53 protein-coding genes and 3 riboswitches (1 of these 56 running past the window's edge) are annotated in these 56,032 nt (G+C 67.3%); of the genes, 26 read left to right on the forward strand and 27 right to left on the reverse strand.

Annotated elements, in window-relative coordinates; genetic code table 11:
* Positions 1-121: 121 nt before the first annotated feature.
* Complete coding sequence (locus ACZ5Z0_RS00320) at positions 122-451, forward strand: hypothetical protein (protein ID WP_138769177.1); 330 nt, start codon at positions 122-124, stop codon at positions 449-451.
* A gap of 13 nt (positions 452-464) precedes the next feature.
* Here ACZ5Z0_RS00320 and ACZ5Z0_RS00325 read toward each other — a convergent pair whose 3' ends face one another.
* The 5 genes from ACZ5Z0_RS00325 to ACZ5Z0_RS00345 all read right to left on the reverse strand — a co-directional run bounded on the left by ACZ5Z0_RS00325 (position 465) and on the right by ACZ5Z0_RS00345 (position 5,051).
* On the reverse strand, positions 465-1,463 hold the full coding sequence (locus tag ACZ5Z0_RS00325) for a sensor histidine kinase (RefSeq protein WP_464109390.1): 999 nt from the start codon (positions 1,461-1,463) through the stop codon (positions 465-467).
* Between the two features lie 8 nt (positions 1,464-1,471).
* Positions 1,472-2,146, reverse strand: a complete 675-nt coding sequence (locus ACZ5Z0_RS00330; protein ID WP_464109391.1) for a response regulator transcription factor — start codon at positions 2,144-2,146, stop codon at positions 1,472-1,474.
* 5 nt (positions 2,147-2,151) lie between these two features.
* Positions 2,152-2,901: a DedA family protein gene (locus ACZ5Z0_RS00335; protein ID WP_464109392.1), complete on the reverse strand. Its 750-nt coding sequence runs from the start codon at positions 2,899-2,901 to the stop codon at positions 2,152-2,154.
* Between the two features lie 7 nt (positions 2,902-2,908).
* Positions 2,909-3,670, reverse strand: coding sequence for a phosphatase PAP2 family protein (locus tag ACZ5Z0_RS00340; protein ID WP_464109393.1), 762 nt, complete (start codon positions 3,668-3,670; stop codon positions 2,909-2,911).
* 76 nt (positions 3,671-3,746) lie between these two features.
* On the reverse strand, positions 3,747-5,051 hold the full coding sequence (locus tag ACZ5Z0_RS00345; protein ID WP_464109394.1) for an alpha/beta hydrolase: 1,305 nt from the start codon (positions 5,049-5,051) through the stop codon (positions 3,747-3,749).
* A 323-nt stretch (positions 5,052-5,374) separates the two neighbouring features.
* On the opposite strand from ACZ5Z0_RS00345, the gene ACZ5Z0_RS00350 reads away from it, so the two are divergent.
* The gene (locus ACZ5Z0_RS00350) at positions 5,375-7,912 is read left to right on the forward strand and encodes a bifunctional lysylphosphatidylglycerol flippase/synthetase MprF (protein WP_464109395.1); all 2,538 of its coding nucleotides are present in this window, start codon (positions 5,375-5,377) and stop codon (positions 7,910-7,912) included.
* 77 nt (positions 7,913-7,989) lie between these two features.
* A complete protein-coding gene (locus tag ACZ5Z0_RS00355) occupies positions 7,990-8,583 on the forward strand; it encodes a DUF1345 domain-containing protein (protein WP_464109396.1) in 594 nt (197 codons plus the stop codon).
* Positions 8,584-8,674: 91 nt separating this feature from the next.
* Here the strand turns inward: ACZ5Z0_RS00355 and ACZ5Z0_RS00360 are convergent, their stop codons facing one another.
* The 4 genes from ACZ5Z0_RS00360 to ACZ5Z0_RS00375 form a co-directional block, all read right to left on the reverse strand.
* A complete protein-coding gene (locus ACZ5Z0_RS00360) occupies positions 8,675-9,871 on the reverse strand; it encodes an alkaline phosphatase family protein (protein WP_464109397.1) in 1,197 nt (398 codons plus the stop codon).
* Positions 9,868-11,136, reverse strand: coding sequence for an alkaline phosphatase family protein (locus ACZ5Z0_RS00365; protein ID WP_464109398.1), 1,269 nt, complete (start codon positions 11,134-11,136; stop codon positions 9,868-9,870). The genes ACZ5Z0_RS00360 and ACZ5Z0_RS00365 overlap by 4 nt, the downstream gene beginning before the upstream one ends.
* Before the next feature lie 278 nt (positions 11,137-11,414).
* Entirely contained in the window at positions 11,415-12,098 is a 684-nt protein-coding gene (locus ACZ5Z0_RS00370) for a polysaccharide deacetylase family protein (RefSeq protein ID WP_464109399.1), read from the reverse strand.
* A 234-nt stretch (positions 12,099-12,332) separates the two neighbouring features.
* Positions 12,333-13,028, reverse strand: a complete 696-nt coding sequence (locus ACZ5Z0_RS00375; RefSeq protein WP_464110664.1) for an endonuclease/exonuclease/phosphatase family protein — start codon at positions 13,026-13,028, stop codon at positions 12,333-12,335.
* A 158-nt stretch (positions 13,029-13,186) separates the two neighbouring features.
* Here ACZ5Z0_RS00375 and ACZ5Z0_RS00380 point away from each other — a divergent pair, with 158 nt between their 5' ends.
* Positions 13,187-13,990: a thioesterase family protein gene (locus ACZ5Z0_RS00380; RefSeq protein ID WP_464109400.1), complete on the forward strand. Its 804-nt coding sequence runs from the start codon at positions 13,187-13,189 to the stop codon at positions 13,988-13,990.
* A gap of 30 nt (positions 13,991-14,020) precedes the next feature.
* On the opposite strand, the gene ACZ5Z0_RS00385 is transcribed toward ACZ5Z0_RS00380, so the two are convergent.
* On the reverse strand, positions 14,021-14,404 hold the full coding sequence (locus ACZ5Z0_RS00385) for a DUF2177 family protein (RefSeq protein WP_138769187.1): 384 nt from the start codon (positions 14,402-14,404) through the stop codon (positions 14,021-14,023).
* A 16-nt stretch (positions 14,405-14,420) separates the two neighbouring features.
* Here ACZ5Z0_RS00385 and ACZ5Z0_RS00390 point away from each other — a divergent pair, with 16 nt between their 5' ends.
* Positions 14,421-15,170, forward strand: a complete 750-nt coding sequence (locus ACZ5Z0_RS00390; RefSeq protein WP_464110665.1) for a lipoate--protein ligase family protein — start codon at positions 14,421-14,423, stop codon at positions 15,168-15,170.
* Positions 15,171-15,188: 18 nt separating this feature from the next.
* Here the strand turns inward: ACZ5Z0_RS00390 and ACZ5Z0_RS00395 are convergent, their stop codons facing one another.
* The 8 genes from ACZ5Z0_RS00395 to gcvP form a co-directional block, all read right to left on the reverse strand.
* Complete coding sequence (locus tag ACZ5Z0_RS00395; protein ID WP_464109401.1) at positions 15,189-15,695, reverse strand: DinB family protein; 507 nt, start codon at positions 15,693-15,695, stop codon at positions 15,189-15,191.
* A gap of 56 nt (positions 15,696-15,751) precedes the next feature.
* On the reverse strand, positions 15,752-16,753 hold the full coding sequence (gene lipA / locus ACZ5Z0_RS00400) for a lipoyl synthase (protein WP_464109402.1): 1,002 nt from the start codon (positions 16,751-16,753) through the stop codon (positions 15,752-15,754).
* A gap of 88 nt (positions 16,754-16,841) precedes the next feature.
* Positions 16,842-17,021, reverse strand: coding sequence for a hypothetical protein (locus tag ACZ5Z0_RS00405; protein ID WP_464109403.1), 180 nt, complete (start codon positions 17,019-17,021; stop codon positions 16,842-16,844).
* 8 nt (positions 17,022-17,029) lie between these two features.
* Positions 17,030-18,442: an L-serine ammonia-lyase gene (locus ACZ5Z0_RS00410; RefSeq protein ID WP_464109404.1), complete on the reverse strand. Its 1,413-nt coding sequence runs from the start codon at positions 18,440-18,442 to the stop codon at positions 17,030-17,032.
* A gap of 91 nt (positions 18,443-18,533) precedes the next feature.
* Positions 18,534-19,853 (reverse strand): serine hydroxymethyltransferase, encoded by a 1,320-nt coding sequence (gene glyA, locus ACZ5Z0_RS00415; protein ID WP_464109405.1) that lies wholly within the window; start codon positions 19,851-19,853, stop codon positions 18,534-18,536.
* Entirely contained in the window at positions 19,850-20,233 is a 384-nt protein-coding gene (gcvH, locus tag ACZ5Z0_RS00420) for a glycine cleavage system protein GcvH (RefSeq protein ID WP_464109406.1), read from the reverse strand. Before gcvH ends, glyA begins: the two co-directional genes overlap by 4 nt.
* A 54-nt stretch (positions 20,234-20,287) precedes the next feature.
* Positions 20,288-21,409, reverse strand: a complete 1,122-nt coding sequence (gcvT, locus tag ACZ5Z0_RS00425; protein WP_464109407.1) for a glycine cleavage system aminomethyltransferase GcvT — start codon at positions 21,407-21,409, stop codon at positions 20,288-20,290.
* 10 nt (positions 21,410-21,419) lie between these two features.
* Positions 21,420-24,284: an aminomethyl-transferring glycine dehydrogenase gene (gene gcvP, locus ACZ5Z0_RS00430; protein WP_464109408.1), complete on the reverse strand. Its 2,865-nt coding sequence runs from the start codon at positions 24,282-24,284 to the stop codon at positions 21,420-21,422.
* A 37-nt stretch (positions 24,285-24,321) separates the two neighbouring features.
* Positions 24,322-24,418, reverse strand: a riboswitch (glycine riboswitch).
* A 1-nt stretch (position 24,419) separates the two neighbouring features.
* Positions 24,420-24,519, reverse strand: a riboswitch (glycine riboswitch).
* 283 nt (positions 24,520-24,802) lie between these two features.
* Positions 24,803-24,900: riboswitch (glycine riboswitch) on the forward strand.
* 156 nt (positions 24,901-25,056) lie between these two features.
* Between gcvP and ACZ5Z0_RS00435 the strand changes: the two genes are divergently transcribed.
* The 3 genes from ACZ5Z0_RS00435 to ACZ5Z0_RS00445 all read left to right on the forward strand — a co-directional run bounded on the left by ACZ5Z0_RS00435 (position 25,057) and on the right by ACZ5Z0_RS00445 (position 28,453).
* Positions 25,057-26,526: an amino acid permease gene (locus ACZ5Z0_RS00435; protein WP_464109409.1), complete on the forward strand. Its 1,470-nt coding sequence runs from the start codon at positions 25,057-25,059 to the stop codon at positions 26,524-26,526.
* 44 nt (positions 26,527-26,570) lie between these two features.
* Complete coding sequence (gene purU, locus ACZ5Z0_RS00440; protein ID WP_464110666.1) at positions 26,571-27,446, forward strand: formyltetrahydrofolate deformylase; 876 nt, start codon at positions 26,571-26,573, stop codon at positions 27,444-27,446.
* Positions 27,447-27,574: 128 nt separating this feature from the next.
* Positions 27,575-28,453, forward strand: a complete 879-nt coding sequence (locus ACZ5Z0_RS00445; protein ID WP_464109410.1) for a methylenetetrahydrofolate reductase — start codon at positions 27,575-27,577, stop codon at positions 28,451-28,453.
* Positions 28,454-28,705: 252 nt separating this feature from the next.
* On the opposite strand, the gene ACZ5Z0_RS00450 is transcribed toward ACZ5Z0_RS00445, so the two are convergent.
* The 3 genes from ACZ5Z0_RS00450 to ACZ5Z0_RS00460 form a co-directional block, all read right to left on the reverse strand.
* Positions 28,706-29,353, reverse strand: a complete 648-nt coding sequence (locus ACZ5Z0_RS00450; RefSeq protein ID WP_464109411.1) for an MBL fold metallo-hydrolase — start codon at positions 29,351-29,353, stop codon at positions 28,706-28,708.
* Positions 29,350-30,435: an S-(hydroxymethyl)mycothiol dehydrogenase gene (locus ACZ5Z0_RS00455; protein ID WP_464109412.1), complete on the reverse strand. Its 1,086-nt coding sequence runs from the start codon at positions 30,433-30,435 to the stop codon at positions 29,350-29,352. The genes ACZ5Z0_RS00450 and ACZ5Z0_RS00455 overlap by 4 nt, the downstream gene beginning before the upstream one ends.
* A 109-nt stretch (positions 30,436-30,544) precedes the next feature.
* A complete protein-coding gene (locus ACZ5Z0_RS00460) occupies positions 30,545-30,802 on the reverse strand; it encodes a mycoredoxin (protein ID WP_138769191.1) in 258 nt (85 codons plus the stop codon).
* Positions 30,803-30,996: 194 nt separating this feature from the next.
* Between ACZ5Z0_RS00460 and ACZ5Z0_RS00465 the strand changes: the two genes are divergently transcribed.
* Both ACZ5Z0_RS00465 and ACZ5Z0_RS00470 read left to right on the forward strand, forming a co-directional pair.
* Positions 30,997-31,737, forward strand: coding sequence for an SOS response-associated peptidase (locus tag ACZ5Z0_RS00465; protein ID WP_464110667.1), 741 nt, complete (start codon positions 30,997-30,999; stop codon positions 31,735-31,737).
* An 80-nt stretch (positions 31,738-31,817) separates the two neighbouring features.
* Positions 31,818-33,089: a hypothetical protein gene (locus tag ACZ5Z0_RS00470; RefSeq protein ID WP_464109413.1), complete on the forward strand. Its 1,272-nt coding sequence runs from the start codon at positions 31,818-31,820 to the stop codon at positions 33,087-33,089.
* Positions 33,090-33,093: 4 nt separating this feature from the next.
* On the opposite strand, the gene ACZ5Z0_RS00475 is transcribed toward ACZ5Z0_RS00470, so the two are convergent.
* Positions 33,094-33,516, reverse strand: coding sequence for a VOC family protein (locus ACZ5Z0_RS00475; RefSeq protein WP_464109414.1), 423 nt, complete (start codon positions 33,514-33,516; stop codon positions 33,094-33,096).
* 14 nt (positions 33,517-33,530) lie between these two features.
* Here ACZ5Z0_RS00475 and ACZ5Z0_RS00480 point away from each other — a divergent pair, with 14 nt between their 5' ends.
* Positions 33,531-33,857, forward strand: a complete 327-nt coding sequence (locus ACZ5Z0_RS00480) for a chorismate mutase (protein WP_464109415.1) — start codon at positions 33,531-33,533, stop codon at positions 33,855-33,857.
* Positions 33,858-33,872: 15 nt separating this feature from the next.
* Here the strand turns inward: ACZ5Z0_RS00480 and ACZ5Z0_RS00485 are convergent, their stop codons facing one another.
* Positions 33,873-34,259 carry a hypothetical protein gene (locus ACZ5Z0_RS00485; RefSeq protein ID WP_464109416.1) on the reverse strand — a complete coding sequence of 129 codons (387 nt, stop codon included), beginning with the start codon at positions 34,257-34,259 and terminating at the stop codon, positions 33,873-33,875.
* Positions 34,260-34,430: 171 nt separating this feature from the next.
* Between ACZ5Z0_RS00485 and ACZ5Z0_RS00490 the strand changes: the two genes are divergently transcribed.
* The 6 genes from ACZ5Z0_RS00490 to pdxS all read left to right on the forward strand — a co-directional run bounded on the left by ACZ5Z0_RS00490 (position 34,431) and on the right by pdxS (position 42,740).
* Complete coding sequence (locus ACZ5Z0_RS00490; protein WP_464109417.1) at positions 34,431-34,760, forward strand: DUF6504 family protein; 330 nt, start codon at positions 34,431-34,433, stop codon at positions 34,758-34,760.
* Entirely contained in the window at positions 34,757-38,266 is a 3,510-nt protein-coding gene (locus ACZ5Z0_RS00495; RefSeq protein WP_464109418.1) for a DNA polymerase III subunit alpha, read from the forward strand. Before ACZ5Z0_RS00490 ends, ACZ5Z0_RS00495 begins: the two co-directional genes overlap by 4 nt.
* Before the next feature lie 125 nt (positions 38,267-38,391).
* Positions 38,392-40,398, forward strand: a complete 2,007-nt coding sequence (gene thrS, locus ACZ5Z0_RS00500; RefSeq protein ID WP_464109419.1) for a threonine--tRNA ligase — start codon at positions 38,392-38,394, stop codon at positions 40,396-40,398.
* Positions 40,399-40,412: 14 nt separating this feature from the next.
* Entirely contained in the window at positions 40,413-41,027 is a 615-nt protein-coding gene (locus ACZ5Z0_RS00505) for an HIT family protein (RefSeq protein ID WP_464109420.1), read from the forward strand.
* Entirely contained in the window at positions 41,017-41,655 is a 639-nt protein-coding gene (gene pgsA / locus ACZ5Z0_RS00510) for a phosphatidylinositol phosphate synthase (RefSeq protein ID WP_464109421.1), read from the forward strand. Before ACZ5Z0_RS00505 ends, pgsA begins: the two co-directional genes overlap by 11 nt.
* A 158-nt stretch (positions 41,656-41,813) precedes the next feature.
* Complete coding sequence (pdxS, locus tag ACZ5Z0_RS00515; protein ID WP_138769200.1) at positions 41,814-42,740, forward strand: pyridoxal 5'-phosphate synthase lyase subunit PdxS; 927 nt, start codon at positions 41,814-41,816, stop codon at positions 42,738-42,740.
* Positions 42,741-42,914: 174 nt separating this feature from the next.
* Here the strand turns inward: pdxS and ACZ5Z0_RS00520 are convergent, their stop codons facing one another.
* Positions 42,915-44,927, reverse strand: a complete 2,013-nt coding sequence (locus ACZ5Z0_RS00520) for a M3 family metallopeptidase (RefSeq protein WP_464109422.1) — start codon at positions 44,925-44,927, stop codon at positions 42,915-42,917.
* 82 nt (positions 44,928-45,009) lie between these two features.
* Between ACZ5Z0_RS00520 and ACZ5Z0_RS00525 the strand changes: the two genes are divergently transcribed.
* On the forward strand, positions 45,010-46,347 hold the full coding sequence (locus ACZ5Z0_RS00525; protein WP_464109423.1) for a CapA family protein: 1,338 nt from the start codon (positions 45,010-45,012) through the stop codon (positions 46,345-46,347).
* Between the two features lie 2 nt (positions 46,348-46,349).
* Complete coding sequence (locus ACZ5Z0_RS00530) at positions 46,350-47,213, forward strand: alpha/beta fold hydrolase (protein ID WP_464109424.1); 864 nt, start codon at positions 46,350-46,352, stop codon at positions 47,211-47,213.
* Positions 47,214-47,230: 17 nt separating this feature from the next.
* Here ACZ5Z0_RS00530 and ACZ5Z0_RS00535 read toward each other — a convergent pair whose 3' ends face one another.
* The 3 genes from ACZ5Z0_RS00535 to ACZ5Z0_RS00545 form a co-directional block, all read right to left on the reverse strand.
* Entirely contained in the window at positions 47,231-47,710 is a 480-nt protein-coding gene (locus ACZ5Z0_RS00535; RefSeq protein ID WP_464109425.1) for a GNAT family N-acetyltransferase, read from the reverse strand.
* Positions 47,711-47,720: 10 nt separating this feature from the next.
* Complete coding sequence (locus tag ACZ5Z0_RS00540; protein WP_464110668.1) at positions 47,721-48,398, reverse strand: type 1 glutamine amidotransferase; 678 nt, start codon at positions 48,396-48,398, stop codon at positions 47,721-47,723.
* Between the two features lie 116 nt (positions 48,399-48,514).
* Complete coding sequence (locus tag ACZ5Z0_RS00545) at positions 48,515-49,819, reverse strand: MurT ligase domain-containing protein (protein WP_464109426.1); 1,305 nt, start codon at positions 49,817-49,819, stop codon at positions 48,515-48,517.
* A 92-nt stretch (positions 49,820-49,911) separates the two neighbouring features.
* Here ACZ5Z0_RS00545 and pdxT point away from each other — a divergent pair, with 92 nt between their 5' ends.
* The 7 genes from pdxT to secD form a co-directional block, all read left to right on the forward strand.
* Entirely contained in the window at positions 49,912-50,613 is a 702-nt protein-coding gene (pdxT, locus tag ACZ5Z0_RS00550; RefSeq protein WP_464109427.1) for a pyridoxal 5'-phosphate synthase glutaminase subunit PdxT, read from the forward strand.
* 3 nt (positions 50,614-50,616) lie between these two features.
* The gene (locus ACZ5Z0_RS00555) at positions 50,617-51,372 is read left to right on the forward strand and encodes a YebC/PmpR family DNA-binding transcriptional regulator (protein WP_464109428.1); all 756 of its coding nucleotides are present in this window, start codon (positions 50,617-50,619) and stop codon (positions 51,370-51,372) included.
* Positions 51,369-51,947, forward strand: a complete 579-nt coding sequence (ruvC, locus tag ACZ5Z0_RS00560) for a crossover junction endodeoxyribonuclease RuvC (protein ID WP_138769206.1) — start codon at positions 51,369-51,371, stop codon at positions 51,945-51,947. The genes ACZ5Z0_RS00555 and ruvC overlap by 4 nt, the downstream gene beginning before the upstream one ends.
* A gap of 131 nt (positions 51,948-52,078) precedes the next feature.
* On the forward strand, positions 52,079-52,732 hold the full coding sequence (gene ruvA, locus ACZ5Z0_RS00565) for a Holliday junction branch migration protein RuvA (protein ID WP_464109429.1): 654 nt from the start codon (positions 52,079-52,081) through the stop codon (positions 52,730-52,732).
* Entirely contained in the window at positions 52,725-53,846 is a 1,122-nt protein-coding gene (gene ruvB, locus ACZ5Z0_RS00570; protein WP_464109430.1) for a Holliday junction branch migration DNA helicase RuvB, read from the forward strand. Before ruvA ends, ruvB begins: the two co-directional genes overlap by 8 nt.
* A gap of 222 nt (positions 53,847-54,068) precedes the next feature.
* Positions 54,069-54,497 (forward strand): preprotein translocase subunit YajC, encoded by a 429-nt coding sequence (yajC, locus tag ACZ5Z0_RS00575; protein ID WP_464109431.1) that lies wholly within the window; start codon positions 54,069-54,071, stop codon positions 54,495-54,497.
* Positions 54,498-54,604: 107 nt separating this feature from the next.
* Positions 54,605-56,032 carry the 5' portion of a protein translocase subunit SecD gene (gene secD, locus ACZ5Z0_RS00580; RefSeq protein WP_464109432.1) on the forward strand. Its footprint extends 333 nt past the window's final position, so only the first 1,428 of its 1,761 coding nucleotides appear in the window; its start codon is at positions 54,605-54,607; the stop codon falls past the right edge of the window.

Raw genomic sequence — 56,032 nt, forward strand, 5'->3', positions numbered from 1 at the left:
CGGGTTGCTCCTGCGCGCTTTCAGCTTATTCCCAGAGTTCGCGGATACAGTCCCCGTCGGCAGGACCGTCCGGCCGTTGATGTGAGGAGGATGCGTGGGACCGGTAAAGAGTCTGTGGGCGATGGTTCAGGGGGATCCCGTCTTCATGCGGCGGGTCAACGGCTGGCTGGCGATCCTGTGGATCGTCATGATCCCGATTTCGTTGACGATGGGCTGGCTGGATTCGGTCGTGTACGTGTCGGCCCTCTCGCTCTGGGCCCTCGTCTCCGGCCACTGGTCCGCCTGGCAGGCGGCCCGCGTTGAAGTGGCCCAGATGGAGGACGCGAAGAAGCGGGAGAAGGAAGACATTGTGGCGGAAGTGGTGGCCGCGCTGCTGGCCAGGACCAATGTGGAGCCGGCAGGCGCCGCGGTCAACGAGCCGGCAGGCTCCCGGGCTGCGTCCGCAAACTGAGCCCGCCGCGGCCTCAGTGGCCGGTGGCGGGAAGGACGATCCGTATGACCGTGCCTTCCGGGCCGGTCCGGGCCACCTCAACGGTGCCGCCGGCCGCCATCGCGATTTCGCGGACCAGGGACAGGCCGATGCCGTAGCTGCGCTGCCCGCGTGTCCCGTCGGGGCCGGCCGTCCTGACGAAACGATCAAAAATCCTGTCCTGGTCGACGCCGGTAATGCCGGCACCCGTGTCCGCCACCGTGATCACCGCATGGTGCTGCTCGGCGGCGGTTGAAATGGTGACGAGCCCGCCGGGCGGGGTGTGGGCCAGGGCGTTGTCCGCCAGTGCGAGAATCGCGCGCCGGAGGGCATTCCGGTCGATCCTGGCAAGAGGGCGGCCGGCGGCGGAGAATGCCAGGCGGACGTCGTTGGCCGCCGCCAGCTGCTCGAGGCTTTGGGCGACGGCGCCGGCGACGTCGGCCAGATCGACAGGTTCGGCCGCGGGGTCCGGGGCCTCCGTAGTGGCGGCCAGCAGCAGTTCGTTGACGATGCCGGTGAGCGTGGCGGCGTCCTCGCGGATCCGGGCCAGCTCCCGTCCCTGCTTGGAATCGGGCTCGGCACTACGCTGCGCGAGCTGGATCCGGGTGTCCAGGATGGCCAATGGAGTGCGGAGTTCATGGCTGGCATCCTGGACGAACCGGCGCTGCAGGGCCAGCGCCTCGCCCAGTGGCCGGATGGCACTGCGGGCGCTGAGCCATCCCACGATGCCGGCCAGCGCGATGCCGGCCAGCCCGGCGATGATCATCGCCTCCAGCAGGTCCCGGGAATCAAGGTACGCGTAGGTCGTCCCGGCCGCCGTCGGCGCCGGCAACTCCGGATGGGCCAGCTTGTTCATGAGGTAGAAGGCGGCGACGGCCAGCAGGCACAACACCATGACCGCGCAGGCCGCGCTGATGCGGACGGCCACCTTGAGCGAGGCCCTGCGCAGGGTGGACTGGTCCGGCGATCCTCCCGGGGGGGTTTCCTTAGTCATGGGCTTCCCTAGTCATTGGCCTCGCCGAGCTGGTAGCCGACGCCGTGGACGGTGCGGATGACAGTCCGGGTGATCTTCCGGCGCAGGTGGTGGACGTAGGTGTCGATCACGCCGGGCTGGTCCGTGGGGTCGAAGAAGCCTGCGAGCAGTTCATCTCGGGTGAAGACCCTTCCGGGTTCGGCGGCGAGCGCCGCGAGCACCTCGGCCTCCTTGGCCGTGAGGGTTACCGTGCCGCCGTAGACGGAGCGGACCAGCCGCGACGCCGGATCGAGTTCCCAGTCGCCGATGCTGATGGTGCCCGTGGCCCGGGTGTAGATCCGGGTCAGGGCGCGCAGCCGAGCGGCCAGTTCGCCGGCGTCGAACGGCTTGGTCACGTAATCGTTGGCACCCGCGTCCAGCCCCCGGACCTTCTCGTCCGGGTCGCCCAGCGCCGTCAGAATCAGGATCGGCGTGGCGATCCCCTTGGACCGCAGGGCGGCGATCACGGCAATCCCGTCCATCACGGGCAGGCCGCGGTCAATGACCAGCACGTCCCACGGCTCAGTCAGGCCCAGGTGCAGGCCGTCCTGGCCGTTGGCGACCAGGCGGACCCGGTAGTCCGGCTCCAACAGTTCGGCGATCAGCGGGCCCAGTACGGGGTCGTCCTCGACGAGCAGCAGGGCCGGCCGGTCAGCAAGTGTCATGACACTTATTCTTTCGCGGCCGGTTCCCGGTGGTGTCCGACGTCGCCCGTGTCGCGGGTGGTTCCGTGCTCGGCCTGCGGCGGGGCTCCGGCGTCGCGGCGGTGGCTGCGGCGGCGCTTGAGCAGCTGGATCAGCCACGGCACAACGGAGACGAGGACCATCACCACGGCGATGACGTCGATGTTCTTGGCGATGATCTCGTAGTGTCCCAGCCAGGTGCCCAGCAAGGTCACGGAGGTGGCCCAGGCGAGCGCCCCGACGATGTTCCAGAGGGTAAAGGCCTTGTACTCGTAGCGGCCGATGCCTGCGGTCAGCGGCGCGAAGGTCCTGACCATGGGTACGAATCGGGCCAGCACGACGGCGGCGCCGCCGTGACGGCGGAAGAACTCTTCCGTTGTGGCCAGGTGGGCTGTCTTCAGCACCCTGGCGTCATCCTTGAACCACCGCCGGCCAAAGGTACGCCCCAGCAGGTAGCCGACCTGGTCACCTGCGATGGCGGCCGCGGTGACGACGCCGATCAGCACGGGCAGCGTCAGCTGCAGCTGCTGATGCAGGAGTCCGGCGGTGAAGAGCAGGGAGTCGCCGGGCAGGAAGGGGAAGAGCACGCCCGACTCGACGAACACCATCGCGGCGATGACGCCCAGCGCGGCCGGGCCGAGCCCGGCGAGCAGGCTGGCAGGGTCGAGCAGGGAGGGAGATCCACCCGCGGCCGCCAGGGCCGGGGCCAATCCCGAAATGTCGATACTGTGCACCATTGGGTCCTTACGCTCGGTTTGCTCGGAGGAACACGGCGGACGGCAGACGCTCCACCAGCCGGGGGCCGAAGCGGTTCCAGAGTCCGGAAAGCAGGACGACGGCTGCGCTGGCGGCCAGGAACGAGGCTGCCACGTCGGTGGGGTAGTGCACCCCGATGTAGAGCCGCGACCAGGCCACGACCAGGGCCACAGCTGCGCCTGCGGCGGCGATTACCTTGGACCAGCGGGTCCCGCGGGCCAGGAAGTAGAGCGCGAACGCGAGCGCGACGGCGAAGGAGACGTGGCCGCTCGGGAAGCTGTTGGAACCCGTCTCCGGGGACAGCGGGTCCACCAGCATGGCCGGGTTGGGCCGCTGGCGGGCAATGATGAGCTTGAAGACTTCACTGGCCACCCAGCCCGAACACGCCACCAGGCCGAAAGCGACGGCTTTGACCAGATCGCGGCCGACCAGCCAGAGGAAAAGCGCGACGACGCCGATCAGGACGAGTCCAACCACGGGCCCGAACAGCACGTTGATGCCCATCGCGACGGCGGTCAGCGCGGCGGAGTGGTGCTGGCTGAGGTCCTGGTCCACGCCCAGTTCCGCCCGGGTGTCCCCGGGCACCAGCTGCACGGCCACGCCCAGTGCGATCACGGCGGCGCAGAGCAGGGTGCCCACCAGCAACCAGTGCCGGGCCTGCGGAAGGGCCCGGAACCGCGGCGCCGCAGCGGGGCGGGCGTCGGGAACGGGGTGCTGGGCGGATCGGTCGAGAGGGGTGGGTCCAGCCATGGATTCCTCCGGTTCGGGGCAGCGGCGCGTGGTTACGCGTCCTGTCCAAGTCTTCGCCCCCCGGCTTAAGAAACGCTTAAGAACTTCCCGCCGGCATCAGTCCGAACCTCTCGTACAGCAACGGCAGCCCGGTCTTGAGCCCGTAATCCACCGAGTCACCCCGGTGGCCGATGCCTTCGCCGACGAACCGGCGGGTTGTCATGCCGGCGGCCTTAGCGAAGCCCTCGGCGGCGGCGGCCTGCGGCCCGTACACCGGATCCAAGGCGCCGCTGGTGAAGATGGCGAGCGAGTCGCTGTACTGGTGTGCCTTGAGGATGGTGGCTGGCTTTTCGGCGGTGAACGCCGCCTGGCTGCCCCCGAAAATGGTCTTTACGGTGTTCTCGGGAGAGCCGTCAATTGGCTCGAGCTCGCCGGAGATGTCCAGCAGGGACCCGAAGAGCTCCGGCCTCTTGGCCCCGAAGGAGAGGGCGCACTCGCCGCCGTTGGAGTAGCCCGCGACCGCCCACTGGACGCGGGCGGCCGCGACATTGAGCTTGGTGCGGATGAAGTTGACGACGTCGGTGGTGACGTAGGTGTACACCTTGCCCTTGTCCGAGTCCACGCAGACGGGATTCTGGTACGGATTGCCCAGCTGGTCGATGGTGAGGAAGAGCGGGGCCAGCCCATGGTTGCGTTGGGCGAGTGCGTTGAGTTCCTGGACCGCGGATTTGTTTTGCTCAGGTCCTCCCGGCTGGCCCATCATCATGATGACGATCGGCAGGGGCGGCGGATCGGCGACCAGGGCCGCGGGCGGCAGGTACAGATACGCGTCCCGGGCGCGGAACCCCGAGGCGGTTGCCGGGATCGATACGGCCCCGCTTCGCCCCGTTGCCGGCATCCCGGCCGGGGGCGTCCAGCTCTGCCACAGCGGAACACCGCTGTCCTGGCGGGCCTTCGGGTTCAGCGCAGGCAGGGCCAGGTGCTTGGCTTGGTTCAGCCCGAGCATGGCACCCAGGGTGGGGTTCAGCCCGTAGCCGGCGTTGATGCCCAGGGCCGCCGTCGAGACGAAAACCAGCACGGCGATCACGGCGGCCGCCTTCCGCCACCAGCGGGAACGCCACAGGTTGACCACGGCAAGCCCGACCCCGGCGAAGGCGGAGATGACCCAGGCGCGGGTATCGGGCTCCAGCGGCAGTCCGAACACATTGATCACGAATTCGCAGACAACGAGCGTGATGGCGCCGGCCAGGGCGCCGCCCGCCAGCCCCACCAACGCCACCAGCAACCAGCGCGGCGGGAGTGGTCTCCGGACCGCGAGGTAGAGGCAGGCGAGTACCGACAGGCTGTAGAAGGCGTAGAGCAGCGCTTTATCGACGACGTTCAGGCCGAGCAGCTGCTGCATGTGGGTCCCCTCCATCAAGCGCGTCCGTCTCAGGCAGTTATAGCACTCCAGCCGCAGGGAAACGCTGGGAGTTCGGTGGATGCCGGCGCTCCTGCATGCCTTCCCGTGGCGCTGGGGAGCGCTCTGCCGGGGACGCACTGTCGCACCGGTGGAGGGAGTGGTCAAATGGTACCTATGGGACGGGGCAGCCTGCAGTTCCGATGCCCTGAAAGGAGTGCCCTTTGACAGCGCGAGTGTCGACGCCCGTCCTTGGGGTAAGGCCGCCGCCTCGCCGCGGGTCGCCGCGATGGGTTCTTTCGTCACTGCGGAACGCGCCGGTCACCGTGGGGTTTGTCGCTGTCTTCTGGAGCGTCGGCGTCGCATCGTCGAGCATCTTCCAAGGGCCGGGACCGGGGTGGAAGGCAGAGGTGGCCGCGACGACGCAATTCTGGCCTGCCCACTGGTGGGCCGTGCTGGCTTCCGCCCTATGGGCCCGGAACCTGCCAGGCTACATCCTGGGCACAGCACTGGTGTTGCTTGCCGGCATACCTCTGGAACGCCAGATCGGCAGCCTGAAGCTGGCGCTCGCCGCCGTCGCATCCCAGGTTGCGGGCGTCCTGGCCGCTACCGGCTTCTGGGGGGCAACGAGGCTCCTGATAGGGAGCTGGGCCCGGGGACTGGATGCAACCTACTTCCTGGGCCCCAGCGCCATGGTCTATGGCGCCCTCATGGCTGCCACGGCGTCCATGGGGCCGCTGTGGAGGCGCCGGATCCGGCTGGGACTCTTCGGCCTGCTCATCCTGCTCGCCCTTTACAGCGGCGGGTTTACGGATCTGGTCCGTCTCGGGGCCGGCGCTGCAGGCGCGTTGCTCGGCCCCTTGCTCTTGGGCCGCCGACCCCGGCTCCGACGTCCGGTCAGCTCACGGCACGAAGGGCGGGTACTGATAGCACTCCTGGTGGCGGTGTCGGCGGTGGGGCCTGTGGTTGCCGGTCTGACCCCGCACGCGGCGGGTCCCCTCGCGGTGCTGCGTTTGATTTTTACCGATATCCAGCCGGTGGACCCCCAGACCTTGCAGAGCGTATGTGCAATCCCCGCCGAGCATCGGGAGTGTGAGGCCATGCTCCTGCAACTGAGGGCCGGAGGCGGGGCCATCTTCATGGCGATAGTGCCGTCATTCTTGTTGCTGCTGCTGGCTGAAGGACTGCGCCGGGGGCGTCGGGCCGCGTGGCGTGGTGCGGTGCTGGTCCAGGCCGCCATTTCAGTCCTGGCACTGGTCACGATGGTCGGGGTTCTGCAGGCGGCAGACCCCGGCACGGTCGCGGGGGAGCTGGTCGACGCCAGCCGGGTGGGCGGCCAAACCCACCCGCTGACTTTGGTGCCCCCACTTCTCCTGCCGGTCATTCTTTTTGTTGTGCTGCTGGCGTGCCGGCCGATGTTCCCCGTTGCTGCGCCCCGCGGGACGTACCGGCGGCTGGCGTTGCGCGTCCTGGGCCTCGCGGGGGTCCTCGGTGTTGTCTATGTCCTGCTCGGTGTGGTGCTGGCTCCGGGATTCAGCCCCGTCCCTACGCTCGCGGACCTGGTGGCGGACGTCCCGGACAGATTCCTTCCGCTGGGCTTCACCGTGGACCTGCCGCCGGCGTTTTTCCCCGAGAGCACCCCGGCCGTGTTGCTCTATGAAGGCGTCGGGATTTCATTCTGGGCCATTAGCGGGGTGTGGGTACTCACGTCGTTCCTGCGTCCGGCCCACCCCCGCAACGGTGCCGATATTGACCGGGCCCGGGCGATCCTTCGGGCCGGCGAGGGAAGCTCCATCGCGTGGATGACGACGTGGCCGGGGAACGTTTACTGGTTTTCCAGCAGCGGCGAGAGCTTTGTCGCTTACCGCGTCATCGCCGGCATCGCGCTGACCCTTGGCGGCCCGGTCGGACCGGCGTCCGGGACCACCGACGCGGTGGCCGAATTCGCCGGATTCTGCAGATCCAACGGATGGAGTCCGTGCTTCTACTCCGTGCGCTCCGAGGTCCGGGAGGCCGCGTCGGCCCTTGGCTGGGATTCGGTGCAGGTCGCCCAGGAGACCATTCTGCCCCTGGCAGGCCTGTCTTTCCGCGGCAAACGGTTCCAGGACATCCGGACGGCCATGAACAACGCCGCAAAGGCAGGCATCAGCGCCGAATGGGTCCGGTATCCCGACGCGCCGCTGGCAATCCAGGCGCAGATCCAGGCTATCTCCGAGGAATGGGTGGCCGACCGCACGATGCCCGAGATGGGCTTCACCCTTGGGGGTGTTGAGGAGCTCAACGACCCTGAAGTCCGCTGCCTTATCGCCGTCGACGTCCGGCACCACGTCCACACCGTCACGTCCTGGCTGCCGGTCTACCGTGATGGACGCGTAGCAGGGTGGACGCTGGACTTCATGCGCGGCCGAAGCTCAGGATTCCGACCGGGGATCGAGTTCCTCATCGCATCCGCTGCGCTCAGTCTCCGGGACGAGGGCTTCGAGTTCATCAGCCTCTCCGGGGCACCACTGGCGCACGCCCCCGGGGAGGGACAAATCCGGCTCCGCGACGCCGGCCCGGACGAGACCGGACGCCTGGAGCGCCTGCTCGACCGGCTGGGATCCGCGCTGGAGCCCGTCTACGGCTTCCGTTCACTCTTGGCTTTCAAGGGGAAGTTCCGCCCGCTGTACGTCCCGCTGTACATGGTCTATCCGGACTCGGCGGCCCTTCCAGGCATAGCCAACGCGCTCACCCGCGCCTACCTGCCCGACCTTTCTCTCCGGGAGCGCTTCCAGCTAGCCCTCAGCGTCCTCCGCCGCAGCGTCAAAGGCCGCGGCGCGTCCGGTGCCGCTTCAGGCCCGGCAGATGGAATGATCGCAGAATGAGTACAGACAGCGGGCCGTGGCACCACGGCGGGAACTTTGATACCCGGGCACATCATTCGCGGCTCAGGGTCTTGGTGATGGCAGTCGTTGGCATACTTACAGCCCTGGCGGTGGGGGCCTTGAAGTCATGGGCCTACGCGCCCGCGATGGGGTGGGCGGCAGCGTCGTTGACGTACCTGATCTGGGTTTGGGCGGTCATCGCAGGGCTGCAGGCCGAGGCGACGGCGGCGCACGCCCGGCGCGAGGACCCCAGCCGGGGAGTCTCCGATGTCCTTGTCCTGACGGCGACGATCGCCAGCTTCGGCGGGGTCGCCCTGATCCTGCTGGACGCATCGAATGCCGAGGGCGGGACGAAGGCAGCCATTATCGCGATGGCGCTGGGTAGCGTGGCCCTGTCCTGGCTGCTCGTGCACACCCTTTACACGCTGCGCTACGCGTCCATCTACTACCGTGACAAGACCGGCGTCGACTTCAATGAGGACAAGCTCCCGCGCTACCTCGATTTCGCCTATTTGGCTTTCACCGTCGGAATGACATTCCAGGTCTCGGATACCGATCTCAAGACGGACGCCATCCGCACGACGGTGCTGCGCCAGGCGCTGCTCTCCTATCTGCTCGGCGCCATCGTGCTGGCAACCACGATCAACCTCGTGTCCGGCCTCATCCACTGACCCGGCGGGTGAACGACCCCCGTCGGAACACAAACGCCCGGCCTGTGCAGGAGCACCGGCCGGGCGTTTGCCGTTTATTGCGGGACCTGTCCTAGACCCCGGCGTTGTAGACGTCGAGGCCGAAGCGGTTCAGCCCCGGCGTCCCGGCGTACCCGAGGTAGGGCAGGCCGAAAGTATCCTCGATGCTGGCGAGGAGGCTGTAGTGGTTGTACGGGGTGGTGGACCAGGTGCCCCCCTTGGTGAAGGGCGAGAGGACCAGCGCACCGACGCGGCCTCCGCCCATGCCCGTGATGCCCGGCAGCGGCGAATTCGGTCCCGGGCCTTCGCCGCAGCATGCACTGGCGTCGCTCTGCGGCCCGTCGGACTCGTCGAAGGTGATGACCAGGACCCCGTCCTGCTTGAAGGCGGGGGAGGAGGTGATGGCCGGAACCCACTGCTTGAGCCAGGCGTCGGCGCTGGCCAGGCCGCCCGGCTGCCCGTCGACACACGGGGAATCGTGTCCGTCATGGCAGAGATTCGGCGTGATCATCGACAGGTTTGGCGTCGTGGCGGTTGAGGCGAGATCCGTCTTCAGGGCGGACAGGTCGACGTCGTTCTTGGCGCAGTCCGGGGATCCGGTGATGCCGGCGAAGTACACAAACGGGTTGTGCCGCGCCGCGTACTGGTCGCCGACCTTGGCTTTCTGGGTGTCGTCGACGGCGCCGAGCGCGGGGTGCCGGCACGGGGTTCCCATGTCCTCCATGTAGCCTTTCCAGGTCTTCCCGGCGTCCTTGAGCTGCCCCGCGACGGTGGGGACGCTGGCGGGGAAGACGCAGCCGTCCCCGACAGCCTGGCCCGGGCTGGCGGTGCCGCTGCCGACGAACGGTGAGTAGTTTTGGCAGTCTGCCTGCATCTGGGGGTTCGGACCCTGGCCGGAAATCTGCGCCACGTAGTTGGGCTGGGAGTTATGGGCCGTGCCGAAGTACTGGTTCAGCAGCACGCCCTGGCTGCGCAGCGTCTGCGAGAGATAGGGTGCGGCGGATTTCGGGCCCCAGGTCTCGTCGTAGCCCTTGTTCTCAAGGTTGATCACAAAGACATGTTTTGCCCCGGGCAGGTAGCCCTTCGCGGTGGTACTGGCGGCCGGGACGGCGGTGGTCGCCTGTGCCGGTGTGCCCGCCGTGGCGGACGCGGGGCCGTAGCTGAGCGTCGCGGCGGCCAGGACGAGCAGTGCCGCGGAGGCGATCCGCTTCAGGGGGCGGCGCCTGCTGCGCGGTTCGCGGCGTGCGGGTGTGGTTGTGGTGGGGTTCACGGGAGCTTCCATCCGTCGGCGAGTGCTTTCTGTTTCAGTCCGGACCATTCTTCGGCCGGCGGCGGGCCCACGGGAGTGCAGGCGGGGCCGGCCACGAACGGCGGGACGAGGTACTTGGGGGCGTTTAGGTTGGCAGGGGCTCCGAAGTCCAGGACCTCGGCGATGTTGCGGGCGGCCTTGTCCCTCGGGGTCAGCGGCGGCAGGTTCCAGCGCCATTCGATGGCCTTGAGCACAGAGGTGTGGTCGTAGACATTGTGGGCGACGTACCGGCGCCGGGCGCGGGGCGAGACCACCAGGGAGGGAACCCGGAAGCCGCGCAGCGCGGTGTCCGCGCTGGTGTCCGGAGCCGTCGTGGGGGCGACGTGGTCGTAGAAGCCGCCCCATTCGTCGTAGTTGACCACGAGCAGGGTGTTGGCCCAGCCCGGACCGGAGGTGACGGCATTGTAGACCTCGGCGAGGAACGTCTCGCCGGAGCGGATGTCGGCGTGCGGGTGGTCGTCGCCGGAGGTGCCGGAGCCCTCGTCGGTGAACCGCGGATCCACGAAGGACACCGCGGGCAGGGTTCCGGCACTGGCGTCGGAAAGGAACTCGGAGTAGTGGTGCGAGATGCCGAGGTACTTGGTGCCCCAGAGCGCGGTGAAGGGGATGTCGCCGTAGTAGTACTTGCCGGAGACGCCGGCGGCGGCCAGCCGGTCCCAGATCGTCGGCAAGGTGCTCGTTACCGTGGAGTTGTGGATCCGGTCGGTCGCGGCGGCGTGCTGGTAGAACCGGTTGGGGTAGGTTTCGGCCATGGTCGCCGCGAAGTACTGGTCGCAGACCGTCCAGTCAGGGCCGGCCTGCCGCCAGAAGTCGAGGTCGGCGGCGTCGTAGTACCCGACGGCGAACTCGTCGTTCTCGCCGGCCCGGAGCCAGCCGTTGTTCTTTCCGTTGTTGTACTGGATCCGGCCGCCTTCGTAGGAGTGGTCCGGGTCCGGGTGGCCGCAGCCCTGGAAATCGGTCAGGTGGTGGGTCGAGTGCGGAATGCCGTAGCGGTCGATGTAGCTCAGCCCGGCCTGTTTCCCGTTGGCCCCCGGCATCCAGCCGAGGAAGTGGTCGAAGGAGCGGTTCTCCATCATCACCACAATGATGTGGTCGATTCCGGAGGCGCCGGGCGCCGGAAGCGCGGGCGCCGCGGCAGCCGCAGTCCGGAGAGTGGCGCCGCTGGCCAGGGCTGTCGCGGCAACGGTCCCTGCCGCGCCCAAAAAGTTGCGTCTTGAAAAATTCACGTCGGATTCCTTGATCGTCGGGGGGCTTCCCGCGCCACCGGAGAGGCTCAGTCGGGCGCCATGTGGGTAATCGCTGGCGGGCCCGGAAAAGTTACTCGCGGGTACAGTTCACGCCCAAAATTAGATCACGAAACGGTTACGTCGCGAGCCGATATCGGGGTTAGTTCATGGGGTGTTCACTGCGCGTTCGCTCACAGGTCGGCCAGGTTCACCCGACGGCAACCGGGAGCGACCGCCTCTGGGACGCGAACCGCGAAGTGCCCGGGTGGTCAGGGAATTCAGCTCCGGGGGAGCGGGAGGAAGATTTCGCCGCGGTCCTTCATGGCGGCCAGGGCACGGGCGAGCCCGGCGGCGGTGCCGCCGGCGGGGTGGTTGCCGTGGACGATGACAATGTCGCCGGCGTGGGCGCGGGAGACCTCGTGGGTGACCGTTGCGGCGGGGAAGGTGGCGCCGGCGTCGCCGTTGACATTGAATCCGGCCGGGATGACGCCCAGGGCGCGGACAATTTCTGCGGCGACCTCGTCCAGGTAGGCGGTGCCGGGCCTGAAGTAGCGGGGCCGCTTTCCGGTGAGTTCGGTGAGGCGGGCGTCATTGGCCATGACCTCGTCGTAGACCTCGCCGGCATTTGCGGTGCCGGTAATCCCGTAGGCGCTCTTGCCTGTGACGGAGAGGGGCCGGTGGTTGGTGCCGTGGTTGGCGAGTTCGAAGAGCGGGTCGGCGGCCAGGTCCTTGGCGAGGGACAGGTTGGCGGCGATCCATCGCGAGTTCAAGAACAAGGTGGCGGGGACTTGCTGCTGCCGCAGAAGGGCCAGGAGGGCCAGATCGGCCCCATTGCCGTTGGGCCCGCCGCAAAAATCGACGGTCAACGCCACCCCGGCCGCAGCAGGGGGCAGCCAGGTGAGTACCCCGGCTGCTTCCAGTCCCCAGTACTTCGCAGTGCGCCCGGCGAACGACGTTGTCACGTCAGCCCGGCTCAACGACGTCACCGGCGTGGCAGGGCGCCCGGCCGGCGGTTCCGGCACGACCGGAGGAGGAAGCTCCCGTCCTGCGGTTTCCGCCCCCCTGGTTTGCAGGTGCTCGGGGCCGGAGCCGGGCAAGGCAAGGGTGGCTGCGGCAGCCAGCAGGAATGAACGCCGGTTAGGAGTCCAAGCCACTGGAATTTTTCCGATCTCTGGGGAGGTGAAGGGGCGCGGGCCTCAGCCCGCGGATGACCCTGGGGCGTCCTTGCCGTACTCCGCCGTAATGAGGATCGGTAGGTGGTCGGACGCTCCGCGCGGGAGTGTTTCCACGCTTTCTATCATAAGGCCCTGCGACGTGGCGAAGTCGAAGTGGCCCTTAAACACCTTGTAGCGGGTGTAGGTGCGCCGGTCGCTGAGCGAGAGCTCGTAGCCGGCGTCCTTCATCTGTTCCGTGAGGTATTTGGTGAAGAACGGGTAGTTGAAGTCGCCCACCATCAGCGTCATCAGCCCCCCGCCCATGCTCAGCAGTTCTGCGTGGGCGGCGTGGATCTGGTTCCGGCGCAGTGAGTTCGAGGCCGTCAGCGGCGCGGCGTGGAAGGAAGCGATAACGAGGTCGTGCTCCGTCTCGTTGTCGACCACGCGGGTGCCGATGAGCCGCTCGTGGGCCGGCGCGAGCACCCGGTCGTGCAGCGACTTCTTCAGCGCAAAGGTCTTGGTGTCGTAGGCCGTGAACCGATCCTTGCGGTAATAGATCGCCAGGCCCAGCCGGTTGCCCTTCGTAGCATCGGCGAGGTGAAGGTCGCCGATGCTCTCGGGCAAGTCCTCGGTGTCGCATTCCTGGAGGCAAAGCGCGTCAATATCGAAACTGCTGGCCAAAGCCTTCAGTTCGCCGCTGGCCTTGTGTTTGCGGAGGTTGTAGCTGATAACTCGGATCAGGGGGAGCACCTCTTCGCACGATAGTCGGGGTAAGCCTGCTCCCGAGTCTACCCAGTCCGGTGGATCGAGGGAGACCAAGGACGCGGAGAATACGTGGCCGGCCGAGACGATAGGGTGGACTGGATTCTCTGATGGATGCTGCGAAAGGGTCGACGTTGACTGCTGAACTACCGGTGCTGGCCGAGGGCAATTTCTACTATGAGGTGCTGGGGGACGGGCGTTTCCGCTCCACAATCCACGCCCAGGGCGCCTGGAACGCGCACGAACAGCACATGGCGCCTGCGTCCGGCATCATGGCCGACTGCCTGGCCCGGCACGAGCCGCGGGACGACATGCGGATGGCCCGGATCAGCTACGAGATCCTCGGCCTCATCCCGGGCGGCGAATTTGAGGTCACCACCACCACGCTGCGCCCCGGGCGGACCATCGAGTTACTGCAGGCCGAACTGATCGCCGGCGGCCGCGTGGCGATCCGGGCGACGGCCTGGCGGATGATCACCTCCGACACCTCCGCCGTCGCCGCGGTCGAGGACCCCCGGATCCCTGCGCCGGAAGACTGTGAGCCCTACGACGCCGCAACGGTCTGGCCCGGCGGGTACATTGCCTCGCTGAAGATGCGCATCGCCGAGGGCCACCGTGCCGGCTCCGGCACCGTCTGGCTGCACACAGACCACCCGCTCACCGACCGGGCTGACAGCAGCGACCTGGCCCGGCTGGTCGGCCTGGTGGATACCGCCAACGGGATCGCGGCCCGGGTTCCGCCGGGCAAGGGCAGCTACGCCTTCCCCAACCTGGACCTGCAGATCCACATGTACCGCCGCCCCGAGGGCGACTGGTTGGGCCTGGACAACGAGGTGTCCTTCGGCACCGACGGCATCGGCCTTACCTCCACGGTGCTGCATGACCTGCAGGGCCCCTTCGGACGCGCCGAACAGATCCTGACGTTGCGGAAAAGCTGACCGGGACGGCCGCCCCCCCCGCAGTTCCGGCTAGTGGAAGACGAGCCAGCCGACGACGGTGGCCAGGCCGGTCAGGAAGGCGCCCCACAGGATGTCCGCGACGACGATCGCCAGCGGCCACCGCTTCAGCGTCGCGGCGTTGGTGAGGTCGTAGGTGGCGTAGGCGAACCCGCCCAGTGCTGCGCCGTAGCCCAGAGCGGTCAGCCAGCTGCCGCCGTCGAGCGCCGGACGCAGGGCGAAGAAGACAATTCCGGCGATGTACAGCACGTAGAACACGACGGCGTACCCTAGATGGGGCTTGTCAGCCATCAGGTGTCCCAGGTGCCGGCGGTAGAACTTGTTCATCGACTTAAGCCAGACGGCGTCAATGACGGCGAATGCGGCGGCTACCACCAGGAATTGCAGAATGACCATAAGGGAGCATAACAACATGCAGCAGGCGGCGGCCGGACCCCGGACCCTGACGGTGTTCCGGCAGGAGCACACGCTCGGCGCCGCAGGAGACCTGGACTTCGCCCTGGAGCTGCTGCAGCGGGTGAAGACGGGCGCGCTGGGGCCCATGCTGCGGCTTTACCGGCCCGCGCCGACCGTGGCTTTCGGACAGCGGGACACGCACCTGCCGGGCTACGACGCCGCGGCGCAGGCCTGCCGCAAACTCGGTTTCGAGCCGTTGGTCCGGAAGGCCGGCGGGCGGGCCGCCGCCTACCACGAGGGCACCCTGGTGATCGATCACCTGGAGCCCGACGCCGACGCGATCGCCGGGGCCAAGGGACGCTTTTCGTTCTTCGGCGAACTACTGGCGCAGGCATTGCGCGACGCCGGGGTGCAGGCCGCCGTCGGGGAGATCCCGGGGGAGTACTGCCCGGGGGAGTTCAGCGTCCACGGCACCGACGCTGCCGACCCCTCGCACCAGGTCAAGCTCATCGGCACCGCCCAGCGCGTGGTTTCCGGCGGCTGGCTGTTCAGTTCGGTGATCATCGTGGAGAACTCCGCGCCGATCCGGGCCGTGCTCGGGGCCAGCTACGCGGCCCTGGGGCTGGACTGGGATCCCGCGACAGCGGGTGCGGTCAACGATCTGGTCCCGCACCTGGACGTGGACGCCATCGAGACGGCCGTGCTGGGTGCCTACAGGCGGTATGCCGCTCTCAACGACGGCGACTTCGGCAGCCTCCGTGCGTAGCGCCTGGCCGGGGAAGGCTCAGCCGGTCGTGCGCGCCGCGAGGAGTTGCTCGCGCAGAATGTCGGCGTGCCCGCAATGCTGGGCGAGTTCACGCAGCATGTGCAGGTAGACCCAGCGCAACGGCAGCGGTCCGCGGCGGTTCCCGGTGACTAGCGCGTCCAGCCCCAGGCGTCCGGTCCGGCTGCGGGACTCCGCGCACGCCCTCCGGTAGGCGGCCTGGACGCCGGCGATGGTGTCGCCGTCGGCCAGGATGAAGGATTCGTCCGGGGTCGCCGGAATACCGATCTCCTGTCGGCTCCGGCGGGTGATGGCTTCGTCGAACCAGACCTTCTCCACGAACGTGGCGTGCTTGACCAGCCCCAGCAGGGTCGTTCGGGAGGGGACCAGGGAAGCCCGCGACTCCTGCTCGGTCAGCCCGTCAAGGCAGTCGTGCAGGGCGGCCCGGTGCTCGTCGAGGAAGGCGTCGAACTGCGCCTTCGGGTCCGCCGCGAAGATGCCCGGTTCCATGCTGGGGAAAGTGCTCATGGGCCGACAGCCTAGCAACGCCCCGGGCTGATCCCGGGGGCACCTGGCCGCTGAGGTCACCGTGCGAGCAGCGAGCTGGCTTCCTGGCGGGTGCTGCCCGAGCTTTCGATGTGTGCGAGTTCGGCGGGGATTTCCCAGCCCTTCTTGCGCATCGCGGTGGCCCAGAGCCGGCCCGCGCGGTAGGAGGAGCGCACCAGCGGTCCGCTCATCACACCGAGGAAGCCGATCTCGTCGGCTTCGTTTTGCAGGTCCACGAACTCCTGCGGCTTGACCCAGCGGTCCACCGGGAGGTGCCGTTCGCTCGGGCGCAGGTACTGGGTGATGGTGATCAGGTCGCAGCCGGCCTCGTGCAGGTCGCGCAGCGCCTCGGAGATTTCCTCGCGGGTCTCGCCCATGCCCAGGATCAGGTTGGACTTGGTGACCATGCCGAGCTTGCGGCCCTGCGTGATGACGTCCAGGGACCGCTCGTAGCGGAAAGCGGGACGGATGCGCTTGAAGATCCGGGGCACGGTTTCGACGTTGTGCGCGAAGACCTCCGGCTTGGAGTCGCAGATGGCCTCGATGTGCTCGGGCTTGCCGGAGAAGTCGGGGATCAGCAGTTCGACGCCGGTGCCCGGGTTCAGCTCGTGGATCTTGCGGACCGTTTCGGCGTAGAGCCAGACGCCCTCGTCGGCGAGGTCGTCGCGGGCCACGCCGGTGACGGTGGCGTAGCGCAGGGCCATGGCCTGGACCGAGCGGGCCACCTTGGTGGGTTCGAACATGTCCACGGGGGAGGGCTTGCCGGTATCGATCTGGCAGAAGTCGCAGCGCCGGGTGCATTCGGAGCCGCCGATCAGGAAGGTGGCCTCTTTGTCTTCCCAGCACTCGAAGATGTTCGGGCAGCCGGCCTCCTCACATACCGTGTGGAGGCCTTCCTTCTTGACCAGGTTCTTGAGCTGGACGAACTCCGGGCCCATCTGGACCTTGGCCTTAATCCACTCGGGCTTCCGTTCCACCGGGGTGGCCGCATTGCGCTGCTCGATCCGCAGCATCTTCCGGCCTTCTGGTGCCAGTGTCATCTGTTTTTCCTTCGTCAGTGAGCCGGTTAGGGCTGCGTCGAAATATTCCGAACCCCCGTGGTCGGGGGCGGTCCGGGAGCGGGGGCCGTTACCACTGGGTGTACACGCTGGCGGCGTAGAGGATCCCTGTGAGGGCGGCAAAGCCGGTGAGGCCAACGGCCCAGGCTTCCCCAAGCCGGTAGCGGTGCCGGTTCTGGTGCGTGACCAGGGCTTGGCCGGCGGGTTTGCGCCCGTACCGTCGCGGCCGTCTGGCTCGGTTAATGTCCATCGCAGCCCTCAGCATTCGACGACGTTGACGGCGAGTCCGCCCATGGCGGTTTCCTTGTATTTGGAACTCATGTCCTTGCCGGTTTCGCGCATGGTCACGATGACTTCGTCGAGCGAGACGCGGTGGGTGCCGTCGCCCCAGAGGGCCATTTTGGCGGCGTTGATGGCCTTCGCCGCGGCGATCGCGTTGCGTTCGATGCAGGGGATCTGCACCAGCCCGCCGATAGGGTCGCAGGTCAGGCCGAGGTTGTGTTCCATCGCGATTTCCGCGGCGTTCTCGACCTGCTGCGGCGTGCCGCCCATGACTTCGGCCAGCCCGGCGGCAGCCATTGACGACGCCGAGCCCACCTCGCCCTGGCAGCCGACCTCTGCGCCGGAGATCGAGGCCTGTTCCTTGTACAGCACCCCGATCGCACCGGCGGTCAGCAGGAACTTGACGATCGTCTCGTCGCGGTCGGCCTGGGTGGCCTTGTCCATCCCGGGGGCGAAGTGCAGCGCGTAGTAGAGCACCGCGGGGATGATCCCGGCCGCGCCGTTGGTGGGGGCGGTGACGACACGCCCGCCGGAGGCGTTCTCCTCGTTCACGGCCAGGGCGATCAGGTTGACCCATTCCTGCCAGTACTTCGGGTCGCGGTAGTCGGGGTCCTGGTCGGCGTTTTCCTTGAGCAGGCGTTCGTGCCAGTCGGGGGCGCGGCGGCGGACCTTGAGCCCGCCGGGCAGCAGCCCCTCGCGCTTCAGGGAGGTGGCCACGCACTCGGCCATCACCGAGTAGATGTGCAGGAGGCCTTCGCGGATCTCCTCCTCGGTGCGGGAGGCACGTTCGTTGACGAACATGACCTCGCCGATCGAGAGGCCCCGGGCCTGGCAGTGTTCGAGCAGTTCCGCGGCGGTGCGGAACGGCAGCGGCAATTCCTTCTTGGATTCGTCGAGTTCCTTCAGCGCGGCGTCTTCCTCGCCGTCGCGGACGATGAAGCCGCCGCCGACGGAGAAGAAGGTGGCACTGTGCAGGGTTTCGCCGTCGGCGTCGGAGACCGTGAACGTCATGCCGTTGGTGTGCCGGGGCAGGATGGTGAGCGGCCGCAGCACCATGTCCTTGACGCCGTAGGGCAGGGTGACGGCGCCGGCCAGCTGCAGTTTCCCGCTCTCGGCGATGGCGGCCAGCCGCTCCTCCACTTCCTCGGGGAGGATCAGTTCAGGGTGGTAGCCCTCGAGGCCAAGCAGGATCGCGGTCATGGTCCCGTGCCCGTGGCCGGTCGCGGCCAGGGACCCGTAGAGGTCCACCCGCAGCGACGCCACACGCTCCAGGACCCCCGAGGCCTTGAGCTCCCCGGCGAACACCGCCGCGGCCCGCATGGGCCCTACGGTGTGCGAACTCGAAGGCCCCAACCCGATGGAAAAGAGATCAAAGACTCCAACAGCCATTGTCGGTTCCTCACTGAGTATTGCTTCGAATGTCGGTGGCTGGGCCTGTCCAACCCCCAATGCTTGGACAGGCCCAGACCACCAGGGCTGGCTAGAGAGCCGGGTAGAGCGGGTGGGCTGCGGCGAGGGCCTGGACCCGGGTGCGGAGACCGGAGAGGTCCGCGCCGGCGTCGGCGGTCAAAGCCTCGGCGATGATGTCCGCGACTTCGGCAAAGGCTGCCTCGCCGAAGCCGCGGGTGGCCAGCGCCGGGGTGCCGATCCGCAGGCCCGAGGTGACCATCGGCGGGCGCGGGTCGAACGGGACGGCGTTGCGGTTGACGGTGATGTCGATGTCCGCGAGGCGGTCCTCGGCTTCCTGCCCGTTGAGCTCGCAGTTGCGCAGGTCCACCAGGACCAGGTGCACGTCGGTGCCGCCGGAGATCACGTTGATCCCCTTCGCGGTGACGTCCGGCTGGACCAGGCGCTCGGCGAGGATCCGGGCACCGGCGAGGACACGTTCCTGGCGTTCCTTGAACTCCGGGGACCCGGCGATCTTGAAGGCCACGGCCTTGCCCGCGATGACGTGCTCGAGCGGGCCGCCCTGCTGGCCCGGGAACACCGCGGAGTTGATCTTCTTGGCGATGTCGGCGTCGTTCGTCAGGATGATGCCGCCGCGCGGACCGGCGAGGGTCTTGTGCGTGGTGGAGGTGGTGACGTGCGCGTGCGGGACCGGCGAGGGGTGCAGTCCGGCCGCGACGAGCCCGGCGAAGTGCGCCATGTCCACCATCAGGTAGGCGCCCACCGAATCGGCGATCCGACGGAACTCGGCGAAATCGAGCTGGCGCGCGTACGCGGACCAGCCGGCAACAATGAGCTGCGGTTTGTGTTCCTGGGCCAGGCGCTCCACCTCGGCCATGTCGATCCGGTGGTCATCCTCCCGGACCTGGTACGGGATCACGTTGTAGAGCCGGCCGGAGAAGTTGATCTTCATGCCGTGCGTGAGGTGGCCCCCGTGTGCCAGGTTCAGGCCCATGATGGTGTCGCCCGGACGGATCAGGGCGTGCATCACGGAGGCGTTGGCCTGCGCACCGGAGTGCGGCTGGACGTTGGCGTACCCGGCGCCGAAGAGGGCCTTGACCCGGTCGATCGCGAGCTGTTCAATAACGTCCACGTGCTCGCAACCGCCGTAGTAGCGCTTGCCCGGGTAACCCTCGGCGTACTTGTTCGTCAGCACCGAACCCTGCGCCTGCATCACGGCCCTGGCGGTGTGGTTTTCCGAGGCGATCATCTCCAGGCCGTCGCGCTGGCGGCCCAGCTCGGCGTCGATCCTGGCGGCGATCTCCGGATCCAACACGGACAGCTCCGCGTCCAGGGACGGGGACACGACCTGCTCGAAGGCGGTCAGGGTGCCTGCCGCCGTAGCCCCGCTCACAGTTCGCCGCCGTTGGCCGCAGCGTACTCTTCTGCCGACATCAGCGGGCCTTCCCCGGCCACGGCGACCTTGAACAGCCAGCCGGCGCCGTACGGATCGCTGTTGATCAGGGCCGGATCGGACACAACAGCGTCATTGACCTCGGTGACCTCGCCGGTGACCGGCGCGTACAGGTCCGAGACCGACTTGGTCGACTCGACCTCGCCGCAGGTCTCCCCCGCGGTTACCGCGGAGCCGACCTCGGGCAGGTCAACGTAGACGATGTCGCCCAGGGCATCCGCGGCGACGGCGGAAATGCCGATCCCGGCCGGTCCCGACCCGTCAGCGGCGACCCATTCGTGTTCCGCGGAGTACTTCAGTTCAGCTGCTACTTTGCTCATGTCTATCAATCCTTGAGTTCGTTTTGGTGGTTTCGTGACCGGCCGGTGGCCGGGCTATTTTTCGCGCTTGTAGAACGGCAGCGCCACGACTTCGAACGGCTCGGCCTTGCCGCGCAAGTCGATGTCCAGTGCGGTGCCGGGTTCGGTGAACTCGACGTCGACGTAGGCCATCGCGACGGGGTATCCCAGGGTGGGGCTCGGCTGTCCGGAGGTCACTTCGCCGACCACGTTGCCGTCGTTCAGGACCGGGTAGTGGCTGCGGCCGGCCCGGCGGCCCAGGCCCTTGAGGCCCACAAGTTTGCGACCGGTGGTAGAACCTGCGCCGGCCGCCTTGAGTTCGGCCAGGGCTGCCTTGCCGACGAAGTCCGACTCCTTGACGAGCGAGACGACCGGTCCCAGGCCTGCGGCGTACGGGTTGCCTTCGCGGGAGAGTTCATTGCCGTAGAGCGGCATGCCGGCTTCTAGGCGCAGCGAGTCACGGCAGGCCAGGCCGGCGGGGATAAGCCCCTGGCCGGCGCCGGCTTCCAGCAGTGCTTCCCAGAGACCGGCGGCGTCCTCGTTGGGAATGTAGATTTCGAAGCCGTCCTCACCGGTGTAGCCCGTACGGGCGAGGAGCAGGTCCTGTCCGTTGATCTGAACCTCAACCGCGGCGTAGTACTTGAGCTCCGTGACGAGCGAGTGCTGCCCGGCCGGAACCAGCGTCAGCAGGATGGCTTCCGCGTTGGGGCCCTGGACCGCGATCAGCGAGGTTTCGGCGGAGACATCCTCCACCGTCACGTCAAAGCCTGCAGCCCGCTCGGCCAGTGCCGCGGCCACTACCGCAGCGTTTCCGGCGTTGGGGACCACCAGGTACTTGTCCTCAGCACGCCGGTAGGAGATCAGGTCATCGATGATGCCGCCGTCTTCCTGGCAGATCAGCGAGTACTTGGCTCTGCCTACGGCCACGGCGGAGAGCTTCCCGGCCAGGGCATAGTCGAGGAACGCTGCGGCGTCCGGGCCGCTGACCCAGACCTCGCCCATATGGGAGAGGTCGAACAGACCCGCGGCGTTACGGACAGCGTGGTGCTCAGCCAGTTCCGATTCGTACTTGAGCGGCATTTGCCAGCCGCCGAAGTCCGTGAAAGAGGCGCCGGCTTTTTTGTGCTGCTCGAAGAGGGCAGTGTATTTCTCACTCATCGGGGGATCCTTAGTTTTCGAATTCGGAAAGCGGGGGGCAGGAGCAGACCAGGTTGCGGTCGCCTGCGGCGCCGTCGATGCGCCCGACCGGCGGGAAGTACTTGTCCTGCTTGAGCGTGTGGACGGGGAATGCCGCCTGCTCGCGCGGGTACGCCCGCTCCCAGTCGGAAGAGACGACGGCGGCCGCCGTGTGGGGCGCGTTGCGCAGCGGAGAATTCTCCAGCGTGAAATCGCCGTTGGCTACCTGGTCGATTTCCTGCCGGATGGTGATCATCGCTTCGATGAAGCGGTCGATCTCCGCCAGGTCCTCGGATTCGGTGGGCTCCACCATCAGGGTGCCCGCCACGGGGAAGGAAAGCGTGGGGGCGTGGAAGCCGTAGTCGATCAGGCGCTTGGCGACGTCCTCGGCGGTCACGCCGGTCTTGGCCGTGAGTTCCCGCAAATCCAGGATGCACTCGTGGGCCACGAGTCCGCTCTCGCCGGTGTAGAGCACCGGGAAGTGGTCGTTGAGCCGCGACGCAATGTAGTTCGCCGCCAGGAGGGCCGACTTGGTGGCCTCGGTCAGGCCCTGCCCTCCCATGAGCTTCACATAGGCCCAGGAGATCGGCAGCACGCCGGCCGAGCCGTACCGGGACGCCGAGATGGCCGCACCTGCCCCGCCCTGGCCGGCGGGCTTGTTCGCGTCGCCGGGCATGAACGGGGCCAGGTGTGCCTTGGCCGCGACCGGGCCGACGCCGGGTCCGCCGCCGCCGTGCGGGATGCAGAAGGTCTTGTGCAGGTTCAGGTGCGAGACGTCGCCGCCGAACTGGCCCGGCCGGGCCAGGCCCACCAGGGCGTTGAGGTTGGCGCCGTCGACGTAGACCTGGCCGCCGGCGGCGTGGATCGCGTCGCAAACTTCGCGGACGTCCGCGTCATACACGCCGTGCGTCGAGGGGTAGGTGATCATGATCGCGGAGAGCTCGTCCTTGTGCTGCTCGATCTTTGCGGTGAGGTCCGCGTGGTCGATCGTGCCGTCGGAGGCTGTGGCTACGACGACGACCTTCATGCCGGCCAGCACTGCGGAGGCGGCGTTGGTGCCGTGCGCGGAGGCCGGGATGAGGCAGATGTTGCGCTGGGCGTCGCCGCGGGAGTGGTGGTAGCCGCGGATGGCGAGCAGCCCGGCGAGCTCGCCCTGGGAGCCTGCATTGGGCTGGATGGAGACCTGGTCGTAGCCCGTGATCTCAGCGAGGTCAGCCTCGAGGCCGCTGATGAGTTCGCGCCACCCCTCGGTCTGGGAGGCCGGGGCGAAGGGGTGGATGGAGGCGAACTCCGGCCAGGAGATGGCTTCCATCTCGGCCGTGGCGTTCAGCTTCATGGTGCAGGAACCCAGCGGGATCATGGTCCGGTCCAGCGCGAGGTCCCGGTCCGATAGCTTGCGGATGTAGCGCAACAGCTGGGTTTCGGAGCGGTGCGTGTTGAAGACCGGGTGCTGCAGGAAGTCGGAGGTGCGCAGCACCGACCCGGGCAGTTCGAAGCCCTTGGCCTGCACGAGCGGACCGGCGCCAAAGGCGACGACCACCGCGGAGAGGACCTCCGGCGTCGTGGTTTCATCGACGGACACGCCAACTGTGTCCGCGTCGATGGGCCGTAGGTTGATGCCCCGGGCGTCGGCGGCGGCGACGGCCTTCGCGGCCTTGCCCGGCACACGGACCGTGAGGGTATCGAAGAAGGAGTCGCTCGCCAGTTCCCGGCCGGCAATCTTCAGTGTGGCGGCCAGGGCTCGGGCGTTGTTGTGGACGGTCTCTGCGATCGCCTTCAGCCCGTCCGGGCCGTGGTAGACGGCGTAGAACGAGGACACAATGGCCAGCAGCGCCTGCGCGGTGCAGATGTTGGACGTGGCCTTCTCTCGGCGGATGTGCTGCTCGCGGGTCTGCAGTGCCAGCCGGTAGGCGGGGACGCCGGCGTTGTCCTTGGAGACGCCGACGATCCGGCCCGGGAGCGTGCGTTCCATGCCCTCGCGCACCGCCATATACGCCGCGTGCGGGCCGCCGAAGAACAGCGGCACGCCGAAGCGCTGGGTTGAGCCGACGGCGATGTCCGCGCCCTGTTCGCCAGGGGGAGTGATGAGTGTCAGGGCAAGCAGGTCCGCGGCCACTGTGACCAGTGCGCCGCGCTCCTTGGCCTCGGCGATCACACCGGACTGGTCCCAGACCCGGCCGGAAACTCCCGGCTGCTGGAGGACGACGCCGTTGATGACGCCCTCGGGCAGGCCCTCGGACAGGTCGGCGACCTCAACTTCGAACCCGAGGGCCTCGGCGCGGCCCTTGACGATCGCGATGGTCTGCGGGAGGCAGTCGGCGTCGAGGACGGTCTTGCCGTCGAGGGCGGACTTGTTCTTGTTGGCGCGGCGCATGAGAAGCACGGCCTCGGCGACGGCGGTGGCCTCGTCGAGGAGGGAGGCGTTGGCAACCGGAAGCGCGGTGAGGTCCTGAACCATGGTCTGGAAGTTCAGCAGCGCCTCGAGCCGGCCCTGCGAGATTTCCGGCTGGTAGGGGGTGTAGGCGGTGTACCAGGCCGGGGCTTCGAGGATGTTGCGGCGGATCACGGCCGGGGTGACGGTGTCGTAGTAGCCCTGGCCGATCATCTGCACAGCGGTCTTGTTCTTCGCTGCCAGCCTGCGCAGCTCGGCCAGCACCTCGACTTCACTGAGCGCGCCGTCCAAAGTGAGGGGCTTTTCCTGGCGGATGGAATCGGGAACAGCGGTATCTACCAGGCCGTCAACACTGTCGTAGCCGACAGCCTTCAGCATGGTGTCGACGTCGGCCTCGCGGCGGGCGCCGATATGGCGGTCGGCGAAATTGGATGAAATAGATTGAGCCGTCAAGAGGAACTCCAAGGTTTGGCCGGCGCAAGGCGCCGGAGGGGACCGGGTTCCTCCCCGCTCTGTATTGGACCTGAGAGATTCCGCGGACCTTTGTCCGCTTGCACCGTCGGTGAGCCAGGGACTTTCCTGACTGCTTTCCAGAGTTGCCTCGCCGCGGCGGTACATGGGCCTGAGAGATTCCTGGGGAGGATTTGCTCCTACGGCGCCTGCCCGTGGGTGACGGGGAGGACTCTCCCGCCACGGCTCGAAAGGCATATTCGAATGTGGTGATTCGCCTCACACCGTACATGCCATCCGGGGGAGGGGCAACACCGCCGCCGCCTGGCAATGTCACAATTGCGGGGCTTGACTTTTCCGAGTGACCCATCACACACTGATTCGGCCGGACGATGTCCTTCAAGGCTGTTCCGGTCATGGTGGCTGAAGGTCCCGGCACATCCGGGGCACCGCACCCACGACGGCGCGCTTTTGATCGGAGCTAACCTCCAAGCCACTAAGCCTTCCGTAACATTCACAAATGAAAATGCCTATGATCTGCGGCGGGAGAGACCTGCCGGTACATGCAGCAGGCGCCGTAGGAGCAAATCCTCCCCAGGAATCTCTCAGGCCCACGTACCGCCGCGGCGAGGCAACTCTGGAAAGCAGCCAGGCAGGTTCCTGGCTCACCGAAGGTGCAAGCGGGTCTGCGGGGGCAGGAACGCGGAAACTCTCAGGTCCAAGACAGAGCGGGGAGGAACCCGAATCATCGTGGCACCGAAATGCCACTTGAACGATGGAGTTCCTCATGACGATTCACCGACCACCTTTGGCTCCGGTTGAAGCCCCCCACCTCGAGCGCCAGCTCAGCAACCGCCACATCCAGCTCATCGCAATCGGCGGCGCCATCGGCACCGGCCTGTTTATGGGCTCCGGCAAGACCATCTCGGCGGCCGGCCCCTCCGTAATCTTCGTCTACATGATCATCGGCTTCATGCTGTTCTTCGTCATGCGGGCCATGGGTGAGCTGCTGCTGTCCAACCTGCACTACAAGTCGTTCAGCGATTTCGCCGCGGATTTGCTCGGCCCGTGGGCCGGCTTCTTCACCGGCTGGACCTACTGGTTCTGCTGGGTGATCACCGGCATCGCCGACGTTATCGCCATCGCCGGATACTCCCAGGAGCTCTGGCCCGGGCTGCCCCTCTGGATCCCCGGACTGGTCACCGTCGCCATCCTGCTGCTGCTGAACCTGACCACGGTAAAGGCCTTCGGCGAAACCGAGTTCTGGTTCGCGCTCATCAAGATCATCGCCATTGCAGCGCTCATAATCGTGGGCCTGTTCATGATTTTCAGCGGATTCAGCTCCGACGCCGGACCCGCCACATTTAGCAACCTGTGGAGCCACGGGGGCTTCTTCCCGAATGAGTTCATGGGCTTCGTCGCCGGCTTCCAGATCGCCGTGTTTGCTTTCGTGGGCATCGAACTGGTGGGCACCACTGCCGCAGAGGCCAAGGACCCGGAGAAGAACCTGCCCCGGGCCATCAACTCCATCCCGGTCCGTGTACTGCTCTTCTACGTGGGCGCCCTCATCATCCTCATGTCCGTCATCCCTTGGACCCAGTTCGCCGCCGGACACAGCCCCTTCATCGCCATGTTCTCCCTGGCCGGCCTCGGGGCCGCTGCCACCGTCGTCAACCTGGTGGTCCTTTCCTCGGCGATGTCCTCGGCCAACTCCGGCATCTACTCCACCTCCCGGATGGTCTACGGCCTGGCCCAGGAAGGGGATGCGCCGGTCCGATTCGGTGCCCTGTCGCGCCGCAAGGTTCCCCAGAATGCGCTGTTCCTGTCCTGCGTGCTGCTGCTCGCCGGTGTGGTCCTGATGTACGCGGGGGAGAACATCGGCAAGGCCTTCGAGATGGTCACCACCGTTTCCGCCGTCTGCTTCGTGTTCGTCTGGTCGATCATCCTGGCCAGCTACCTTGCCTTTCGCCGGCGCCGCCCGCACCTGCATGCCTCCTCGAAGTTCAAGATGCCCGGCGGTGTCCCCATGGTGTGGGTGGTCTTCGCCTTCTTCGCCTTCGTGCTCTGGACCCTGACCACCCAGCCGGACACCCTCACCGCGCTCCTGGTGACCCCCGTCTGGTTCATCATTCTCGGCGCGGCATGGTTCGTCCTGCGCCGCCGCCCGGCCCACCTGGCGCGGTACCAGGCATTCCAGGACGAACTCCAGTCTGAGCAGGATGTTGCCAGCGGACGCCAGGCGGTGGACAGCCTGTGACAACCGGACCCGCCACACCAGCCGCCCCGTCCTCCCGCCCCGCGTTGGAAAAGCCGGTGGCGCCCGGCACGGAATTTGTCCTCACCCTCGACTGCGCCGAATCACCCGGAATCATCCACGCCGTCTCGGAATTTCTGCTGGCCCACGGCTGCAACATCATCGACATCAAGCAGTTCGGTGACCGGCAAAAACAGCACTTCTTCATGCGCGTGCACTTCGTCTCAGCGGGGGTAGCGGACGCCGACGTCGAAGAACTCCGGCAGGATTTCCTTCCGGTGGCCACTGAGTGGGACATGAATTGGCGGCTGGAACGCCACGGCCGGAAACAGCGGATCCTGGTCATGGTGTCCAAGTACGGACACTGTCTCAACGACCTGCTGTTCCGCGCCCGCATCGGCGAACTGCCCGTCGAAATCGTGGCCGTCGTCTCCAACCACCAGGACCACGAGGATCTCGTCACCTGGCATGGCATTCCGTTCCACCACGTGCCGGTGAGCCAGCAAACGAAGCCCGCGGCCGAAGCAACGCTGCTCTCACTGGTGGACAGTTACAACGTGGAACTGGTCGTCCTTGCCCGCTACATGCAGGTCCTGAGCGACAATCTCACGGGCCGCCTCGCCGGCAAGGCCATCAACATCCACCATTCGTTCCTGCCGAGTTTCAAGGGCGCCAAGCCCTATCACCAGGCATACGAACGGGGCGTCAAGACCGTCGGGGCCACCGCGCACTACGTCAATTCCGAGCTGGATGAGGGACCCATCATTGCCCAGCAGGTGATCGAGGTGGACCACACCTACACGCCTGCTGACCTGGTGGCGGTGGGCCGGGACGCCGAATGCAAGGCCCTGACTAACGCCGTCCGCTGGCATGCCGAAGGACGGATCATTCTCTCCGGCAACAGGACCGTCATCCTTCGCTGACGCGTCCCCCCGACCGTACGAAGCCCCCTCGTCCGGGGCTTCGCATGGTGAACCTGCCGGGTCCGGTTCCGTCCGTTCCGGCCCTGTCCGCTCCGGCGCGTTGCGCCGGCCATTCCTTGGAGTACTTCGTGACGGTTCATTCTCTTACGTCCACTTCCCCTTCAACCCAGCCCGCCGGAAACGATCCCGAGGTTCCCACGCGGCTGGAAATCGTTCCCACTGACGGCATCGTCGCCAGGGTTCAGGCAACCCTCCCGGCGGGCTCGAAACTCACCGTGACCTGCCTTCCGCATCACGGGGTCAAGCCCACGGTGAAGACGACAGTCCAGCTTGGCCAGCTCGGTTTCGGCGTGGTGCCGCACCTCGCGGCCCGCAGCCTCGAAAGCCGCGCGGAACTCGCCGGCATCCTCCGGGACTGCGAGGCTGCCGGGGTCACCGAGGTCTTCGCCATCGGCGGCGACGCGGCGCAGGCAGCGGGCCCCTACCCGACCAGTGCCCGCCTGCTGGAGGACATTGCCGAGCTTTCCGGCGGGCGGATCGCAGCGGGCGTCGCAGGCTACCCGGAAGGGCACCCGAAGCAGAGCCAGCTCCATATGCTCGATGCGCTGCTGGAAAAACAGCATCTTGCCTCCAGCGTGGTCACGCAGATGTGCTTCTCGGGCGCCCGGATCAGCTGGTACGTGGAGTTGCTGCGCCGCGAGGGCGTCACGCTGCCGGTGTGGGCCGGAGTCGCCGGGTCCGTCCCCCGGACCAAACTCGTCTCCCTGGCGACCAAGATCGGCGTGGGGCCGTCCCTGCGTTTTATCAGCCGCAAGGGCCCGCTCGCCCGCCGGCTGCTGGACGGTGGCAACTATTCTCCCCAACGACTCGTGTCCGAGCTGTCGGCGGTCCAGCCGGCCTTGGCCGGTGTCCACCTCTACACGTTCAACAACCTCGAACCGTACGCGGCCGTCCGCAGGGCCAAAAACGCCGCAGCGCCGGCAGCCGCGACGCCGGGACGCGGCTGATGGACACGCCCGAGGGCGCCGCCGGCGTCTCTCCGCGCGGTCTGCGATTGCCCTGGGCGGCACTCCCGCGTGGTCTGCCGGTTCAGATCACCGCCGACAGGAGGTTCCTCGGACGGGGCACAGTGGACGGCGCAACGCCGGACGGATCAGTGCTGTGGGTCCTCTTCATCGGCATGGAGGGCCGGCGCATGTTCCACCGGGACGACCACATTTTCGTGGAAGTGGGGTAAAAGGGAACCGTCGCCCACCGGGTCAGTGGCCCCGCGCGATCCAGTCCTCCAGCTTGGGCGCCTCGGCGCCGATCGTCGTCGTGTCCCCGTGCCCGGTGCGCACCAGCGTGTCCGCAGGCAGCGTGAGCAGCCGGGCCTTGATCGACTCGATGATGGTGGGGAAGTCGCTGAAGGACCGGCCGGTGGCCCCGGGGCCGCCTTGGAACAGCGTGTCGCCGGTGAAGACCGTGCCCTCGCTCGCCAAGAAGAAGCTGACCGAGCCGGGTGAATGCCCCGGCGTGTGCAGCGCCACCAGCCGCACGCCGGCGACGTCGAACGTGTCGCCGTCTTCGATCGCGCGGTCCGGCTCGGTCCCGGGGAAGACCCGATCCCAGAGCATCCAGTCGTCCCGGTGCAGGTAGACCGGAGCGTTGACCAGGCCCCGGAATCCGCCCAGCGCGGCGATATGGTCGTCGTGGCCGTGGGTGAGCAGGATGGCCTTGACGGTCCGGCCGGAGACGGCGGCCGCGATGGCAGCGGCGTCGTGCGCCGGATCGATCACGACGCATTCCTGGTCGTTGCCGACGATCCAGACGTTGTTGTCGACGTCCCAGGTGCCGCCGTCGAGCGAGAACGTCCCGGAGGTGACCAGCTGCTCGATCCGGAGCCCGTCCACCGAGGCGCCGCTCACAGCTCGACCACCGAGCGCAGCACGGAGCCGGAGTGCATTTTCTCGAAGGCTTCCTCGATCTGGTCGATCGTGATGCGTTCGGTGACGAAGGCGTCCAGATCCAGCCGGCCCTGCCGGTACAGGTCGATCAGCATGGGGAAGTCGCGGGACGGAAGGCAGTCGCCGTACCAGGAGGACTTCAGTGAGCCGCCGCGGCCGAACACGTCCAGCAGCGGCAGTTCCAGGGTCATCTCCGGGCTGGGGACGCCCACCAGCACGACCGTGCCAGCGAGGTCGCGGGCGTAGAAGGCCTGCTTGTACGTCTCGGGCCGTCCCACGGCGTCGATCACGACGTCGGCGCCGAAGCCGCCGGTCAGTTCGCGGATTGCCTCGACCGGGTCCACGGCGGAGGAGTCCACGGTGTGGGTCGCGCCGAGATCCTTGGCTCGCTCGAGCTTCTTGGCGTCGATGTCCACCGCGATCACGGTGGTGGCGCCGGCGAGCGCGGCACCGGCCACGGCCGCGACGCCCACTCCGCCGCAGCCGATCACGGCGACGGAATCGCCGCGCCGGACGTTGCCGGTGTTGATGGCGGCGCCCAGGCCGGCCATCACGCCGCAGCCGAGCAGGCCGATCGCGGCGGGGTCGGCGTCGGGGTCCACCTTGGTGCACTGGCCGGCGGCGACGAGGGTCTTCTCGGCGAAGGCGCCGATGCCGAGCGCCGCGGTGAGTTCGGTGCCGTCCTCAAGGGTCATCTTCTGCGCGGCGTTGTGCGTATTGAAGCAGTATTGCGGTTCGCCGCGGCGGCAGGCACGGCACTCGCCGCAGACGGCACGCCAGTTCAGCACCACCCGGTCGCCGGGGGCCACCTCGGTGACGTCGGGGCCGACAGCGCTGACCACACCGGTGGCCTCATGGCCGAGCAGGAACGGGAAGTCGTCGTTGATGGCGCCCTGCTTGTAGTGCAGGTCGGTGTGGCAGACGCCGCAAGTGAGGATGTCCACCAGGGCCTCTCCGGGTCCGGGATCCGGGACCAGGATGGTCTCGAGAGTGACGGGTGCGTTCTTGGACCGGACGACGGCGCCCTTGACTTTGTGGACCATGGGTGGCTCCTTTCATCACCGCTTCCGTCAGGGAAACGGCGCGGCGCGGGCTCCTGGGATTAGCCGGGAGTCCGCGCCGCACGTGGTGTGGTGGTGGGTCCTGAGAGGCTTAGGCCGCGAGGCGGGTCTTGACCTCGGCCGCTGAGGGGTTGGTGGCCGCGGTGCCGTCCGGGAAGAGCACGGTGGGCACGGTGCGGTTGCCGCCGTTGAGCTTCTCCACGAGTTCGGCGGTGCCTTCGACTTCCTCGATGTTGATCTCGGTGTAGCCGATGCCCTGGGCATCAAGCTGCTTCTTCAACCGGTTGCAGTAGCCGCACCAGGTGGTCGAAAACATGGTGATGGTGCCGGAATCGGGGGTGAAGTCCACGAAGTTCTCCTCAAAGCTCGTTGACGACGCTGCTTGACGGTGTGGGTGGCAGCGCCGGTTGCCGACAAAAGTCGTACGTTATCTGCAATAACCGTAACCCGGGAGCCGCTATTCCCGCTGGGCGCGACCCGGCGACTGCGGATGACAACGAATTGGCCCGGTGGCATGCTGGTGCCATGTGTGGACGCTACGTGATGGCCCGGGCCGTCGGGGACCTGCTGGCCGAATTCGACGCCGAACTCGAGGAGGAGGTGGTCATCCCTCCATCGTGGAATGTCGCCCCTACCGCGGACGTACCGATCCTCCTCGAGCGGCTGGTGGACGGCGAGTCGTCCGCCCGTCGGGTGCGGCAACTGCACATTGCACGCTGGGGACTCGTGCCGTCCTGGGCCAAGGACCCCGGCATCGGCTCGAAGATGATCAACGCGCGCAGTGAGAGCGTGCTGGAGAAACCCGCGTTCCGCAAGGCCACCCGCACCCGGCGCTGCGCCGTACCGGCGGACGGCTACTACGAGTGGAAGGGCGAAGGCCGCGGCAAGCAGCCCTACTACGTACACCCGAAGGACGGCAGTCCGGTGGTCTTTGCGGGCCTCTATGAATGGTGGAAGGACCCGTCCAAAGCCGAGGGGGATCCGGAGCGCTGGTTGCTCTCGACGTCGATCCTGACCACCGACTCCCCGCCGGAGGGCTTCGCCGGAGGCATGCTCGCGGAACTGACGGCCCTGCATGACCGGGTTCCGTTGCCGATGGACCGGGAGACGATGGCGATGTGGCTGGATCCGCAGGCCGACGATGCCGCCGGCCTTGTGGGGCTGGTGCGGGCCGGCGCGCACGATGTCGCGGAGGGCTGGACGATCGACGCCGTCGGCACCGCCGTCGGAAACGTGAAGAACGATTCCCCGGAGTTGATTCAGCCGGTGGGGAGCCTGTTCTAGGGGAGGTCCCAACACGCCTGGCTCAGCGTAGGGTCATTGCCGGTGTGCAGGCTGGGGCGAAGGTACGTTTATGTCGGTCTATGTCTGGTTCCACCAAGGGGGCAATGGTGACAATTATCGGTCGTGAGTCGGCAACCGTGGTCTATCGAATAAAACGAACGGCCAGGGGGCTGCGGTGGATCGTACTCAGCACGGTGCTCGCTCTGATCGGCCTCCTCGGGGTGTGGATTACCATCCCGGAATGGATCAACCTGCTTCTGGCGGGAATCTCATTTGCGTTGTTGTATGTGGAGGTCAGGGACCACCGGCGTTCCGTTTCCTCGACTGTGTTTGAGCCGCGCGTCAGCGATTCATTCGAAAGCGTCGTACAGGCGGCAAAGAACGATTATCGGTTTTCCTATCTGAAGTATCCGCACGGATCCTTCCTCTCGGACAACGTGGTGACCTCGGCGCTCCGGGACGGACTTGAGGCGAGGCTGGACTCCACTCCGTTCACTGTTCCCCCGGCGCTCAGCACCTTGGGCCAGCGCTTTCTGGACGAAAAAATAAAGGTGAGGCATGTCTTTGACGGGCCCATCCTTGGATGGAACTCCAACGTCGGCATGGGGGTGGAGGCTGAGCTGCCCCGTTGGATTGATTTTCAGCCTGCAACGTACTTTCAACACATCGAAACGGACCAACTTGCGCTCCACGACGTAAGCCAGGGGGGTCGTTTCAGTGAGGACCATGGGCGGAGGCTTTTTATTACCCGACGCGGGGTGCTCCGGGATTTTCGCGACTCGTGGCTCGTGAACGTGGTGGGCACCTCGGTCATGGCATTTACGAGCGATGGCAAGTTGCTCATCGTGGATCAAGGAATTCATAACCTCAACAGCGGCGGACAGTTGGCTCCAAGCGGGTCCGGTGCCTTGGAGCCGAGGGATTTTCAGGGCAGCGATGCGCTTCCACTGGCTGAACTTGCGGCGAACGGGGCCAATCGTGAGCTACAGGAAGAAACCGGAGTCTTGGCCAGTGAGATCCGGGAAAGCTACTTCCTTGGTTTCGGACGTTGGCTCGATAAGGCGGCGCGCCCCGAGCTGATGACACTGAGTTTGCTCTCCGTGGATTCGCATGTTCTGGAACAGCGGATGACGGAGAAACCCGAGAAACCATTTGTTCGTGGACGCACATTCACCAGGCTGGTGGGGGAGCCGGATGATTGGGGGGCGTCACCGGAAACAATGCTTGAGCCGCAGTACCGGGGGAGGCTCTCGCTGCCGCTCTCGGTGGGGCTGGCGCTGTTGAAAGATTTCGTCACAGCGGGTGGACCGGCCGCGGACATGTTTTCGGCCCAAGTCATCGCTGGCGAATAGGGTCCTAGACCGTGACCCTGCCGGCGGCGTCGACGGTCCAGGTGGGGTTGAAGGCGACCTCCCAGCGGAAACCGTCCGGGTCGGCGAAGTAGCCGGTGTAGCCGCCCCATGGCTGGGTCTTGGGCGCCGCCACGATGACGGCGCCCGCGGCCTCCGCCTGGCGCATCGCCTGGTCCACCTCCTCGGCGCTGCCCACGTTGTGGCTCAGGGTGATGCAGGGGACACCGGCGGGGGCGTCGGTCCCCGCCTCGGCCTGCATCTGTCCGGCGTCCCAGAGTGAAAGGATGAGCCCGTGGTTGGCCTGCAGGAAGACCACCTCGCCCGGCACCTCGCGGTGGACGGGCCAGCCGAGGGCCTCGGCATAGAAACGGCGTGAGGCGTCAACACTGCGGACGCCCAATGAGATGAAGTCGACTCGTGGTTGCATCGTTCGATACTGTCATGCACATGTCCACAAATCACGGAGACGACAAAGACGCCCAGGCCGACAGGGAACAGCTCGCCGCCGTGCGGGTGGCGGTCGACGAAGTGGACGAGCAGATCGTCGCACTGATCGGCCGGCGCGAACGGCTCATCCGGATTGCCGGGACGCTCAAGGCAGACAGCGCCGAGGTCCGTGCCCCGGGCCGCGTGGAGCGGGTCCTCGAACACGTCAAGGCCACGGCGGAGCAGAAAGATATCGACCCGGAGATCGTCGAACAGACCTACCGGGCGATGATCGACGCCTTCATCCGGCTGGAACTGGACGTCTACAAAGCCTCCAGCTAGGGCTGTCCGGCCCGGCTAGAGCGACTCCTCGACGGGCACGTTGGCCTGGTAGTCCCTGCCCTCGCAATCGCTGTACGCCGTCATCAGGTGGCCCTTGGTCAGCCCCATCACCGTGCTGATGGGGAAGTTCCCGGTGATGGTGTTGCCGGAGTGCTCCACGCCCTTGAGGTCAAAGTTCTCCTCCGTGCCGTCATGGCTGAAGCAGAAAAAGGACACGGCCTCGCCGTTCATGAACTCGATTTCCATCCGGCGCTGGTGGGAATGGTCTGGAGTGGCGGCCACGAGCCCGACGACGTAGGCCCCGGAACTAGGAATGTTCCCGTCTATATCGAACTTCGCCACCAAGGTTGAATCCTTGGCGGCGATGCTGACGTGCTTCAGGAGTGCGCTGTGGGAGCTCATGGCTCAATCCTGCTACCTGCGCCTGCGTCCGTCCACCCCCGATCTATGTTTTGTCCGCGCCCCGGCGTAGACTGGAAGTAATCGAAGATATATTCGAATAAAGGCTTGTTTACCTACGCTTGTTTACCTACGTGGGTTCTCGCCTGGGGTCAGCACTTTCCGGGAGGCGTTATGGGGATGTTCAGCGAGTCGGTGGACGTCGCCTGCACCCCGGAGGGCCAGCCCCAGTCCCTTGTCTGGGCAGGACAACACTACGAGGTCTGCGCCGAACCGGTCCGCTGGTTCGAGCGGCGCCAGTGGTGGGCAGAGGAACAGCGGGCACCGCTGGGCGGCGGACCGGGGCTGGTTGACCACGAAATCTGGCGCGTCCAAGTCCGGGACGCAGGAAGTCCGGCGCGGACCCTCACCCTTGACCTGAGCCGGCACATAGGCAGCGGGCGCTGGCGGCTGCTGCGGATCCACGATGCCCTGCCCCCTCTCCGGAAACCCGAATCAGCATGAGCTTCACCCATCTACACGTCTCCACCGCATTCAGCGCCCACTATGGGGTGTCCTGGCCGGAAGAACTGGCCGCTGCGGCTGCCGCGGACGGTGCCACGGCGCTCGCCTGCACGGACCGCGACGGGCTCTACGGCACCGTCAAGCACCTGAAAGCCTGCATGGCGGCGGGCCTGGATCCGGTGGTCGGGGTGGACCTTGCGATCTACGACGACGAGGGCGACCTCCGCACCCAGGTCGGGGGACGCGTCGTGGTGCTGGCGCACGGGCAGAACAACGGCGCAGGGTACCGGGCGCTGTGCCGGCTGGTCTCCGACGCCCACGCACGCACCACAGGCAAGGCACAGGGAGCGGTGCCCGTGGCCGTGACCCGGGCGGAGCTGGCCTCGCGCACCCTGGATCCGCAGACCCTCAAGCCGGTCCTGACCGTCCTGCTCGGCCCGGACTCCGACGTCGGCCGTTCCATGGGTGGCCGGCGCTACCTTCGCCCCCGCACACTGTTCAAACGCTGGCTGGAGGCCATGCCGTCCGGAACCCTCGCCGCCGAGGTCGTCTCGCAGCTCAGCCCGCCCGGCGAACCCCTGAGCACGGCCCATGCCGTGCGGATGCTCAAACTCGCTGAGGAACACGCTGTTCCCGCGGTGCTGACCAACGCTGTACGGTACTGTGCCGAGGACGGCGCCGCGACGGCGGACGTGCTGGACTCCGCCCGCACGCTGAAGTCCCTGCCCGAGCTCTCCGCCGCACCCCAGCTGCAACCCAACGGACAGGGATGGTTGAAATCCTCCGCCCAGATGCTGCAGCTGGGCAAGGAAATCATGCACACCGCCGGGTACGGCGCCGCGGACCTGAAAAGCCTGCTGGCCCACACCGAGGCGCTCGCGGACCGGTGCCGGATGGACCCTGTCACCGACATGGGGTGGAAGCGGCCCGTGGTTCCTGAAGCTTCGGTGATCGGGATTGCGGGGGATCCGCTCGTGGAGCTCACCCAGCGCTGCCAGGCCGGGATCAGCCGTCGCTTCCCCGGAATCACCGGGAAACCCGCGGAAGAGATGCGCGCCCGGCTGGAGCATGAGCTGCGGATCATCGACAGCCTGGGCTTCGCCTCCTATTTCCTCACCGTCGCCGAGGTCTCCCGGATGATCCTTGACATGGGGGTCCGGGCGGCAGCCCGCGGCTCCGGCGCCTCCAGCCTGGTCAACTACCTGATCGACGTCAGCCAGGTAAACCCGCTGCAGCACGACCTCATCTTCGAACGCTTCCTGTCCCGGGACCGCGCCACCCTGCCGGACATCGACATCGACGTCGAAAGCGCCGAACGGCACAACGTCTACCGCAAGATCTTCGAGCGCTTCGGCTCCGAACGCGTCACGCTGATGAGCATGCAGAACGGCTACCGCGCCCGCGGGGCCGTCCGCGACGCCGGCCTGGCCCTGGGCATGGACGGCGGCGACATCGACGAGATCGCCAAGCAGCTGTGGCGGTTTTCGGCCCGGAACTTCCGCGAGGCCCTCGTGGAGAAACCGGAGCTGAAGGAATTCGCGGGCCGGGTGGAGCAGCGGGACTTCACCGAAAACCAGCAGCTGGACCTCCTCGTGGACCTGACGGAGCGGCTGGACCGGCTGCCGCGGCACATTTCGATGCACCCGTGCGGGGTGATCCTGGGCGATGCCACCCTGCTGGACCGCACCCCCGTGCAGCCCAGCGGACTGGGGCTGCCGATGAGCCAGTTCGACAAGCACGACATGGATCCGATGGGCATGCTCAAACTCGACGTCCTGGGTGTCCGCATGCAGAGCGCCATGGCCTTTGCGGTCCGTGAAGTGATCCGGCTGCACCCCTCCAAAGCCGAGGTGGTGGCTGCCGGCCGCCACCAAACCGGGCCGGACGCCACCGGCCCGGATTACATCGCCGCGGACGGGACGATCGACCTCAACGCCGTCCCGCTCGACGACGAACCCACTTACGAGCTGATCCGCAGCACCCACACCCTGGGCTGTTTCCAGATCGAATCCCCGGGCCAGCGGGAACTGATCGGAAAGCTGGCGCCCCGGGAATTCAACGACCTCATCATCGACATCTCCCTGTTCCGGCCCGGTCCCATGAAGTCGGACATGGTCCGGCCCTTCCTGGAGCACCGGCACGGCTTCGCGCCGGAGGTCTACCCGCACCCGGACCTCAAACCGGTGCTCAAGGAGACCCACGGCGTGACCGTTTTCCACGAGCAGATCCTCAAGACCTTCGACGTCATGACCGGCTGCGGGCTGGCCCGGGCCGACGAATTCCGGCGTGCGCTCGGCAACGAGGTGCTCGAAGCGAAGGTGGAGGAATTCTTCCGCCGCGAAGCCCGGACCCGGAACTACACGCCCGAGGTGGTGGATAAGGTCTGGGGGACCCTGAAGGCTTTCGGCAGCTTCGGTTTCTGCAAGGCCCACGGCGCCGCATTCGCCGTGCCCACCTACCAGTCGGCCTGGCTCAAGACCCACCACCCCGAGGCCTTCCTGGCCGGTCTCTGGGAACATGACCCCGGCATGTACCCCAAACGGCTGCTGGTGGCAGAGGCCCGACGGCTGGGAATTCCCATCCTTCCGCTGGACATCAACCGCAGCCAGGCCGAATACCGGGTGGAGCGGGTGGAAACCGGCCCGGACCGGGGCAAGCTCGGCATCCGGCTGAGCATCAACGGCATCTTCGGGCTCTCCGGCGCCGAGCTGAAGCGGATCGTGGCCGGCCAGCCCTATGACTCCCTCGCGGACCTGCGCGCCCGCTCCCGGATCAGCAAACCGAGCATCCAGCGCCTGGCCCAGCTGGGGGCCTTCGATTCCCTGCACCGTTCCTCCGGCGGAACGGCCAACCGGGCAGACCTGGTCCAGCACCTGCAGCAGCTGCAGGGCCGGCCGCAGCGCAAGGGCGTCGAGGTCATCGAGGGGCAGCTGGCCTTGCCGCTGGGCGACGTCGAACTCAGGAACATCAAGGGGGGCCTGCCGGCCCCCACGCTGGTGGAGACCGTCCGGGCGGAACTGGACTTGATGGCCTTGGATGTCAGCGGTCACCTGATGGCCAGCCACCGGCCGCTACTGGACCGGCTGGGGGTCACGACGGCGGATAAGCTGCTGGGTCTGCGCAACGGCACGGAAGTGCTGGTGGCCGGGGTGCGGGTGGCCACCCAGACCCCGCCGATGCGCGGCGGCCGCCGCGTGGTGTTCATCAGCATCGACGACGGTACCGGCTGCGTGGATTCGGTCTTCTTCCACGAGGCGCAGGAGCAGTCCGGTCCGCTGCTCTTCGGCACCCGGCTGCTGCTGATCCGCGGAACCACCCGCCGGACCGGGCCGCGCGGGATCAGCATCAGTGCCTCGATGGCCTGGGATCTCAGCCGCACCGAGACGCTGCCGTTCCCCGTTCCGCCGGCGGGAGGAACCGGCGCCGCGGTGCCCCCGGAGACCCCGGGGCCGGGCCCGCTGGACGGGATCGGCCGGAACCTGGCCATCACCGGGATGGGCGGCTGACCGGGGGCCGACCGGCCGCGGGCCGCGTTGGTTGGCCCATCCGGAACCCGATAGCATGGACGAGGCTGGCTGTGGTCCCCGTACGCCACAAGCTACGAAGCCTTAACTTTGAATAGGAGACACCCGTGTCAGATGCCCAGCAGATCACCCTTATCGTCGACGGCGAAGAGACCAAGGTGACTACCGGGACCACCGGCGCGGAACTCTTTTTTGAGCGCCGCGACGTCGTTGTGGCCCGCGTCAACGGCGAGCTCAAGGACCTGGACCAGCCGTTGCCCGAGGGTGCCACGATCGAGGGCGTCACCATCGAGTCCCCGGACGGCCTCAACGTGCTGCGCCACTCCACCGCGCACGTGATGGCCCAGGCCGTGCAGCAACTGCGCCCCGACGCGAAACTCGGCATCGGTCCGTACATCACCGACGGCTTCTACTTCGACTTCGACGTCGAGGAGCCGTTCACCCCGGACGACCTAAAGACCCTGGAAAAGATGATGCAGAAGATCATCAACCAGAACCAGAAGTTCGTCCGCCGGGTCGTTTCCGAGGACGAGGCGCGCGAGGCGATGAAGGACGAGCCGTACAAGCTCGAACTGATCGGCCTCAAGGGTGCCGGCTCCGACGCGGACGGCTCCTCCGTGGAGGTCGGCGCCGGCGAACTGAGCATCTACGACAATGTGGAGCGCAGGGACGGCACCACTCTCTGGTGCGACCTGTGCCGCGGCCCGCACCTTCCGAACACCAAGCTGATCTCCAACGCCTTCGCCCTGACACGCTCCTCCGCGGCCTACTGGCGCGGCAGCGAGAAGAACAAGCAGCTGCAGCGCATTTACGGCACCGCGTGGCCCACCAAGGAGGCCCTGAAGGCGTACCAGGAGCGGATCGCCGAGGCCGAGCGCCGCGACCACCGCAAACTCGGCGCCGAGCTGGATCTGTTCTCCTTCCCGGACGAGCTGGGCTCCGGCCTGCCGGTGTTCCACCCCAAGGGCGGCATCATCCGCAAGGCCATGGAGGACTACTCCCGCCAGCGCCACGTCGATGCCGGCTACGAGTTCGTCTACACCCCGCACATCACCAAGGGCCACCTCTACGAGGTCTCCGGCCACCTGGACTGGTACCGCGAGGGCATGTTCCCCCCGATGCACATCGACGCGGAACTCAATGAGGACGGAACGGTCCGCAAGCCCGGCCAGGACTACTACCTGAAGCCGATGAACTGCCCCATGCACAACCTGATCTTCCGTTCCCGCGGCCGCTCCTACCGCGAACTGCCGCTCCGGCTCTTCGAATTCGGCTCGGTGTACCGCTACGAGAAGTCCGGCGTCGTGCACGGCCTCACCCGCGTCCGGGGCATGACCCAGGACGACGCCCACATCTACTGCACCCGCGAGCAGATGAAAGACGAGCTCACCAAGACGCTCAACTTCGTCCTCGGCCTGCTCAAGGACTACGGTCTTGAGAACTTCTACCTGGAATTGTCCACCAAGGACCCGGAGAAGTTCGTGGGCTCGGACGAGGTCTGGGAGGAGGCCACCCAGACCCTCGCGGAGGTCGCGCAGGAGTCCGGCCTGGAGCTCGTCCCGGATCCGGGCGGAGCCGCGTTCTACGGTCCCAAGATCTCGGTACAGGCCCGGGACGCCATTGGCCGGACCTGGCAGATGTCCACCATCCAGCTCGACTTCAACCTGCCCGAACGCTTCGAACTCGAGTTCCAGGCCGCCGACGGCACCCGCCAGCGCCCCGTCATGATCCACCGCGCCCTCTTCGGCTCGATCGAACGGTTTATGGGTGTCCTGACCGAGCACTACGCCGGGGCGTTCCCGGCGTGGCTGGCCCCGGTCCAGGTGGTCGGCATCCCCGTGGCCGAGGCCTTCAACGACTACATGTTCGACGTCGTCGACCAGCTCAAGGCCGCCGGCATTCGTGCCGAGGTGGACATCTCCTCGGACCGTTTCCCGAAGAAGATCCGAACCGCCAGCAAGGACAAGATCCCGTTCGTGCTGATCGCCGGGGGAGACGACGCCGAGGCCGGTGCCGTTTCGTTCCGGTTCCGTGATGGCAGCCAGGACAACGGCGTGCCCGTCGCCGAGGCGGTCCGCCGGATCGTCGACGCCGTCCGCAACCGGACCAGCTAGCGGGGGAGCAGCACGTGCAGGAGACCACAGGCGCTGTCCCGGGCTATCCGGGCGACGAAAGCATCACCGACGACTTTGGCCTGGCCGGGGTGCCGGACGCCTTCCAGCGCCTGTGGACTCCGCACCGCATGGCGTACATCAAAGGCGGCCAGCACCAGTTCAAGAACCCGGACGACTGCCCCTTCTGCGTCGCGCCCGAACGCGAGGACGACGATTCCCTGATCGTCTACCGGGGACGGACCAGCTACGTGGTGCTCAACCTCTTCCCCTACAACCCCGGCCACCTGCTGGTCTGCCCCTACCGGCATATCCCCGACTACACGGACCTGACCGTCGAGGAAACCGCCGAATTCGCGGAGCTGACCCAGACGGCCATGCGCGTGCTGCGCAAGGTCGCCAATCCCACCGGCTTCAACCTCGGCATGAACCAGGGCGTGACGGGCGGCGCCGGCGTCGCGGGCCACCTGCACCAGCACGTGGTCCCGCGCTGGGGCGGGGACGGCAACTTCTTCCCGATCATCGCGCAGACCAAGGCCATCACGCAGACGCTCGGCGAGGTCCGCCAACAGGTCGCCGAGGCCTGGCCGGAGCCGAGCGGGACCGAGCCCGGGGCGACGGATGCTGAATAAGCACGCCCGCGGCTTCTTCACCGCGCTCTTCTCCCCGCTGGCCCGCTGGCTGCTGCGGATCGGTGTGTCCCCGGACGCCGTCACGATCGTGGGCACCGCCGGCGTCGTGGTCGGCGCCCTCGTGTTCTACCCGCTCGGGCAGCTCTGGTGGGGGACGCTGTTCATCACCGCGTTCATCTTTTCCGACGTCATCGACGGCATCATGGCCCGGATGCAGGAACGCGGCGGACGCTGGGGCAACTTCCTGGACTCCACCCTGGACCGCGTGGCCGACGGGGCGCTGTTCGCCGGCGTCGCCATCTGGTTCTTCACCGGCGGCGCCGACACCCCCATCGCGATCGCCGCCGTCGTCTGCCTCGTGCTGGGGATGGTGGTCTCCTACGCCCGGGCGAAGGCCGAGGCGCTCGGCTACCACGCGAACGTGGGCGTCGCGGAGCGCGCCGAACGGCTGGTGTCCGTGCTGGTCGTCACCGGCCTCACCGGCGTCGGGCTTCCCACCGTGGTCCTGTTCGCCACCCTGAGCCTGCTTGGCCTCGCCAGCTTCGTGACCGTGGTGCAGCGCATCGCCGCCGTGCACCGGCAGTCGCTGGAGGAGAACCAGGACACCGCCACCGAACAGGCCGCCTGAGCCTGTAACCGAAATTCAAGCGGACCGCGGCAGGGGACTAGTATTAGCCTTACCGGCCAATGGTTCCCGGTAATCCGGTGTGTGCGAGCCGTGCGAGATTGTCATCTGCGTGCCGTCCGCGCCCCGGTGAGGTCATCTATCTACCCATAGGGGTTTTTGTGTCTACACCTGATGTAAGCAGCGAAGCCGGCGCGTCCGCGAAGAACGTTACGGGCAGCAGCCGCGTCAAGCGCGGCATGGCGGAGATGCTCAAGGGCGGCGTCATCATGGACGTCGTCAACGTCGAGCAGGCCCGCATCGCCGAGGACGCCGGTGCCGTGGCCGTGATGGCGCTGGAACGCGTCCCCGCCGACATCCGCGCCCAGGGCGGCGTGTCCCGCATGAGCGACCCGGACATGATCGACAAGATCATCGACGCGGTCTCCGTGCCGGTCATGGCCAAGGCCCGCATCGGCCACTTTGTCGAAGCCCAGGTCCTGCAGTCCCTCGGCGTCGACTACATCGACGAGTCCGAGGTTCTCACCCCGGCCGACTACACCAACCACATCGACAAGTGGAAGTTCACCGTCCCCTTCGTCTGTGGCGCCACGAACCTCGGCGAAGCGCTCCGCCGCATCAACGAGGGCGCGGCCATGATCCGTTCCAAGGGTGAGGCCGGCACCGGGGATGTCTCCAACGCCACCACCCACATGCGCCAGATCCGCGCCGAAATCCTGAAGCTGGCAGCCCTGCCCGAGGACGAGCTCTACGTCGCCGCCAAGGAACTGCAGGCCCCCTACGAACTGGTCAAGGAAGTTGCCACCACCGGCAAGCTCCCCGTGGTGCTGTTCACCGCCGGCGGCATCGCCACCCCGGCCGACGCCGCCATGATGATGCAGCTCGGGGCCGACGGCGTCTTCGTCGGCTCCGGCATCTTCAAGTCCGGCAACCCGGCCCAGCGTGCCGCCGCCGTCGTGAAGGCCACCACCTTCTTCGACGACCCGGAAGAAATCGCCAAGGCCTCGCGCGGCCTGGGCGAGGCCATGGTCGGCATCAACGTCGACGAGATCCCGCAGCCGCACCGCCTCGCCGAGCGCGGCTGGTAACGTTCGACTGCTTCTCCACAGAGTCGGCGCCAGGGCGCCTCGTCCATGGAGCCTCTGCAGTCTCTCTTATTAAGCCAAGAGAGTCGGGCGCGATAGTCGCCAGCTGCTAACGACGACGGCGGGGGTCACCTTCTATGGGTGACCCGCCACCGTCGTCTGTCTACTCGGGAGCTTTTAGTCCAGGCCGCGGCGCTTCAGGAGCGGTTCGAGCTGGGCATCGCGGCCGCGGAAGGCGCGGAAGGATTCCAGCGGGTCGCGGCTATTGCCCCGGGAGAGCAGTTCGGCCCGGAAGAAGTCGCCGTTCGCGCGGTTGAGGCCGCCGTTCTCCTTGAACCATTCGACCGTTTCGGCGTCGAGCACCTCGCTCCAGATGTAGGAGTAGTACCCGGCCGCGTACCAGCCGCCGGCGAAGATGTGCTGGAAATAGCCGGTGCGGTAGCGCGGCGGGATGAGGCTGTGCGCCACCCCGGCCGCGGCCAGGGCCTTGGCCTCGAACTCCAGCGCGTCATCCGGGATGTCGGTGCCGTCGAGCACGTGCCACGCGAGGTCCAGGAGGGCCGCGCCGAGGTATTCGGTGGTGCCGAAGCCCTCGCCCCACAGGGCCGCCGCGTTGAGCTTGTCCACCGCGTCCTGCGGCAGCGGCTCCCCGGTGGTGTGGTGCCGGGCGTAGTTGGCCAGCACCTCGGGCCACATGATCCACATTTCGTTGACCTGCGAGGGGTACTCGACGAAGTCGCGCGGCACCGAGGTTCCGGCGAACCGCGGGTAGGTGACCGAGGAGAAGAGCCCGTGCAGGGCGTGGCCGAATTCGTGGAAGGTGGTCCGCAGCTCGTCCAGGGTCAGCAGCGTGGGTTCGCCGGCCGGCGGCTTGGAGATGTTGAGGTTGTTGATCACCACGGGCCGGGTGTTCAGCAGTCCGGACTGCTCCACGAGCGAGTTCATCCAGGCTCCGCCGCGCTTGGAATCCCGCGTGTAGTAGTCGCCCAGGAACAGGCCGAGATCGGTGCCGTCGGAGTTCTTCACTTCCCAGACCCGGACGTCCGGGTGGTAGCCCGCCAGGTCGGTGCGTTCGTGGAAGGTGATGCCGTAGAGGGCGTTGGCGGCGAAGAACACGCCGTCGTTCAGGACGCGGTCCAGCTCAAAGTACGGCCGCAGGGCCTGTTCGTCCACGGAATACCGTTCGCGCTTGACCCGGGCCGAGTAGAAGGCCCAGTCCCAGGCTTCAAGGGGGTGGCCGGCAACCTCTGCCAGGGCCTCCGCCTCGGCGTCGGCGTTCCGGACGGCCGCCGGGGCGAGCCGGTTCATTATGGCCTGCACGGCTTCGAAGTCGGGGGCGGTCTGCTGGTCCACGCTGAGCTCGGCGAAATTGGCGAAGCCGAGCAGCCGGGCTTTTTCGGCGCGGAGCCGCACCATGTCCTTCACCAGGTCCAGCACATCGAGGCTGCCGCCGCCGCTGCCGCGCCCAATCGACGCTTCATAGAGCCGGCGCCGAACCTCCCGGTTCTCCAAGGCCGCCAGGGCAGGCTGGTTGCTGGGCTGGATCAGGGTGAGCAGGAACTTGCCCTCATGCCCGGCGGTACGCGCGGCTTCGGCGGCGCTGGCGACGTCGTCCGCGGGGAGGCCGGCGAGCTCGGCGTCGTCGTCCAGGAGCAGCGAGGCGGACTTCATGCCTTCCTTGACCCGCTGGCCGAACTCGGTCCCCAGGGTGGACAGTTCGGCGTTGATGGCTTTGAGTCGTTCCTGGCCCGGCTCATCGAGCTGGATGCCTGACTGGCGGAACTCCTTGAGGTACTCGTCCACGAGCCGGCTGGATTCGGCGTCCAGCCGGTCGGTGTTGAGGGCGGCGAAACGCTCGAACAGGCCCCGGTTCAGGTACACGGCGTCCTGGTGGGCCGAGAAGCGGGGGGAGAGGCGGGTCTCCAGCTCGCGGATGTCGTCCGAGGCGTCCGCGGAGACCAGCGTGAAGAAGGACGCGGCGGCCCGCTGCAGCAGCTGCCCGGAGCGTTCCATGGCCAGCGCCGTGTTCTCGAAGGTCGCCGGTTCAGGGTCGTCCACGATCGTCTGGATCTCGGCGAGGTGTTCGGCCAGGCCGGCTTCGACCGCTTCGGCGTAATGCCGGACCTCGATGTCCGCGAAGGGCGGGAGTCCGTAGGGCAGGGGGCTGGGGCTCAGGAGGGGATTGGTCATGAAATGACTCTTTCATGTAAGGCCGGAGTTCTCAATGAATCCCTAAGCGTGTTGTGATCCGGACCACCGTAGGATTGCCGCCATGGGGACTCTTTGCTCGCTGTTGCGCCGATGGTTGCGCGGACCACTTTCCGGCCGGCGGATCAGGCATATCCGTCCGTACCCCGGGATTCGGCGGTTCGGCGCGGCGGCGGCCGCACTGACGCTCGTCGCGTCCGTGGCTTCGTGCGGAGTCTGGGCAGAGAGTTCTGCCGGAAGCCAGGGGCAAGCCGGGGGATCCGGGCCGGCCTCGGCCGCCTCCGCGGGAAGTTCCGCGCCCGGGTCCACGCCCGGGACGGCGCCCGGCACGGCTGTCCCGACGCCAGGCAAGGGCCCGGCTTGCGCAGCCGTCCGCTGCACCTCCGTACTGGTCACCGGGGACATGCTGGTTCACGCCCAGCTCTGGGAGCAGGCGCGAGCGGACGCCCTGGCCACCGGCGCCAAGGGCCTCGACTTCGGACCATTGCTGGAAGGCCAGCGCAGATACATTGACAAGAGCGACCTCGCGATCTGCCACCAGGAAACGCCCGTGGCCGGCCCCACGGGCCCCTTCTCCGCGTATCCCTCGTTCAACGTCCCGCCGCAGATCACCACGGCTGCCCAGCGCGTCGGCTACCAGGCGTGCACCACTGCCAGCAACCACACGATTGACCGCGGCACTGCGGGGCTCGTCCGGACGCTGGACGCCCTCGACGCCGCCGGGCTGCAGCACACCGGTTCCTACCGCAGCGAAGCCGACTCCCAGGGTGTCATGATCCTGCAGACCGCCGCGGCGAAAATTGCCGTGATCGAGGGCACCTACGGGCTGAACGGACAGGTTCCGGAAGCTGCCTGGCAGGTGGATATGCTCGACCCCGGCGCCATGATTGCCAAGGCAAAAAAGGCGAGGTCCCTCGGTGCCGACATCGTGCTGGGTGCGATGCACGCCGGGGACGAGTATGCGAGCGTGCCCAACGCCGAACAACAGCGCGTCGCGCACGCCCTCGCGGACAGCGGCCAATTCACCATGGTCTACGGCCACCACACCCACTCGGTGCTGCCGATCGAACGCTACAAGGGGACCTGGATTGTCTACGGCCTCGGCAACGGGATCACCGAGCTCTCGCCGAGCTACGTGGTGAACAACGAGGGACTGCTGGTCCGGGCCCAGTTCAGCCAGGATGCCGCCGGCACCTGGACCGCGTCCGACCTGGCCTGGGCGCCGTCGGTAATTGTCCGCGGACCCTACCGCTGGTGCTCGGTCGCCTCCGACGCCCCGCAGGGACTCTGCGCCGGGGCCGCCGCGGACGCGGCCACCAGGCTGCGGACCAGGACCGTGGTCGAAGCGATGGGAGCGGCCGCGGCGGGCGCCCACGAACTGCTGATCACGAAGGAGCGGTAGCCATGGACACCTTGATGGAACGACGGCGGAGCGTCGCGGCGCGCGGCGCCGAGTTGGCCGTGTTCGAATACGGCCGGCAGCCGGGCCCGGACGTGCCGACCCTGGTGTTCGTCCACGGCTATCCGGACGACCATCGGGTGTTCCTGCCGGCCATCAGGGAGCTCGTACCCACGTACCATGTGGTCGCCTATGACACGCGCAACGCCGGCGAGTCCGCCGTCGTGGGCAGCCCGGGTGACTTCACACTGGCAGCGCTGGTGGACGACCTGTTCGCCGTCCTTGCGGACGCGGGCGCCGCCCCGGTCCACCTGGTGGGTCATGACTGGGGGTCGATCCAGTGCTGGGCCGCGGTGCAGGACCCGCGCGCCGACGCCCTGATCCGCCGGTATACGAGCATCTCCGGCCCGGACCTGCGCCACTTCTCGCGCTGGGTGCGTGCAAGGGTCCGCAACCCGCGCGCCTGGCGTCAACTGGCCGGGCAGCTGCTGCGCAGCTGGTACATCGCCGCCTTCCTGGTCCCGGTGCTGCCCGAGGCCGCCTGGCGGTTGTACCTCACCCGCCGTTACGAACAACTGGCCAAGCGCGACGTCGGGAACGATCCGGTCCGCGGGCTGGCCCTCTACCGGGCCAACTTCGGTGCCGGTCGGAACCGGGCCGCCGTACCGGCCGCACGTACCAGGGTCAGCATGCCGGTGCAGGTGGTGGTGCCGGCCAGGGACCCGTTCCTGTCCCCGGATCTGGTGGAGGGCCTGGAAGACTGGGTGGAGGATCTGACCGTGGTGGCGGTGGACAACGGCCACTGGTGGCCCGCAACCCGGCCCGCGGAGGTGGCCGAGCTGCTCCGGAACAGCGACGCCGGCGCCTGAGGCCGGCGGCGGTGCCGTCAGCCGGGCAGGCTGCCCGGCAGGCTGCGGGCCATGAACACGCTGTTGGGATCCGGCTGGTAGCCGGCAAACGGCGGGCACGGGACGAATCCGTGCCGTGCGTAGAGCCTCCGTGCCGGGTCGAAGAACTCCTGCGACCCGGTCTCGAGGAGCAAGCGGTGGTAACCGCGCTGTCCGGCCTCGTCCAGGATCCGGCCCAGAAGCAGGGCGGCAATGCCGCGACCGCGGGCGGGCCGCGCTGTCCGCATCGACTTGATCTCGCCTTCGCCCGTTCCGAGGTCCTTAAGCGCCCCGCAGCCGAGCAGCACCCCGTCGTCGTCGCGGGCCGTCCAGAAGGTGATGTCCGGGCCGGCCAGCGCCCCGTGGTCGAGGGCGTGCACACTTTCGGGCGGCGACGTCGCGAACATGTCCGCCAGGTGTTCATCCAGGAGGCGCCGGACGTCGGGGCGTGCGGGGCTGTCGCGGGCGATTAGGGTCATGCGCCGGGCTTTAGCGGGGGCGCCGGGCCGCGTGCTCCCGCGCCAGTGCGGCGTAGGAGTCGTCCGGGGTACCGGGCACGAAGGTGCCGTATTTGCGCTCCACGGCCGTCTTGATCAGGTAGTCAGCCAGCGCCGGGTTCTTGGGCAGCAGCGAGCCGTGCAGGTAGCTGGCCACGATGTTGCGGTAGCGGGCGCCCTCCTGGCCGTCGCTGCTGTTGTTGCCGGTGCCCTTGGCGGTGGTGCCCAGCGGCTCGACGCCGGGGCCCAGCGTGGTCTGGCCGCTGTGGTTCTCGTAGCCCAGCACGGTGCCGAACTCGGCGGAGGCCACCGAGACGTTGCCTATCAACCGCTCGTCCGTGCCGTGGGTCTCCACATCCAGGATGCCAATGCCGGGGATGACCGAGCCGGTCCTGGTCTTGAAAAACTTCCCGAACAGCTGGTAGAGCCCGCAGATCACGAGCATCGGCGTGCCGTCATCGGCCAGCTCCTTGAGGACCGTCTCCCGGGAGAGCAGGTCGTCCTGGATGACCAGCTGGCCGCTGTCCTGTCCGCCGCCGCCCACGATCAGGTCCACGTCCGCAGGGAAGTCGTCGCCGACGTTGTACTCGAGCAGTTCGGGGGTGTAGCCGTGCCAGCGCAGCCGCTGGGCAAGGACCAGCGCGTTGCCCCAGTCGCCGTAGATGTTCATGTCACGCGGATAGAGCTGCAGCACCCGGATGGTTCCCTTGCTGGGCGCTGGGGTTTCTTCGGGCGGCAGAACATGGCCGAAGGAGAGCTCGTGCGGGGTTTCGGGGGACGCGGGGGTCATGAGACCACCTCCACTGTGGTGATTTTGGACAGCTCGCGGCGGATGGCCAGCATGGCCGTGTAGGTGCAGAAAATCCGCTTTGGCTTGTTTTTCGCTCCGCGGATGAACGCGGCCAGGGCGGGGGCGATGTCCGTGTCGACGGCACCGATCGCGACGTCGTCGTACTGCAGCCGCAACGCCATGTCGTACGCGCGGGAGCCGGTGAGCTGGTCCACGCCACCGTCGCGGAGGGTGTCGAATTCCACGTCCCAGAGCCAGGACATGTCCCGGCCGTCCGCGTAGTTGTCGTTGATCGCGATCATCGTGGCGTAGCCGGCGGCCGGGAAGGATTTCAGGCCGAGCCGGAAGCCGCTGGGGTTCTTGACCAGGACAAGTTCCAGCGGCAGGCCATCGACCACAAGGCTCTCCCCGCGGCCGAAGGCAGGCGCGACGTTGGCGAGGGCCGCCAGCAGGCCGGCGTGGTCGGTACCGGTTCCGCGGGCGCCCGTGATGGCCCGGGCCAGGGTCAGCGCGGCCGCGGCGTTGAAGATGTTGTAGACGCCGCGCAGCTTCATCCCGGTGCTGACCGTGGCGCCGTCGTACTCAAAGTCGGCGTCGTCGGCGCCCACCCGGCGGAGGACGACGTCGGCCCCCGGCTTGGCGGGAGCCGGCGGCACCGGGCTGCCCGGTGCGGCGCGCATTTCGTCGTCATTGGGGAAGGTGCTGAGCAGCGAATCGTCGAGGCCGAAGTAGAGCACCTCGGGGCCGGTTACCGTGGCTGTATCGAGCGTGGTCGCGATTCGGGCCACGCGCGGGTCCTCGCGGTTCAGCACGACGGTGCCGGTGGTCTTGGCCGCAATGTGCTGGAGGAGTTCGGCGGTCTTGTCGATCTCGCCGAAGCGGTCCAGCTGGTCGCGGAGGACATTGAGCAAGAGGCAGTAGCGCGGCGGGACCTTGTTGACGAAGTGCACGGCGTGGGCCTCGTCCAATTCAAGGACGGCGACGTCGGCGTCGAGCCGGCCGCGCCAGTCCACCTCGCCGAGCAGCGCCGCGGCCACGCCGCGGGTGAAGTTGCTGCCGGTGCGGTTGGTGAAGACCTTCAGGCCTTGGCTTTCCAGCAGCTCCACGACCATCTTGGTGGTGGTGGTCTTGCCGTTCGTGCCGCTGACGACGGCGACACCCAGGGGCAGCGTGGACAGCGTCCGTTGCATGAAGCCGGGGTCGATTTTTTCGACCACCAGGCCGGGGAGAGCGGAGCCTCCACCTCGGAGCCGGGAGACCCGGCGGACGAGTTTGCCGAGCGGAACGCTGAAGTAGAGCATGCTTTGTAATATATCCCAGCGGCGGCATGGAACCCGGTCCCGGGGCACGCCCCGGTGCGCCTCCGCGGACCCCGGCGCACTATGCTGGCAGCATGACCACCCCCCTTACTTCGCCTGCTTCCCACGTGGGATCGGGCCTGCGGATCGGCGTCCTGGCGCTCCAGGGCGACTTCCGTGAACACTTGCACGCAGTGGAAGCCGCCGGCGCCGCCGGCATTGGTGTCCGCCGCCCCGCCGAGCTGGACGGACTTGACGGACTCATCATTCCCGGCGGCGAATCGACGACCATCGACAAGCTCGCCCGGGTATTTGACCTCCGGGATCCGTTGCGGGAACGCATCCGGGCAGGGCTGCCTGTCTACGGGTCCTGCGCAGGGATGATCCTGCTGGCCGAGGAGATCGCCGACCCCGCGACCGACCTTGCCGGAAACCCGCAGCAGACCTTCGGCGGCCTGGACATCACGGTGCGCCGCAACGCGTTCGGCCGCCAGCGCGAGTCGTTCGAGACAGACCTGGATTTCAAGGGGCTGGAGTTCAGCACGGACGGTGGCGCAGTGGCCCCGGTGCACGCGGTGTTTATCCGGGGGCCCTGGGTGGAACGCGTCGGAGCCGGCGTCGAAGTCCTGGCCCAGGTGGAACCGTCCAAGGCCGGCCACCCGGAATCCCTCGACGGGACGGCTAGAATTGTTGCAGTGCGTTCCGGCAAGCTGCTGGCCACCTCTTTCCACCCGGAAGTGACGGGGGAGAAGCGCGTGCATGAACTGTTTATTCGAATGATCAGAGGAGAAGCGTAAAGCATGTCAGGCCACTCCAAATGGGCGACGACCAAGCACAAGAAGGCCATCCTGGACAGCCGCCGGGCCAAGTCGTTCGCCAAGCTGATCAAGAACATCGAAGTTGCCGCGCGCATGGGCGGACCCGACCTCGCCGGCAACCCGAGCCTGGAACTTGCCGTCACCAAGGCCAAAAAGACCTCGGTCCCCGCTGACAACATCGACCGCGCCATCAAGCGCGGCGCCGGCCTCACCGGCGAGGTCGTGGACTACACCGAGATCATGTACGAATGCCGCGGCCCGCAGGGCTCGGCCCTGCTGATCGAGTGCCTCACGGACAACAAGAACCGTGCAGCCTCCGAGGTCCGGCTCGCCATCTCCCGCAACGGCGGCACCATCGCCGACCCCGGCTCCGTCAGCTACCTCTTCTCCCGCAAGGGTGTCGTCTCGCTGCCCAAGAACGGCCTGACCGAGGACGACGTGCTGATGGCCGTCCTCGAGGCCGGCGCGGAAGAAGTCAAGGACAACGGCGACAGCTTTGAGATCCACTCCGAGCCGACCGACCTGCAGGCCATCCGCGACGCGCTCAAGGAAGCCGGGATCGACTACGACACCGACGAGGCCGAATTCGTGCCCTCCATGCAGGTGCCGCTGGACCTCGACGCCGCCAAGAAGTTCATGAAGCTCGTCGACGCCCTCGAAGAACTCGACGACGTACAGAATGTGTACAGCAACGCCGACCTCAGCGACGAAGTGCAGGCCGCACTGGAAGCCGAGTGACCCTTCGCGTCCTCGGCGTCGATCCGGGCCTCACCCGCTGTGGGATCGGCGTCGTGGACGTCGAAAAGAACCGCCGCGCCACCATGGTGGCCTTCGGCGTCGTCGGCACATCACCGGAGGAGAGCCTGGACCAGCGCCTGTTGGTCATCGCCACCTCGATCGATGAGTGGCTGGACCAGTATGAGCCGCAGGTCCTCGCCGTCGAACGTGTCTTCTCCCAGCTCAACGTCAGCACAGTGATGGGCGTTGCCCAGGCCTCCGGCGTGGTGATTGCCGCTGCCGCACGCCGGGGAATACCCGTGGCGCTGCACACCCCTTCGGAGGTCAAGGCCGCCGTGACCGGCAGCGGGACCTCCAACAAGGACGCCGTCACCAAGCTGGTCACCAAGATCCTCCGGCTCGACGCCCCGCCCCGTCCGGCGGACGCCGCCGACGCCCTGGCTCTGGCCATCACGCATGCCTGGCGGGCTGGCAGCGGGGCGGCTGTGGCCACCACAGGCCCGGGCAGCCAGTCCCTGACGCCCGCGCAGCGCGCCTGGGCCGACGCGGAGGCCAAAGCGCGCCGTGCGCGCTGAATTTCGCGTTAAATGTCCAGGTGCTTGCTAGGGTATTCGTAGATATGTTCGGATAGCCGGCGTTTGGAGATCAAAACCCGCCGGCTTGACTCGGCTGGTCCAGGACCAGCTGTGAGACCAGGAGCCAGGCCTTGATCAGTTTTCTCCGCGGAACCGTTGCGCACGTCGGCCTGTCCTCGGCGGTGATCGACCTCAACGGTGCCGGCATGAGCGTCAACGCCACGCCACAGACCCTCAGCCGGCTCCGCGTCGGGGATGAGGGCAAACTGTTCACCTCCCTGATCGTGCGGGAGGACTCCCTGACGCTATTTGGCTTCTCCAGCGACGACGAACGCGAGGTGTTCGACGTGCTGCTGAGCGTCAGCGGTGTGGGGCCGCGCCTGGCGCTGGCCGTCCTGGCCGTCCACGAACCCGAAGCGATCCGTGTCGCCGCGCACTCCGGTGACGGCAAGGCGTTCACCAAGGTCCCCGGCATCGGACCCAAGGTCGCCGGCCGGATCGTGCTCGAACTGGCCGGGAAGCTGGTGCCGCACGGCACGCCGGGCAACGCGGGCGGCGACGCCCACGCTGTGTCCGCCGAAGCCGTGTGGAAGCCGCAGGTGGTCGCCGCCATGACGAGCCTCGGCTGGTCCGAAAAGGACGCCACCGCCAGCATCGACAAGTCGCTGGCCGACTCGCCGGAACTCGCCGCGAAGGGCAACGTGGCGGAAATCCTCCGCGCCACGCTGCGCTGGCTGGGCCAGGACGGCGCCCGCGCCGGGAACCGCGTAGGCGCCCGTGGCTGAGCCGTCCCTCGTCGGCGGGGGAGAGGAGCCCGAGGAGCGGGCCATCGAGGCCGCCCTCCGGCCCAAGAACCTGCAAGATTTCGTGGGCCAGCACCGGGTCCGCAAGCAACTCTCCCTCGTCCTGGAGGCCTCCCGGATGCGCGGCCGCAGCGCCGACCACGTGCTGCTGTCCGGTCCGCCCGGCCTGGGCAAGACCACTCTGTCCATGATCATCGCCGCCGAGATGAATGCCCCGCTGCGGATCAGCAGCGGACCGGCGATCCAGCACGCCGGGGACCTCGCCGCCATCTTGTCCTCGCTCTCCGAGGGGGAGGTTCTCTTCCTGGATGAGATCCACCGGATGTCCCGCCCGGCCGAGGAAATGCTCTACATGGCGATGGAGGATTTCCGCGTGGACATCGTGGTCGGCAAGGGTGCCGGCGCCACCGCGATTCCGCTGGAACTGCCGCCCTTCACCCTGGTGGGCGCCACCACCCGCGCCGGGCTGCTGCCCGGGCCGCTGCGGGACCGGTTTGGTTTCACCGGGCACCTGGAGTTCTATTCCGTTGAGGAGCTTGAGCTGGTACTGCGCCGCTCGGCGGGACTGCTGGACCTGAAGGTGAACTCGGCCGGCTTCAGTGAGATCGCCGGCCGGTCCCGGGGCACCCCCCGGATTGCCAACCGCCTGCTGCGGCGCGTCCGGGACTGGGCTCTGGTCCACGGGGTGGAGCAGATCGACGCGAGGGCAGCCTCCGCTGCCCTCGATATGTACGAAGTGGACAAGCGCGGCCTGGACCGCCTGGACCGCGCCGTCCTCGAGGCGTTGATCACGAAGTTCGGCGGCGGGCCGGTAGGCCTCTCCACCCTCGCTATCGCCGTAGGCGAGGAAACCGAAACCGTGGAAACCGTCGCCGAGCCCTACCTGGTCCGCGAGGGCCTGCTCGGCAGGACCCCGCGCGGACGGATCGCGCTGGCGCCGGCGTGGACGCACCTGGGCTACGCGGTGCCGCCGGGCGCGTTCGGCCAGGATCCGCTGGACCTCTTCCGGGCCGGAGACGCCGACGGCGGGCCGGCCGGGTTCGCTGCTGATGCTGACGGCGAAGTCGATCCGGAATGGATCCGTAATAGTCAATAGCACTCGCTAGTGACCTTTTCCCTTTAGACTGGTATGACGCTCGGCACGTTCGGGCCTTTGTTTCCGTGTGCGGCTCCAGCTAGCCGCCGTTGGCAGGGCAGGGTTTTGCCTCGTACCTGCCAGGTTTCCTGCCAGGTTCCACGCCAGGTGGTCCCGGAGCGAAGCGGACGTTGCTGTGAAACCAGCTCGCAAGTATAGAACGGAACTTTCCCCTTGGATCCAATGACAATTCTCCTGTTCGTTATGCTCGGCGTTTTCGTCTTCATGATGTTCCGCCGCAACAAGAAGACGCAGCAGCAGCAGGCGGAGCTCCAGTCGAAGTTCGGCCCCGGCGTTGAGGTGATGACCAGCTTCGGCCTCTTCGGCCGCATCGTTGACATCGACGAGGCCGAAAACAAGGTTGTCCTCGAGCTGTCCCCGGGCAACACCGCCACCGTGCACCGCCAGGCCGTCACCAAGATCGTGGAACCGGTCGTCGCCACCGAGGAGCCCACGGTTGTTCCCGACGACGCGTCTTCGCTGACCCTCGGTAAGTCCGACGCTGTGGACACCGCCGGCGAGGGCACCGCCGTCGCCGGTGACGCGTCCCGCAACGAAACGCCGGACGAAACCCTGCGCCGCCTGAACGACGACGGCAAAAAAGACAGCTAGTCTGCCTCCTGAGCTATCCCGCGGAGCTTCAGTGCGCGGGCATCCGCCGGTGCGGGCCCGACGAGGGCGCACCGGCGGTTCCTCCGTAAACAATAGAAAGATCGACAATGGCACGAACTGGCCCTAAAAACTCAGCCCGCAGAGTGCTGGTCTGGCTTGGCGTAATGCTCGCCGTCCTGACGGCCGTCCTGGCCGGCGGCACCATGGCCGGGCAAGCGAGCTGGGCTCCCAAGCTGGCCCTGGACCTTGAAGGCGGCACCCAGATGATCCTGGCGCCCAAGGTGGAGGGCGGTTCGGGCATCAACGAAGAACAGCTCAACCAGGCCGTGGCGATCATCCGCCAGCGCGTGGACGGCTCGGGTGTCGCGGAAGCGGAAATCAGCACCCAGTCCGGCCGCAACGTCGTCGTCAGCCTTCCCGGCACTCCGTCCAAGGAGACCCGCGCGCTGATCCAGGCGTCCGCGGACATGAACTTCCGCCCGGTCATCCAGGCCGGTGACGGCGCGGCCGTCCCCGCCGAGGCGCGGACCCCGGAGGACAAGCTGCCCAAGCCGACCGCCGCCCCTGCGAACAGCAGCGACGAGAACTGGGTCACCGCGGATGTCTACAAGAAGTTTGAGGCGCTCGACTGCGTCAACCCGGCCCAGGACAAGCAGGAGCGCTCGGATCCGGCCAAACCGCTGGTGACCTGCGAACCGGCCTCCGACGGCCGGCCCGCGATCAAGTACATCCTCGGCCCGGTCGAGGTCAAGGGTTCGAACATCAAGACCTCCTCCTTCCAGCTGCAACGTGGCGCGCAGGGTGCCGTCACCAATGAGTGGGCCGTCGATATCCAGTTCGACGACGAAGGCACCGCCAAGTTCAAGTCGATCACCGAGCGGCTGAACAAGTTCTATGTCGCCGCCGGCGGCCAGAGCGGCTCGGATCCAAAGTCGCAGTTCGCGATTGTCCTGGACGACCAGGTCATTTCCGCCCCGCGGTCCCAGGCCGTCATCACCGATGGCCGCCCGCAGATCACCGGCGGCTTCACCGAGAAGTCCGCCAAGGCCCTCTCCGACCAGCTCCGCTTTGGCGCCCTGCCCATCAGCTTCGAGATCCAGAGTGACCAGCAGATCTCGGCCACCCTTGGCGGGGAGCAGCTCCGGATGGGTATGCTGGCGGGCCTGATCGGCCTGCTGCTGGTTGTGGTGTACTCCCTATTCCAGTACCGGGCCCTGGGCTTCGTCACCGTCGCTTCACTCGTGGTCGCCGGTGCGCTGACCTACCTGGCCATCGCCATCCTCGGCTGGACCGAGAACTACCGCCTCTCGCTGGCCGGCGTCGCTGGCATCATCGTGGCGATCGGCCAGACGGCGGACTCGTTCATCGTCTACTTCGAGCGCATCCGTGACGAACTCCGCGAAGGCCGCGGCCTGATCTCGGCGGTGGAGAACGGCTGGAAGCGCGCCAAGCGGACCGTCCTTGCCTCCAAGGCCGTCAACCTGCTGGCAGCCCTCGTGCTGTACTTCGTGGCGGTAGGCAACGTCCGCGGCTTC

Source organism: Arthrobacter sp. T2-23, from assembly GCF_055398325.1.

Bases quoted from the DNA above. Each gene is read 5' to 3' on its own strand.
- ACZ5Z0_RS00320 (WP_138769177.1), top strand. From the start codon at position 122: ATGGTTCAGGGGGATCCCGTCTTCATGCGGCGGGTCAACGGCTGGCTG.
- ACZ5Z0_RS00325 (WP_464109390.1), bottom strand. From the start codon at position 1,463: ATGACTAAGGAAACCCCCCCGGGAGGATCGCCGGACCAGTCCACCCTG.
- ACZ5Z0_RS00330 (WP_464109391.1), bottom strand. From the start codon at position 2,146: ATGACACTTGCTGACCGGCCGGCCCTGCTGCTCGTCGAGGACGACCCC.
- ACZ5Z0_RS00335 (WP_464109392.1), bottom strand. From the start codon at position 2,901: ATGGTGCACAGTATCGACATTTCGGGATTGGCCCCGGCCCTGGCGGCC.
- ACZ5Z0_RS00340 (WP_464109393.1), bottom strand. From the start codon at position 3,670: ATGGCTGGACCCACCCCTCTCGACCGATCCGCCCAGCACCCCGTTCCC.
- ACZ5Z0_RS00345 (WP_464109394.1), bottom strand. From the start codon at position 5,051: ATGCAGCAGCTGCTCGGCCTGAACGTCGTCGATAAAGCGCTGCTCTAC.
- ACZ5Z0_RS00355 (WP_464109396.1), top strand. From the start codon at position 7,990: ATGGCAGTCGTTGGCATACTTACAGCCCTGGCGGTGGGGGCCTTGAAG.
- ACZ5Z0_RS00385 (WP_138769187.1), bottom strand. From the start codon at position 14,404: ATGGTCATTCTGCAATTCCTGGTGGTAGCCGCCGCATTCGCCGTCATT.
- ACZ5Z0_RS00390 (WP_464110665.1), top strand. From the start codon at position 14,421: ATGCAGCAGGCGGCGGCCGGACCCCGGACCCTGACGGTGTTCCGGCAG.
- ACZ5Z0_RS00395 (WP_464109401.1), bottom strand. From the start codon at position 15,695: ATGAGCACTTTCCCCAGCATGGAACCGGGCATCTTCGCGGCGGACCCG.
- lipA (WP_464109402.1), bottom strand. From the start codon at position 16,753: ATGACACTGGCACCAGAAGGCCGGAAGATGCTGCGGATCGAGCAGCGC.
- ACZ5Z0_RS00405 (WP_464109403.1), bottom strand. From the start codon at position 17,021: ATGGACATTAACCGAGCCAGACGGCCGCGACGGTACGGGCGCAAACCC.
- ACZ5Z0_RS00410 (WP_464109404.1), bottom strand. From the start codon at position 18,442: ATGGCTGTTGGAGTCTTTGATCTCTTTTCCATCGGGTTGGGGCCTTCG.
- gcvH (WP_464109406.1), bottom strand. From the start codon at position 20,233: ATGAGCAAAGTAGCAGCTGAACTGAAGTACTCCGCGGAACACGAATGG.
- gcvT (WP_464109407.1), bottom strand. From the start codon at position 21,409: ATGAGTGAGAAATACACTGCCCTCTTCGAGCAGCACAAAAAAGCCGGC.
- ACZ5Z0_RS00435 (WP_464109409.1), top strand. From the start codon at position 25,057: ATGACGATTCACCGACCACCTTTGGCTCCGGTTGAAGCCCCCCACCTC.
- ACZ5Z0_RS00455 (WP_464109412.1), bottom strand. From the start codon at position 30,435: ATGGTCCACAAAGTCAAGGGCGCCGTCGTCCGGTCCAAGAACGCACCC.
- ACZ5Z0_RS00465 (WP_464110667.1), top strand. From the start codon at position 30,997: ATGGCCCGGGCCGTCGGGGACCTGCTGGCCGAATTCGACGCCGAACTC.
- ACZ5Z0_RS00470 (WP_464109413.1), top strand. From the start codon at position 31,818: ATGTCTGGTTCCACCAAGGGGGCAATGGTGACAATTATCGGTCGTGAG.
- ACZ5Z0_RS00475 (WP_464109414.1), bottom strand. From the start codon at position 33,516: ATGCAACCACGAGTCGACTTCATCTCATTGGGCGTCCGCAGTGTTGAC.
- ACZ5Z0_RS00480 (WP_464109415.1), top strand. From the start codon at position 33,531: ATGCACATGTCCACAAATCACGGAGACGACAAAGACGCCCAGGCCGAC.
- ACZ5Z0_RS00485 (WP_464109416.1), bottom strand. From the start codon at position 34,259: ATGAGCTCCCACAGCGCACTCCTGAAGCACGTCAGCATCGCCGCCAAG.
- ACZ5Z0_RS00490 (WP_464109417.1), top strand. From the start codon at position 34,431: ATGGGGATGTTCAGCGAGTCGGTGGACGTCGCCTGCACCCCGGAGGGC.
- ACZ5Z0_RS00495 (WP_464109418.1), top strand. From the start codon at position 34,757: ATGAGCTTCACCCATCTACACGTCTCCACCGCATTCAGCGCCCACTAT.
- pgsA (WP_464109421.1), top strand. From the start codon at position 41,017: ATGCTGAATAAGCACGCCCGCGGCTTCTTCACCGCGCTCTTCTCCCCG.
- ACZ5Z0_RS00520 (WP_464109422.1), bottom strand. From the start codon at position 44,927: ATGACCAATCCCCTCCTGAGCCCCAGCCCCCTGCCCTACGGACTCCCG.
- ACZ5Z0_RS00525 (WP_464109423.1), top strand. From the start codon at position 45,010: ATGGGGACTCTTTGCTCGCTGTTGCGCCGATGGTTGCGCGGACCACTT.
- ACZ5Z0_RS00530 (WP_464109424.1), top strand. From the start codon at position 46,350: ATGGACACCTTGATGGAACGACGGCGGAGCGTCGCGGCGCGCGGCGCC.
- ACZ5Z0_RS00535 (WP_464109425.1), bottom strand. From the start codon at position 47,710: ATGACCCTAATCGCCCGCGACAGCCCCGCACGCCCCGACGTCCGGCGC.
- ACZ5Z0_RS00540 (WP_464110668.1), bottom strand. From the start codon at position 48,398: ATGAACATCTACGGCGACTGGGGCAACGCGCTGGTCCTTGCCCAGCGG.
- ACZ5Z0_RS00545 (WP_464109426.1), bottom strand. From the start codon at position 49,819: ATGCTCTACTTCAGCGTTCCGCTCGGCAAACTCGTCCGCCGGGTCTCC.
- pdxT (WP_464109427.1), top strand. From the start codon at position 49,912: ATGACCACCCCCCTTACTTCGCCTGCTTCCCACGTGGGATCGGGCCTG.
- ACZ5Z0_RS00555 (WP_464109428.1), top strand. From the start codon at position 50,617: ATGTCAGGCCACTCCAAATGGGCGACGACCAAGCACAAGAAGGCCATC.
- yajC (WP_464109431.1), top strand. From the start codon at position 54,069: ATGACAATTCTCCTGTTCGTTATGCTCGGCGTTTTCGTCTTCATGATG.